The 57671-nt window shown below is 40.4% G+C and carries 57 protein-coding genes, 2 tRNA genes, 3 rRNA genes, 1 other RNA gene and 1 pseudogene (2 of these 64 only partly in view); 24 read left to right on the top strand and 40 right to left on the bottom strand.

The window, feature by feature from the left end; all coding sequences use genetic code 11:
- The 20 genes from MMG00_RS09820 to MMG00_RS09725 all read right to left on the bottom strand — a co-directional run.
- Positions 1-929, bottom strand: partial view of a phage tail sheath subtilisin-like domain-containing protein gene (locus MMG00_RS09820; protein WP_242147839.1) — the 5' portion only. 244 nt of this gene lie to the left of the window's left edge; only the first 929 of its 1173 coding nucleotides appear in the window; its start codon is at positions 927-929; its stop codon lies off the left edge, out of view.
- Positions 929-1075, bottom strand: coding sequence for a hypothetical protein (locus MMG00_RS09815; RefSeq protein ID WP_242147837.1), 147 nt, complete (start codon positions 1073-1075; stop codon positions 929-931). The genes MMG00_RS09820 and MMG00_RS09815 overlap by 1 nt, the downstream gene beginning before the upstream one ends.
- On the bottom strand, positions 1072-1464 hold the full coding sequence (locus MMG00_RS09810; protein WP_242147835.1) for a hypothetical protein: 393 nt from the start codon (positions 1462-1464) through the stop codon (positions 1072-1074). Before MMG00_RS09810 ends, MMG00_RS09815 begins: the two co-directional genes overlap by 4 nt.
- Positions 1465-1468: 4 nt before the next feature.
- The gene (locus tag MMG00_RS09805; protein ID WP_242147833.1) at positions 1469-3574 is read right to left on the bottom strand and encodes a hypothetical protein; all 2106 of its coding nucleotides are present in this window, start codon (positions 3572-3574) and stop codon (positions 1469-1471) included.
- Positions 3575-4096, bottom strand: a complete 522-nt coding sequence (locus tag MMG00_RS09800) for a phage tail protein I (protein WP_242147831.1) — start codon at positions 4094-4096, stop codon at positions 3575-3577.
- Positions 4096-4998 (bottom strand): baseplate assembly protein, encoded by a 903-nt coding sequence (locus tag MMG00_RS09795; protein ID WP_242147829.1) that lies wholly within the window; start codon positions 4996-4998, stop codon positions 4096-4098. The genes MMG00_RS09800 and MMG00_RS09795 overlap by 1 nt, the downstream gene beginning before the upstream one ends.
- Positions 4998-5327 (bottom strand): GPW/gp25 family protein, encoded by a 330-nt coding sequence (locus MMG00_RS09790; RefSeq protein ID WP_242147827.1) that lies wholly within the window; start codon positions 5325-5327, stop codon positions 4998-5000. Before MMG00_RS09790 ends, MMG00_RS09795 begins: the two co-directional genes overlap by 1 nt.
- 2 nt (positions 5328-5329) lie before the next feature.
- Complete coding sequence (locus MMG00_RS09785; RefSeq protein ID WP_242147825.1) at positions 5330-6025, bottom strand: hypothetical protein; 696 nt, start codon at positions 6023-6025, stop codon at positions 5330-5332.
- A 2-nt stretch (positions 6026-6027) separates the two neighbouring features.
- Positions 6028-6501: a phage virion morphogenesis protein gene (locus MMG00_RS09780; protein WP_242147823.1), complete on the bottom strand. Its 474-nt coding sequence runs from the start codon at positions 6499-6501 to the stop codon at positions 6028-6030.
- On the bottom strand, positions 6482-6838 hold the full coding sequence (locus tag MMG00_RS09775; protein WP_242147821.1) for a phage tail protein: 357 nt from the start codon (positions 6836-6838) through the stop codon (positions 6482-6484). The genes MMG00_RS09780 and MMG00_RS09775 overlap by 20 nt, the downstream gene beginning before the upstream one ends.
- Positions 6835-7152, bottom strand: a complete 318-nt coding sequence (locus MMG00_RS09770; RefSeq protein WP_242147819.1) for a hypothetical protein — start codon at positions 7150-7152, stop codon at positions 6835-6837. The genes MMG00_RS09775 and MMG00_RS09770 overlap by 4 nt, the downstream gene beginning before the upstream one ends.
- 101 nt (positions 7153-7253) lie before the next feature.
- Positions 7254-7511, bottom strand: a complete 258-nt coding sequence (locus MMG00_RS09765; protein WP_242147816.1) for a DUF2681 domain-containing protein — start codon at positions 7509-7511, stop codon at positions 7254-7256.
- Positions 7498-7851, bottom strand: coding sequence for a DUF2644 domain-containing protein (locus MMG00_RS09760; protein WP_242147814.1), 354 nt, complete (start codon positions 7849-7851; stop codon positions 7498-7500). Before MMG00_RS09760 ends, MMG00_RS09765 begins: the two co-directional genes overlap by 14 nt.
- Complete coding sequence (locus MMG00_RS09755; RefSeq protein ID WP_242147812.1) at positions 7848-8078, bottom strand: hypothetical protein; 231 nt, start codon at positions 8076-8078, stop codon at positions 7848-7850. Before MMG00_RS09755 ends, MMG00_RS09760 begins: the two co-directional genes overlap by 4 nt.
- Positions 8056-8607, bottom strand: coding sequence for a glycoside hydrolase family 108 protein (locus MMG00_RS09750; RefSeq protein WP_242147811.1), 552 nt, complete (start codon positions 8605-8607; stop codon positions 8056-8058). The genes MMG00_RS09755 and MMG00_RS09750 overlap by 23 nt, the downstream gene beginning before the upstream one ends.
- Positions 8598-8816 (bottom strand): hypothetical protein, encoded by a 219-nt coding sequence (locus tag MMG00_RS09745; protein ID WP_242147809.1) that lies wholly within the window; start codon positions 8814-8816, stop codon positions 8598-8600. The genes MMG00_RS09750 and MMG00_RS09745 overlap by 10 nt, the downstream gene beginning before the upstream one ends.
- A complete protein-coding gene (locus tag MMG00_RS09740; RefSeq protein ID WP_242147807.1) occupies positions 8816-9277 on the bottom strand; it encodes a head completion/stabilization protein in 462 nt (153 codons plus the stop codon). Before MMG00_RS09740 ends, MMG00_RS09745 begins: the two co-directional genes overlap by 1 nt.
- 108 nt (positions 9278-9385) lie before the next feature.
- Positions 9386-10075, bottom strand: coding sequence for a phage terminase small subunit (gene gpM, locus MMG00_RS09735; protein ID WP_242147804.1), 690 nt, complete (start codon positions 10073-10075; stop codon positions 9386-9388).
- Positions 10075-11115: a P2 family phage major capsid protein gene (locus MMG00_RS09730; RefSeq protein ID WP_242147802.1), complete on the bottom strand. Its 1041-nt coding sequence runs from the start codon at positions 11113-11115 to the stop codon at positions 10075-10077. The genes gpM and MMG00_RS09730 overlap by 1 nt, the downstream gene beginning before the upstream one ends.
- An 11-nt stretch (positions 11116-11126) precedes the next feature.
- A complete protein-coding gene (locus tag MMG00_RS09725) occupies positions 11127-11945 on the bottom strand; it encodes a GPO family capsid scaffolding protein (RefSeq protein ID WP_242147800.1) in 819 nt (272 codons plus the stop codon).
- 259 nt (positions 11946-12204) lie between these two features.
- On the opposite strand from MMG00_RS09725, the gene MMG00_RS09720 reads away from it, so the two are divergent.
- From MMG00_RS09720 to MMG00_RS09710, 3 genes are all read left to right on the top strand, one after another.
- Entirely contained in the window at positions 12205-13917 is a 1713-nt protein-coding gene (locus tag MMG00_RS09720) for a terminase large subunit domain-containing protein (RefSeq protein WP_242147798.1), read from the top strand.
- Positions 13917-14909, top strand: coding sequence for a phage portal protein (locus MMG00_RS09715; protein ID WP_242147796.1), 993 nt, complete (start codon positions 13917-13919; stop codon positions 14907-14909). Before MMG00_RS09720 ends, MMG00_RS09715 begins: the two co-directional genes overlap by 1 nt.
- A 597-nt stretch (positions 14910-15506) precedes the next feature.
- Positions 15507-16157 carry a hypothetical protein gene (locus MMG00_RS09710; protein WP_242147794.1) on the top strand — a complete coding sequence of 217 codons (651 nt, stop codon included), beginning with the start codon at positions 15507-15509 and terminating at the stop codon, positions 16155-16157.
- A 107-nt stretch (positions 16158-16264) separates the two neighbouring features.
- Here MMG00_RS09710 and ssrA read toward each other — a convergent pair.
- The 3 genes from ssrA to MMG00_RS09695 all read right to left on the bottom strand — a co-directional run bounded on the left by ssrA (position 16265) and on the right by MMG00_RS09695 (position 18081).
- Positions 16265-16618: a transfer-messenger RNA gene (gene ssrA / locus MMG00_RS09705) on the bottom strand.
- Positions 16619-16693: 75 nt separating this feature from the next.
- Positions 16694-17311 (bottom strand): tetratricopeptide repeat protein, encoded by a 618-nt coding sequence (locus MMG00_RS09700; RefSeq protein WP_242147792.1) that lies wholly within the window; start codon positions 17309-17311, stop codon positions 16694-16696.
- 116 nt (positions 17312-17427) lie between these two features.
- Entirely contained in the window at positions 17428-18081 is a 654-nt protein-coding gene (locus tag MMG00_RS09695) for a hypothetical protein (protein WP_242147790.1), read from the bottom strand.
- A 121-nt stretch (positions 18082-18202) separates the two neighbouring features.
- Here MMG00_RS09695 and argF point away from each other — a divergent pair, with 121 nt between their 5' ends.
- Positions 18203-19204, top strand: a complete 1002-nt coding sequence (argF, locus tag MMG00_RS09690; RefSeq protein ID WP_242147788.1) for an ornithine carbamoyltransferase — start codon at positions 18203-18205, stop codon at positions 19202-19204.
- 125 nt (positions 19205-19329) lie between these two features.
- On the opposite strand, the gene MMG00_RS09685 is transcribed toward argF, so the two are convergent.
- Positions 19330-20025 carry a tetratricopeptide repeat protein gene (locus MMG00_RS09685; RefSeq protein ID WP_242147784.1) on the bottom strand — a complete coding sequence of 232 codons (696 nt, stop codon included), beginning with the start codon at positions 20023-20025 and terminating at the stop codon, positions 19330-19332.
- 743 nt (positions 20026-20768) lie between these two features.
- Between MMG00_RS09685 and MMG00_RS09680 the strand changes: the two genes are divergently transcribed.
- From MMG00_RS09680 to MMG00_RS09655, 6 genes are all read left to right on the top strand, one after another.
- Positions 20769-22308: ribosomal RNA gene (locus MMG00_RS09680) — 16S ribosomal RNA — on the top strand.
- Between the two features lie 63 nt (positions 22309-22371).
- A tRNA-Ile gene (locus tag MMG00_RS09675) sits at positions 22372-22448 on the top strand.
- A 14-nt stretch (positions 22449-22462) separates the two neighbouring features.
- A tRNA-Ala gene (locus tag MMG00_RS09670) sits at positions 22463-22538 on the top strand.
- Positions 22539-23083: 545 nt separating this feature from the next.
- Positions 23084-25995: ribosomal RNA gene (locus tag MMG00_RS09665) — 23S ribosomal RNA — on the top strand.
- Between the two features lie 177 nt (positions 25996-26172).
- Positions 26173-26287 (top strand): 5S ribosomal RNA (rrf, locus tag MMG00_RS09660).
- Together the 16S, 23S and 5S rRNA genes with 2 tRNA genes alongside form the textbook arrangement of a ribosomal RNA operon.
- Before the next feature lie 1045 nt (positions 26288-27332).
- Positions 27333-27872 (top strand): hypothetical protein, encoded by a 540-nt coding sequence (locus MMG00_RS09655; protein WP_242147782.1) that lies wholly within the window; start codon positions 27333-27335, stop codon positions 27870-27872.
- 65 nt (positions 27873-27937) lie between these two features.
- Here MMG00_RS09655 and MMG00_RS09650 read toward each other — a convergent pair whose 3' ends face one another.
- Entirely contained in the window at positions 27938-28255 is a 318-nt protein-coding gene (locus MMG00_RS09650; protein ID WP_242147780.1) for an FtsB family cell division protein, read from the bottom strand.
- Positions 28256-28345: 90 nt separating this feature from the next.
- Between MMG00_RS09650 and prfA the strand changes: the two genes are divergently transcribed.
- Together prfA and MMG00_RS09640 are read left to right on the top strand one after the other, a co-directional pair.
- Entirely contained in the window at positions 28346-29431 is a 1086-nt protein-coding gene (gene prfA / locus MMG00_RS09645) for a peptide chain release factor 1 (protein WP_242147778.1), read from the top strand.
- A 17-nt stretch (positions 29432-29448) separates the two neighbouring features.
- Positions 29449-31356 (top strand): bifunctional 2',3'-cyclic-nucleotide 2'-phosphodiesterase/3'-nucleotidase, encoded by a 1908-nt coding sequence (locus MMG00_RS09640; protein WP_242147776.1) that lies wholly within the window; start codon positions 29449-29451, stop codon positions 31354-31356.
- Positions 31357-31470: 114 nt separating this feature from the next.
- On the opposite strand, the gene MMG00_RS09635 is transcribed toward MMG00_RS09640, so the two are convergent.
- The 5 genes from MMG00_RS09635 to erpA form a co-directional block, all read right to left on the bottom strand.
- Complete coding sequence (locus MMG00_RS09635; RefSeq protein WP_242147774.1) at positions 31471-32874, bottom strand: GTPase/DUF3482 domain-containing protein; 1404 nt, start codon at positions 32872-32874, stop codon at positions 31471-31473.
- A 48-nt stretch (positions 32875-32922) separates the two neighbouring features.
- Positions 32923-34068, bottom strand: coding sequence for a DUF2868 domain-containing protein (locus MMG00_RS09630; RefSeq protein WP_242147772.1), 1146 nt, complete (start codon positions 34066-34068; stop codon positions 32923-32925).
- On the bottom strand, positions 34052-34501 hold the full coding sequence (locus tag MMG00_RS09625) for an NfeD family protein (protein ID WP_242147771.1): 450 nt from the start codon (positions 34499-34501) through the stop codon (positions 34052-34054). Before MMG00_RS09625 ends, MMG00_RS09630 begins: the two co-directional genes overlap by 17 nt.
- Position 34502: 1 nt before the next feature.
- Positions 34503-35420, bottom strand: coding sequence for an SPFH domain-containing protein (locus MMG00_RS09620; RefSeq protein WP_242147769.1), 918 nt, complete (start codon positions 35418-35420; stop codon positions 34503-34505).
- Positions 35421-35567: 147 nt separating this feature from the next.
- Positions 35568-35912 (bottom strand): iron-sulfur cluster insertion protein ErpA, encoded by a 345-nt coding sequence (erpA, locus tag MMG00_RS09615; RefSeq protein WP_242147768.1) that lies wholly within the window; start codon positions 35910-35912, stop codon positions 35568-35570.
- A 185-nt stretch (positions 35913-36097) separates the two neighbouring features.
- On the opposite strand from erpA, the gene MMG00_RS09610 reads away from it, so the two are divergent.
- On the top strand, positions 36098-36568 hold the full coding sequence (locus tag MMG00_RS09610; RefSeq protein WP_242147766.1) for a DUF2846 domain-containing protein: 471 nt from the start codon (positions 36098-36100) through the stop codon (positions 36566-36568).
- Positions 36569-36657: 89 nt separating this feature from the next.
- Here MMG00_RS09610 and aspS read toward each other — a convergent pair whose 3' ends face one another.
- The 3 genes from aspS to MMG00_RS09595 all read right to left on the bottom strand — a co-directional run bounded on the left by aspS (position 36658) and on the right by MMG00_RS09595 (position 40427).
- Positions 36658-38439, bottom strand: coding sequence for an aspartate--tRNA ligase (gene aspS, locus MMG00_RS09605; protein WP_242147764.1), 1782 nt, complete (start codon positions 38437-38439; stop codon positions 36658-36660).
- Positions 38440-39057: 618 nt separating this feature from the next.
- Positions 39058-39705 carry a TenA family protein gene (locus MMG00_RS09600; RefSeq protein WP_242147762.1) on the bottom strand — a complete coding sequence of 216 codons (648 nt, stop codon included), beginning with the start codon at positions 39703-39705 and terminating at the stop codon, positions 39058-39060.
- Positions 39706-39716: 11 nt separating this feature from the next.
- Positions 39717-40427: a class I SAM-dependent DNA methyltransferase gene (locus tag MMG00_RS09595; RefSeq protein WP_242147761.1), complete on the bottom strand. Its 711-nt coding sequence runs from the start codon at positions 40425-40427 to the stop codon at positions 39717-39719.
- 270 nt (positions 40428-40697) lie between these two features.
- On the opposite strand from MMG00_RS09595, the gene MMG00_RS09590 reads away from it, so the two are divergent.
- Entirely contained in the window at positions 40698-41504 is an 807-nt protein-coding gene (locus tag MMG00_RS09590; protein ID WP_242147759.1) for a sulfite exporter TauE/SafE family protein, read from the top strand.
- Positions 41505-41762: 258 nt separating this feature from the next.
- On the opposite strand, the gene MMG00_RS09585 is transcribed toward MMG00_RS09590, so the two are convergent.
- Positions 41763-42605 carry an ABC transporter substrate-binding protein gene (locus MMG00_RS09585; protein WP_242147757.1) on the bottom strand — a complete coding sequence of 281 codons (843 nt, stop codon included), beginning with the start codon at positions 42603-42605 and terminating at the stop codon, positions 41763-41765.
- Positions 42606-42834: 229 nt separating this feature from the next.
- Between MMG00_RS09585 and polA the strand changes: the two genes are divergently transcribed.
- The gene (gene polA, locus MMG00_RS09580; protein ID WP_242147755.1) at positions 42835-45591 is read left to right on the top strand and encodes a DNA polymerase I; all 2757 of its coding nucleotides are present in this window, start codon (positions 42835-42837) and stop codon (positions 45589-45591) included.
- A 109-nt stretch (positions 45592-45700) separates the two neighbouring features.
- On the opposite strand, the gene MMG00_RS09575 is transcribed toward polA, so the two are convergent.
- The 3 genes from MMG00_RS09575 to yiiM form a co-directional block, all read right to left on the bottom strand.
- Positions 45701-46234 carry a hypothetical protein gene (locus MMG00_RS09575; RefSeq protein WP_242147752.1) on the bottom strand — a complete coding sequence of 178 codons (534 nt, stop codon included), beginning with the start codon at positions 46232-46234 and terminating at the stop codon, positions 45701-45703.
- Between the two features lie 39 nt (positions 46235-46273).
- Positions 46274-46462 (bottom strand): hypothetical protein, encoded by a 189-nt coding sequence (locus tag MMG00_RS09570; protein ID WP_242147750.1) that lies wholly within the window; start codon positions 46460-46462, stop codon positions 46274-46276.
- Positions 46463-46580: 118 nt separating this feature from the next.
- On the bottom strand, positions 46581-47267 hold the full coding sequence (gene yiiM / locus MMG00_RS09565) for a 6-hydroxyaminopurine reductase (protein ID WP_242147748.1): 687 nt from the start codon (positions 47265-47267) through the stop codon (positions 46581-46583).
- Positions 47268-47362: 95 nt separating this feature from the next.
- Here yiiM and MMG00_RS09560 point away from each other — a divergent pair, with 95 nt between their 5' ends.
- A complete protein-coding gene (locus MMG00_RS09560) occupies positions 47363-48166 on the top strand; it encodes an integrase core domain-containing protein (protein ID WP_242153261.1) in 804 nt (267 codons plus the stop codon).
- Between the two features lie 125 nt (positions 48167-48291).
- On the opposite strand, the gene MMG00_RS09555 is transcribed toward MMG00_RS09560, so the two are convergent.
- Genes MMG00_RS09555 through MMG00_RS09545 form a run of 3 tightly spaced genes read right to left on the bottom strand, consistent with a single transcriptional unit; the run spans position 48292 to position 51127 of the window.
- On the bottom strand, positions 48292-49689 hold the full coding sequence (locus MMG00_RS09555) for an NAD(P)(+) transhydrogenase (Re/Si-specific) subunit beta (protein ID WP_242147747.1): 1398 nt from the start codon (positions 49687-49689) through the stop codon (positions 48292-48294).
- Positions 49690-49692: 3 nt separating this feature from the next.
- Positions 49693-49986, bottom strand: a complete 294-nt coding sequence (locus MMG00_RS09550) for an NAD(P) transhydrogenase subunit alpha part 2 (RefSeq protein WP_242147745.1) — start codon at positions 49984-49986, stop codon at positions 49693-49695.
- Between the two features lie 19 nt (positions 49987-50005).
- On the bottom strand, positions 50006-51127 hold the full coding sequence (locus tag MMG00_RS09545; protein ID WP_242147744.1) for an NAD(P) transhydrogenase subunit alpha: 1122 nt from the start codon (positions 51125-51127) through the stop codon (positions 50006-50008).
- A gap of 228 nt (positions 51128-51355) precedes the next feature.
- On the opposite strand from MMG00_RS09545, the gene ccmC reads away from it, so the two are divergent.
- The 8 genes and pseudogenes from ccmC to ccmA form a co-directional block, all read left to right on the top strand.
- Positions 51356-52132, top strand: a complete 777-nt coding sequence (ccmC, locus tag MMG00_RS09540) for a heme ABC transporter permease CcmC (protein ID WP_242147742.1) — start codon at positions 51356-51358, stop codon at positions 52130-52132.
- A 136-nt stretch (positions 52133-52268) separates the two neighbouring features.
- Complete coding sequence (ccmD, locus tag MMG00_RS09535; protein WP_242147740.1) at positions 52269-52430, top strand: heme exporter protein CcmD; 162 nt, start codon at positions 52269-52271, stop codon at positions 52428-52430.
- On the top strand, positions 52427-52921 hold the full coding sequence (gene ccmE, locus MMG00_RS09530; protein WP_242147738.1) for a cytochrome c maturation protein CcmE: 495 nt from the start codon (positions 52427-52429) through the stop codon (positions 52919-52921). Before ccmD ends, ccmE begins: the two co-directional genes overlap by 4 nt.
- Positions 52922-52958: 37 nt before the next feature.
- Entirely contained in the window at positions 52959-54926 is a 1968-nt protein-coding gene (locus tag MMG00_RS09525) for a heme lyase CcmF/NrfE family subunit (protein ID WP_242147736.1), read from the top strand.
- Between the two features lie 9 nt (positions 54927-54935).
- Positions 54936-55460, top strand: a pseudogene (locus MMG00_RS09520) (DsbE family thiol:disulfide interchange protein); the annotation flags it as partial.
- Positions 55461-55565: 105 nt separating this feature from the next.
- A complete protein-coding gene (locus MMG00_RS09515; protein ID WP_242147732.1) occupies positions 55566-56042 on the top strand; it encodes a cytochrome c-type biogenesis protein in 477 nt (158 codons plus the stop codon).
- 1 nt (position 56043) lies between these two features.
- Positions 56044-57342: a c-type cytochrome biogenesis protein CcmI gene (ccmI, locus tag MMG00_RS09510; RefSeq protein ID WP_242147730.1), complete on the top strand. Its 1299-nt coding sequence runs from the start codon at positions 56044-56046 to the stop codon at positions 57340-57342.
- A gap of 3 nt (positions 57343-57345) precedes the next feature.
- On the top strand, positions 57346-57671 hold the 5' portion of the coding sequence (ccmA, locus tag MMG00_RS09505; protein ID WP_242147728.1) for a heme ABC exporter ATP-binding protein CcmA. Its footprint extends 325 nt past the window's final position; 326 of the gene's 651 nt are visible here — the first part of the coding sequence; the start codon lies at positions 57346-57348; its stop codon lies beyond the right edge, outside the window.

The raw sequence follows: 57671 nt of genomic DNA, 5'->3' as shown, positions 1-57671 counted from the left end.
GGTTTGTCTTGCATTGAACGTCGTAGATACTCTGCGGCTTCTTCAGCTAAAAAGTTATTGGTACGTGTGTAGACTTCAAAGAAGAGAGAAGAATCAGGCTTAGATGCTGTTCTATTGCCCCAAATTTTGATACCGCCATCATCACGCACAAAAACAGAGACTCCTTTTTCGTTCAGTGTGTTTGCGCCGGTACCATAACCGTTGACTGCTTTAAAAGTGACCTCTTTAGTCGTGCCCACAACTTCTTTAAGGATGTTGTTAGAGATTGACCAGTGCCATCCTTTTTCTTGATCTAACCGAGCACGAAGCCCAGCAAGCTGTGCAACTGAATAGCGCTCAGTATCTGCTTTTAGCTCAGTGTTATACGCTAATCCATTATTGAAAACAGGCATTGCATAAGCACTGGAGAATCCTTCACGGGCTTTTAAAGCGTCAGAGATCGTTGCGCTTTCATCAAAAGAGACATAAGCAAAACCGAGTGCTTTCTCAGCGATATTCGCAAGCTTCAGGCGAACGCTTGGCGTTGTGTCATACTTCGGGCAAATGAAGATTTTAGGCTGAACACCGCATTGTTGCTGTGCAAGCTCAAAAACATCTAAGCCTGTACGTTTATCATCTTTGATGTCGCCCATTACATTTGCAATCGTGCCTTTCTCGTCAACACCTTCTTCAACACGAATCACGATGATTGCGGTTGATGCTTCTTTATAGATGTCTTGAAGCGCTTCTTTGAGTGTTCCCGTTGCACCGGCTTTGCCAATCGCTTCTGGGATATTCGTCACTAAAACGGCTTGGTTAAGTGGGAAAGCTTCAATATCAGCATCATCTGCCGTTGCAAGAAGCCCAATTGTTGATGTGGCCACAAATGGCATTGGGGTATAGCCGTGCTCATTAATCTGCAGACTGACACCATGATTGTATTCTGTCATTACTTAGACTCCTTCTTAGCTGTTTTTGCCTTAGCGGTATCTTCAACAAAGCCCGCTTCAACCCATTTTTGAGCATCTTTCTCTGTGTAATGCTCCCCTTTTGTGAATCGGCGATTGCCTTTTCTAAATTCTCTAATGACGATCATTTAGCTTCTCCTTCTGTTTCCGCTGCTTTAATCTCTCTAAAAAGAACGGTTGATTGCTCAATCAAAGCATCAAGTTCTTGCTCTTCTGTTTCTGTACGATCTTTAATACGCTCATAACGCTTAATTTGGGTTTCGATTGCGTGAAGATCATCACGTTTTTGCTGAAGAGTCTGTGCTCTCTTCTGTGCTTCATACTCATTCATCAACAACTCATCATGAACCCACCCATTGAGTGACCATTTATGCCCTGGTCTTTGCTCTCGATATTCTTGAAAAAGTTCTTCAGTCATCACGACAAGATTTTCGTAATCGTTGTCATACTCTTTTGCGACTTCATCATTTTCGTATGCGTAAACTTCTAATGTTTTTTTGTTTGTGTAATGTTTCATCTTCTTATCTCATCTCTGCCCAAAATGATGTTTTGCCTAGCGTATAGCCCGTAAATACGACCTTATATTTACTGCCGGCAGGAATAATAACTGTTAAGGAGTTGTCAGAAGCATCAGTTGTGTCTGCATAAGCGATTAAAACATCATCACAAAATACGCTTATAGTTCGAGTGCCCAGATTCCCCTGATTAGTCCAAATTGATATTTCAATTGGCTTGCCTGTTGAATTTGTATAGGGCGTATCTGCGACTCTTTGATCCGTAACATCAACCCATTGTTGACCAAATCCAAGCATTGAATTTTGCAATAAACTCAACGGAACAAGCGTATTGCCATTTGAATTCATATCTTTTGCAACGTTGTACGTAGAAGCATCACCGTGGCCCATGTTTCTGCGGCCTTGCGCTGCAGTCGTAGCGCCATGACCACCTTCGGTAATTGGCTTGACTCGTGTGAATGCGGCATCGGCTCTTGCTTGTGCAGTTTTCGCATTTGCTACTCCAGTGTCGGCAGTTTTCTGTGCATCCTCCGCTTTACTGACTCCGAGTAATGCGTTGATGTTTGCGTCATATGCTGATTTAGCACTAGCAACGAGATCTGATCTGTTAACTTTAAGATCCGAGTTAAGCTGATCGGTTGTGAGTGGGATTAAATTTCCACTAACTCTAAGAAAACCTTTTATATTAGTAGTGTTATAAGTAGTCCATTCTTCAGCCCACTCACCATATACACCGTTAGCACTCATAACTCTAAGCGCTCTGCGAGGTTCTGTATAAGCGATAGCTGTCTGTTTTCTTCTATCGCCCCCTCTATAAATCAAAGATGTTTCAACCCAGTTATAGCCAGAAAAAGGTAAGTTTGTTGTTAGATTTGTTGAAATATGGGCGCCGTATAGACCAATAGACCCTACTTCAAGATCATCCGCTGATCCTGTAAATAGATAGCTTCCTTTAGTTTTCAAATATTCTGAAGCAACATCTTCGGGAAGCACTTTTTTCTGTGCTACATTCATAGCCTCAACTGCATTGGCATTAGCTGTATTTGCAGTTTTCTGAGCGATGACAACATCACGATTAAGTTGATTAACGACATAAATAGATGCGGCTCTATCTCTATAATCGCCTAACGAACTTGTTAACTGATCTTCAGTTAAAGGAATGAGTTTCCCATTAGCTCTTAAAAAACCCTTAATAGATTTCGTATTAGATGTTGAGTAAAACTCAGCCCACTCAGAAATTACTCCATTCTTAGAACTGATCATTGCTAAACGATTATCGGTACTTAAATGAAGTGATGACCAATAAGTTCCGCCCCACCCCGCGGTCACTAAAGAATCACCAGATGACTTCCAGCTAGGGAATCCTGTCGCCCCTCCTGCAACTCTATAAAACCCGTTAGCAATTCTCTGACTTGCATCATATTCAACAGATAATGGTGGGGCATTAGTAATAGAGCCAAGCCCAAAAGAATAAAGATCCATTTTCTTCAATGCTTCATTCATCGCATCAACTGCATTAGCATTCGCAGTATTCGCTGTCTTCTGTGCATTTACAGCCGCACGATTCACATTATTGACTGCAAAGATCGATGCAATCTTCGTCTTATCATCGCTGAGCGTTGATGTAATTGGCACATTCAAAATTTTGTTGTAATCAAGGGAGCTATTACTTGTAAGGATATCAATCCAGCCGCTCCATGTTTTTGCATCAAGCGCATTACGATAACTGATCTCTTTGTCTGTATAATAGAACTGCTTAATGGCATATTTACCGGAAGCATCACGCCATTGACCAAATACTGCGAGAATCCCATTGCCCTTAAGGCTTGAAATTCCTGACATGAAACCTTTCCCAAAGTAATACTCGGGTAGTTCATTTTGTATTTTTCTTAAATCAGCATGAACCCCGATTCCCATCTCATGGATATTTGCAATCGTACAAGCAAGATCCAAGATCGGATTATTGGTATTAGGCTGATCCTTTTCATGAGTTGGCTGATCACCCACAACAGGATGTAATCGAGCCATAATGCGGATAGCATCAAGCTTATTTTCTGGAATGATCAGCTTTTTATCTAAGAAGAGATCTTCTTTTCTTGCTGTTTCAATCATCTATAAACTCCCGTATAAGTACTCGCCGTTATACAGCGCTTTGTTGTTATAAAGTAAAGTCTGCTCATACTTCACTATTCTGAGCTTGTTACGTGCTGAACTTGTGTAATAGAGAAGATTGACGGCATTGTTGTATTGATCAATCGTGAAATGGTTCTCAAAAGTCACATCATATTCCGCCCAATGCCCTGAGTTTTCGACAAATGTCATCTCTCCAAGTCCTGCTGCTCTTATGACTCTTCGCATCGATTCAATCGTGCCTTTCTTTCGATTGATTAACGGTGCTGCAGCAATCACTTCTCGTTTTCTTTGTATTGGCCAGTCGTGATTAAATTCATCAACGTCGAGTGACCAAGCTAGCCAAGGAAGCAGATCAACCGGACAAAACCATGGGTTCCAGATCCACTGAAACTTGAAATCTTCCGGCGGACGATTCGCAAAAAAGCCGGTCTGTTCAAGATCGATCTCAAACTGTGTTGATGTCCGCGGCAATAACGATTGTTGCTGAATGTTATTCGGCATTACGATTCCTCCGCTTTTCTTGTAACAACGACATCTTTAATGACGATGTAGGCAAAAGGTTCTGGCATCACATCACTTTTTGGCATTGTAATTTCAATATTCTGAATACCAGGGACTCGTGCAGTTGCATGAATTAAGTTGTAAGTAAGCGGATCGCCAAAGCTCAATCGATCATTCAGTTTTAGCAGCGCTTCTTTCACTGCTTTATTCACTGACTCTTCAAAATAGCCGTTGTAATAAGTCGCAATGAGTTCAATGGTTACTTCGTGAATCTTGCCACTTCTCACAATAAGCTTGTCATTAAGCGGCCTTTTATCATCTGGTGTGATGAAGTCATTAACCTGTTTAATCAGTGTCTTATTCGCTTGGCCATTTCCTTTTCTAGAACGAATATAAAGATGCACTTCTCCCGGCACGGGTGTTGGTAACATCACAAACGACTCTTTGACTTCTTCACTTGCTTCAATCGCTAAACGCTCATATCCCGATTTGGGACCTGCTACTTGTGCTAGTCGGTCTGCAGTTTGTGCCCGAAAACGTAAGCTCTCATCATCTTCAAGCACCGCAGGCCTTGGCGGGTTCGTTGTGTCATCTGCCGGCACTAACACTCGGCGATAGATCAGCAGGTTTGCGGCTAATACATCAAGATTATTGTGCGTTGCATATTTGAGCATCGATTGCTTTAAATCTTCGTTATATGCATTCTTCATATTGATGCGATCATAAGCCCAGGACTCGAATGCTTTTTTAAGCGGATCACTCTCAAGCACGATCTCTTGATAGCTCGGATGTCTACTCACAAAATTAGCAGTGATCTCTTCGAGCTCTTTCTCAAAATCAATGACTTTAAAAACAGTAGGTTCAGGAAGATCAACAAGATATTGACTGGCTTTAAATTGCATTATTTAATCTCCCTCTCAAAAGTAAATGTGTCATTCGTCTCTTTTTTGACTGCTTCGATCTCAATTTTCGGATGCCCAGGCATATCAATTTTCAAGTTGATTCTGCGTATCTCAATGCGTGGTTCATATTGTGTAAATGCCATCATCAATGAGCTCATTAAAAGCATTCGATATTCGGCATTCATTGGGGCATCGATCTTGGGTACTAAGATCGTGCCGTAATCTCTTCTCATCACTCTTGTACCTATCGCTGTTGTCGCAATATCTAAGAGTGATTGAATGATGTGTTCATTCTCAGAAATGGGTAAACCTGTATTTCTATCGATCATGTTTACTCCATTACATCTGACATGCCTTCTGGCGTGTCATGTTTGTGGGTTGTGAGTGGGATGCCGTTTACAATCATTTCAACGCTGTAAGCGGGTGCGTTAAACCTTGCCGTATTGTTGAAAACGACTGGGTAATTAAATACTGCTTGTAATGATGATCTGCCCATTCCACCGCCGGCAGATAATCCACCACTGATAAAGACATTGCCATTCAAGTTAATAATCGGTGACTTAATGATTGCTTGTGAGCTTGCATTAAGCGTGATTCTGTCGCTGTTTGTAATGATCTCTTGTGAGTTCACTACTGTTTTAGCTTGTGAATTAATAACTGTTTCATTGCTCACATTTATTTGTAAGTTATTGCCGGCATGATGAATTGAGTCACCATTATGAAAAAGGATTTTAAAATCTGTTTCACCAAGCCCCCCGAAGATATTCGCGATGTCATAGAGGCATAGAAAGCGATTAACTTCATTCTCACCAGACTCGCTAACAACAAGACCACCCATGCCAATCTTTGGATAAGCAAAGATCGCTGTATTCCCCATAAATGGAAGAGAATAGGGCATCCATGGTGATTTGTGATCACCGCCCATCGAAGCTTGCACAAGAATCTGGCCGTTCTCACGTTTAATTCCAATGATTTCTTGAACTTGTATCAGCTCCGATAATCTTCTTTCCACATCTGTTGGTAACATGCTTATGACTCCAAACTAGTTTTATCTGCAAGAGCTTTGGTAATTTCGTCTCTTACGATGATTCTTTCAGTTTTACCGATTCCTAATAACCTGCGCTCGGGGTATCTCACTTTTAAACCGAGTTTGTTAACTGTTGCTTCTCCCCCTTCCTGGTGGGTTTCTAATATGTGAATATTTTTACCCCGAAAACCGACCATTGCTTCTTCTGCACTATTTTCAATAAACATTAAGCGCTTGGCTTTTCTACTAAGCTTTTTAAACATCAGCCCTTTTGGTGCATTTTTGTTCTTCTGCGGCCTTCTTGGGGCAAACTTGTTGAAGTCTGGATCAACATTCTTTTTAATCTGGCCAGCTCGGTTTCCACGAATTCTCATCGCAATAACCTTTGCCATTTTTCTTCTGGCACTAGGTTTTACATTTCGCATAAGAGCAGAGAGTTCATCATTTAACTCTTGATCATGGACAGTGAATTGCATCTATCATTCCTTCATCATCTTTCATGATGTAGCGGTTTCTGACTTTGAGGCGTACTTGCATAAAAGCATCATTTTCTTTGATGACTTCAACATCAAAATTCATACCTTTTTTAAGTTCATCCTCTGTTAAGCCACCATTGTTCTCTTCGTACCAAACACGAATCGCACCTAATACAGAAGGGTAGGGCTTGATCATGTTTGTTAGATTAATGACAACTAATTCTTTGAGATAAAGAGAAAAATATTCCTGTTCAACGCTACCTTCATCTATCCAGATCTCGACAGATGCTGGGTCTTTTACATATTTCTCAACTAGCTTTTTAAGTCCATTAATCATTTTGTACTCACTTTTTCATCAATGCGCTCAACCTTGATTTCTAAGCTATTCATGCGCCGTTCCAGTGCTTGCGTTGATTGATCTGATCGCATCAAATGTCGATCCACGTTTTCAATCTTTACGAAAATTTCACGTTGTTGAATCACTGACTCATTGACTGCTGCCGTTAATGAGCCGATTTGTCCTGATTGACTAGTAAGATGTGCCGAGCCGATCGTAACAAGAACCCCAATCACGAATGTTAAAATGCCAATTACCACTTTTAGCATTCGTTTATCAATTACTGCGTTTGTTGTTTGTGCTACTTGTGTCATTGCATACTCTTTTATATAAATCGTTATAGTTTTCTTCCTGCAGTTTCGTTTCTTCAGTATCCTTTTCAGATACGTAATGGATATCGAAAAGCAGGCATAGATCAGGGTTTGTCTCGTAGATAACCTTTGTCGTGCAAGCGCTCATCAGTATCGCGAGGGTCACGCTTATTGCGATTTTCCACATCTTTTTTCACCTCAATTGCTTTTAGTGTTTCCTTAGCTGCACTGTTTTGCATTTTGCTTGCTTCCAGCTCTTTTTCGACAGATTCACGTTTGGATTGCTCTCGTTGCAAAAGAAGATAGAAGACGAATGACAGGGCACTTAAAACAAAACCTAGAAGCTGCTTAATATTCTTCACGGGGTTTACTCATATTGGTGGGTTTATTGGGATATGAATCATGGACATGCTTACGAATCTCTTCTTTTTGTTGATCCGTAATATTGCCTTCTAACCTAAAGGTTTGAGGGTTTGATCTTTCAACCTTCAATCTGCCTAATTCGTTCAATCCCTTACTAGGTAATTGCCCCAATGTAGCTAAAAGGAATGTTCCAAAGAGCCATTCAATGCCAGGATGTCCTTTGATTGCTAAGATAATGAGAACGATAGCCCCGATAATCGCACCAAAAAAGGCCAGAGTTTTATTGCTATCAATGCGCTCATTACTATTCTTTAAGCACTCCAATACATTTACTTTCATGAACAAACTCCTTGAAAATAAGTGTTTTCACGAAGCTTTTTAAGTCGCTCATCATTGCTGTCACTCGGTAAGATCTCTTTCATCTCGTAGCTTTCGCAATAGCCTGATTCTGCTTTTTCGCCGTAATTGATATCTGGACGAGGATTGCTACAAGCTGAGACGACGATCGCAACGGTTGCCAATGCGAATGTCATTAAAATGGCTCTAAAGTAATCTTTCATATTCATTGATACGCTCCTTCCAGTTGATACGGCGACTTGCTAATAAGCGATTGCGCCACCCTTGGATATACTTGTATTGAGTTTTAGGGGAGATAATGACGTAAAAATCTAATGTTCTGTAACAGAGCGCTTCAATGAGTAATGCTTCAGAAGCGTTTGAGATCGCATTTAACGTATTAGCACCAATCACCCCATCATCTGTTACACCAACCGCACGTTGTAGAATTAGCGTTGTTTGCTTATGGCCAGAATGAATTGAGAGCAGATAGATATTAAAAGCAGCATCATTCATGATGTTTGAAGCAAGTGAATCATTCCAAAACGCCTTGCGGTAAATCTCTTTCGCCTCAGCTTTGGTAAGATCGATCATTCTTCCTTTATAGCCATGAGCTTCTGCTAAGCGTTTGGCAATGCCGTAGTTTGTTTCGCCCCCTGGATCATCAGGGTCATTAACATGGCCGCCTTCAATACGAATAACTTCATCTGTGAAAGCTTGGAATCGTGCTTCCTGGTATTTATCCAAATTTAATCCCATAGCTGCTTTATCTCCTTTTTTTGTACTCTGTTATGAGGTACATAAATCTTAGTTCTCACTGGCAATGTTGTTGGCAGTGTTGCTAGATGCCGGTTTTTTTCATGCGTAAGTACTGCTTCTAATAACGCTGTGCTAATCTCATTGCGATATAAGCATCCATCAAGTGTTTCAAAGCCATTTGCTTCAATAGTGCGATTAACAATTGTCATTACACTAACGCCACAAGAGAGGCTGACTGGCCTAAGAATCTGCGGATTGCCATGTTGTAATTGGCATTTAGTGTGAGCGTTGAATCATTAGTTGCTGCTTTAACGTCTTGCCCTGGCTTTCTTGCAAGATCAACATCAATGTACTCTTCGTTAATCTTCTGCTTTGCAAGTGAATAGACCGCTTCTTTAAATAGTCTGACTTGACGTGAACGCTCACGTTCACTCGGTAACTCTTCGAGTTTTGCAATACCTTCACGCTCTTTGGCTTCTGCATATTCATCTAAAGCATCAGTAACCGTGATGTACGCTATTTCTAAAGCTTTTAAGCTTTGCTCATCCGTAATTGCTGAGTAAAGGCGATAATCTTTGTGTAATTCAGCAACAGTAATAGACGGCCAGAAGCTGATGTAATTCACTTCTCCAACTTTTTTACTCTCTGTTATTGCTGTTAAACCACTCATATCTCACTCACTTATAAAATTAGGTAAGGGGGTAGATGCGTATCTAAAGTGTATGAACCATCAACGCTTTATCACGCAAGCCCCCTTGGAGGCGCGGTGCCATAAAAATTATTTAGGTACTTTTTCAGAATCATTTAATTGCTTGTTAACACGCTCTAAGTCATTCTTAGCACCAACCTTTTGATCAAGTTCGAGCGCTTTTTCGTAGTATTCCTTCGCTCGCTGGAAGCTTGCCTTTGACTTCAGTGCTTCTACTTTTTTACCTAGTTCTCTTAAGAACTTTGCATAAGACTGATCATTCGGTTGTTGTTCTGGCGCTTCAATGCTTGCAATGATTTGGTAAATCTCTTCAGCTTGGGTTGCTGTAATTGCTTTAAATTGGTCATTACCATCATGTGCTGTCATTGTTTTTGCTGAATCAGTGATAAATGTCTGAACCGACACCTTAAATCCTTCAGGCATTGGAATATCAAACTTCACCATGTATCTTGCAATCTGTATAAACTCATCAATGAGCATTGCATCAGCAGACCAGACGAGCATCATGCGAGTGATGGGATCATTAACTGCAACATCTTGAGCAACAATCCCTGAAACATAATGCATGTATTTTGGTACTTTATATTTCTTCGCAAAGTGTCTGTGTTGCATTGATTCCATGCTTTTCATTTCTAGAATGTCACCACGGAGATTCCCTTCAAGTTCTGCGAGAATCGGATTTGTGCTCTGCGTTTCAGCTACTGCAGCACTGATTTGTGCTGCAATCGCTTCTCGCATTTTTTTAATGCGATGGGGCATTATTCACCTCCGTTTGCTTCATCCAAAGGAACCGCAACAGTGACGTTTTCAGCGATAATGATTTGCTCATAATCACCGATGGCGTATGTTTCAAGCGCTTGGTTGAAAAGTTCTAACTGTGAGCGAGCGCTATTTACGTTTGGGTGAATATTAGTACTGCCTTTTTTTGTTAAGTGATGCAAGTTTGCGAGGTTTGTGACAATCACTGTTTTTTCAGGGAAGTAATCAGGGGTTAAGACTTCATCTCCATTGGATAGATAAGTTGCTGCTAAGCCTACTTTTTTTCCTGCTGTTTCACTGACATCAGCTGTTTCAGCTAAGCCCATGCTTCTCGCATCAACTAAATCACTAGAAGCCAAAACAACGAGATCTTTACGTTTATACATCGGGATTTGAGCTTTAAGACCAATGACTAATGCATCAAGGTTTGCGTAGTCACCGTTTTTTCCGATCGTAATTGCATCTTTCAATACATTCGTAGGTTTATTTGTACGTACATGCTGAAGCCAGCCGATAGCTACATCCTCACCTAGAGGATTCTTTGTTGGATCAGTCTCATCAGCGGCTTTAATACCATGCCAACCGATCATGACGATATCGTTCATTTTTGACGTGCGTCGGCGATCATTGATACGATCTAAAAATTTATTGCGATCTGTAGTAGACCAACGATTGAGATCGCTGAATTTAATATGCGTATCGTGATCGATCACGACACATTCATATTTCACCCCTTTGACTGTGCCCATTTCTTTTGTTTTTCGATCATTTTTAGTTGTATCAGTACGACCTGAAACAATACCGCCAGCTTCATAATTGAGGTCATTCACGATCATTTCATCACAAGTTGACATTGTGATACGCTTAAGAAACGGAGATGCATCTTGTAATCCGGTAATCCAGCGATGTTCAACGCTTGGAATAACTGAAAAGGCATTTCCTTCAGCAACAAACTCAAAAGAGACATTGTTATGCTCTGCTTGACTCTTAAAGAATGCTGAGATGCCAGATTCGGCGGTTGAATTTAATAAAACTCTCATGTGTTGTGCTCCTAATATTCTGTTTTGCCGAAGCCGTCACTGTTAGGATTCTCTAACTGCACGACAGGGGTAAATGTTTGGGTTTTTGCCGGCTCTTTTGAGAGCTTTTCCTTGAGTGTGTTGAACTCAGTGCGAAGTTCTTCAAATGCTGTTTGCTGAGTTTTAAACTTAGAATTTAAAGATTCTTCTCGCTCATCAAATACTTTTGCAATCTCTGAAAATGCTCCTTCGAGATCCTCTTGATTGAAAGTTTCGGATGCCTTCTCTTTAAAGAGATCCGCCACAAATCTTTTAATAGAGAATTTTTTCTCTTCTGTGGTTTCTTCATCTTCACTAAATGAGAAATCAGCTTCGTGTGGATCGGTTTTAAATGTTTCAACACCGAATAGGGCAGAAAATTGTAGAACGTCAGTTCCTAAGCTTGCAGGATTATCAGTACAAGCAAGACCTACAAGGTAGGCTTTCCCTTTGCCAGCAAAATTTCGATTCATTTCAATTGATGAGTAGATTTTTTGCCCTTTCTTATTGATGGCTACTAAATCCTGAGAAACACCAAGTTGGACATATAAAGCTTGGCGTTTTTCTCCGAAAAGAGTAATTTCTTCGGATTTAACACTAAAGACATCACCATACATTTTAAATTCTGAATCAATATACCAACCGCGAATATGATCTAAGTTGATGCGTGCGCCATATACTTCAGGGTCATATGTTTCTGCCATTTCAATGATTTCTTGTGCTGTGATGACTCTTCCATCAACAGTTTCACCTGACACGGCGACTCGAAACCATCCGGTTTTTTTAAGTCCATGTCGAATTGCTTCACTCATGAGTTCTTTCTCCAAATAAATATTAATTTTGCGCACTAAGATCTGGTTGTTCGTTAAAGGACTTCATCATCGCTAAGACCACTTTTTTATGCGAGCTGTTACGCCTTACATTATTTGCTATGAAAATCTCTTGAATCTCTCATGGATAGCTTGATTTCAAAGAAAATTAGACGAAATAATACAAGGGGCGATAACTCGCGCTATTTAATTAGAAGAACGACACTAAGAGCCTGATAAATAGCTGATTAACACAGGTGTCATGGCTCAAATAACTCTCCCCCCTTTAACTATTCCAGAAGAAGATCAGGCAAGGATTCTTTACTTTGCCGGCTGGACTTTAACCGATATTGCAACAAGGTTGGAAAGACCTGTGAGCACGGTTTCAGCGTGGAAAACTAATCGAAAATGGGATAGTGCAACGACATTTCAACGCTTACAAAATGGTGTTGAAACACGTTATTTGATGCTCATTTATAAAGAGAATAAGAGCAATGCTGACTATAAAGAGTTAGATCAGCTTAAAAGGCATTTACAGGATCTCTTCTTTCCTAAAGATGAAGATGCCGGCGGCGGTAAGAAGAAAAAGAAAAGAACTGCTAAAAATATTTCGCCAGAAGAGTTTGCGGAAATTATTAATGAGGCTTGGGAAGGGGCAGGATTCAAGTATCAGAAAGATTTTTTAAAAGAATCTGCAAAGCACAAAATCTCAATGCTGTTGAAAGGCCGTCAAACTGGTCTTACTTGGTCATTGGCGATAGGGCGCTGTTTAGTACGTGCAGTGAACTTAAAGCATGATCAGATTTATATCTCAGCGTCACAGAAGCAAGCTTTCCAAGCTCGTGATTATATTAAGCGATTCGTGAAAGAACACACTGGTATTGAATTATCGGGTGTTGAAGATATTGAATTGCCTAATGGTGCAAAGATTTATTTCTTAGCGACAAACTTTGCGACGGCACAGGGATATTCTGGGGATGTAACAGTTGATGAGTACGCATGGATGCTCAACTTTGATCTGCTCACTGAAGTAGTGAAAGCATGTGCAACGCTAAAGCAATACACAATTGTGATGAGCTCAACACCAAGTATGGCATCCCATCCATCTCATAATGCCTGGAAAGGGATTACAGAAAGTAATAAAGCAGGTGTTAAATTCACGAAGAAACAGACGCAAAAAGGGATTCTCTGTGAAGATCATACTTATCGTAAAACTATCACAGTTGAGGATGCTGTTGCCGGCGGTAATGAGCTTATTGATATTGATCAGCTTAAACAGTTATTCCCTGATAACTATCATTTCTTGTATATGGCTGAGTGGCTTAAAAAGAGCAATTCACTCTTTGATGCTGCAACAATCATGCGAAACATGGTGCCGGCATTTAGTGAGTGGTTCGATTATAACGAGCACTTAAAGAGGCCGTATGAAGATCGTCCTGTCATTCTTGGATATGATCCTGCACTTAAAAAAGATGCGAGTGCTGTTGTGGTGATTGCGTTACCAACACCTGAATATCCATTTTATCGAGTACTTGAAAAGTACAACTTCTTTGGTAACAAATTTGAAGAGCAAGCAAAAGAGATTAAGAAGCTCACAGAGCGTTTTAATGTTGTGCATATCGGTATCGATACAACTGCAATTGGTGCTGCAGTCTACCCATTAGTGAAAGCATTTTTCCATAACACGACAGGGAAGCAGGGAACATCTCAGCTTAAATATTTATTGGTCACCCAAATGCAAGGGCTATTTAGACAAAACAGAGTGAAATTTCCGATCGATTGGACTGATCTTTTTGAGTGCTTCATGGCGATATCGCTCGCAACAACAAGAGCTGATTCAGTCGTTATTGAAACATCAAGGTCACAGGCAAATGCGCATGGTGACTATGCTTGGTCAACGATGTATGGAATTGGATTTTATGAAGATATTACAGGTGAAACTCACCAACAAGAAGGACGCGGAGGCGTTTTATAATGACAAATAAACGTAAAGAAGATGAAGGCCAAATCATTACATTTGGTATTAATGAAGAAATAACAGAGAAAAATATCTATGAGATGCTGGGTTTTCAGTGGGATGGCGGTCATGAGCTTTATTACAGACAGCCATACAATTATTGGAAGCTTCATCTTGCAAGTATGGGCGCTGCGCTTCATGAAACGAGCTTAAACTTTAAGACACGCTTTGCCACATCTTATTTTGAATCTAATTCATATTTAAGAAAGTCTGAGTTTAAGAAGTTCTTCTATGATTATATGATCTTTGGCCATGCTTATTTAGCAATTAACAAAGCTCGATTAGGAAATGTGTTATCGCTTTCTCATCTGCCTTCATTTTATATGCGAGTAGGTAAGCAAGGTGGGGCATATTTGGTGAATCCAGCAGAACTTAATGAGCCGATGTATTTTCCTGATGTACTGATTCAAAAGAACTATGATCCATCCCAAACTATTTACGGTAAGCCTGATTATCTCTCAGCTTTACCATCTGTAAGCTTGAATCAAAATGCTACGGCCTTCCGCATTCGTTATTATAAAAATGGGTCACATGCCGGTTTTATTTTGTCAGTAAGCGGCAAGATTAGTGATGGTCTTTTTGATGATATTAAAAAGGCATTAAGGCAATCAAAAGGGGATGGAAACTTCCAAAACTTACTTATCAATATGCCAGAAGGTAATAAGGATAGCGTTCAATTAATACCAATTGCAGATATTGGTGCAAAAGATGAATTTAATCTCATTAAAAGAGCAACGGATCGGGATATTAACGCGATTCACCGTGTACCACCTATATTCATGGGAATAGCACCAGAGAATGCTGGCGGGTTTGGGAAGCCAGAAGAGTATTTGGAGACATTCTACAACAATGAAATGCTACCGATCTTTAGTGAATTAGAAGATTTGAACGCTGATTTAGGCGTGAAAGCTTTCGTATTTAGAGAATATTCTAAAAAAGAAGATATATAGGGTGGTCGTCGCAAGAGCGTGATTTATTAGTGAGTCTTTCAAAAGCATTGATACTATCGGCTTAAATCGGTAACACTATATGCGTGATTCAATGTGATTAAAGTTACACTTTAATGATAAGTTGTTGATGTGTAAGTATTTATTAGTATTCAATAATCATCATTTAGACACGTTACCTAATCACATCAAATCACAAATAAATCACAAATATAGAATCTCTTAAACACGTTGCAATCCGTATCATTACACATGGTTTATTTTTTAGGTAACAGAAATCACGCCTTTCCGACACTACCCCACCACTTTTAAAATATAGAGATATATACCTATATCTGTTCATTAATTTATCAATTAATCTTACTTTTAATAAAATGAACCAACTTCTAAAAGTGCCTAAAAAGAACTAAAAAAGCAGAATGTAATACTTGTAATAGCTCGTAAGGAATAAAAGCAAGGAACAGCCAGTATCGGCGCTTCTAACGATATGATTGGAGCTTGGAAAAACAGGGTACACATTGCCCGCCGGGGCGGCGAGGTGACGGCGCAAATTATAATAAGGTATTATATGTATCCATTTAATAAAAATAGGTTTTTTTTATGACGAATACATATGTGTGTTTAAGACGAAAAAAGGAGTTACCTAAAGACTATTTCTTTTTGGAGAAATTTAGGGAGATAGGATTAACAGAATATTTCGATATCTCTTTACCAATAGATGAGGCAATTCTTTTGGATCCAAGAATTCAGGAGTTATTAATTGAAAGAGGTGTGGGTTCTAATGCATTGCTCCTTAAAGCTACGCTTACATGTGAAGATGTTTTTTCTCCAGATATTCCTATTGATAATACGATAGAGATTATAAAAAAATATATTAATAGATTTAAGATATCTAAAAAGTTGATCATTATAGATCCATATTTTTATGCTCGAGAAGATAAAAAGATATTTGAGCAATTGATTGATGAGGTTGCATCTGAACTAACACAGATTACAATTCTGACAAACGGAAAGATTGAAGATAAAAAAGCGGAATATCATGCCTATTTAAAGAAGGTATCACCTTCTATTTCAATTGTTGATAAAGTAAGTACGACTATTCACGATCGGTTTTGGATTGATCCTGAAAATAAAATCGGAATTATCATGGGAACTTCTTTGAATGGTATCGGTAACAGCATTTCCCTTGTTGATAATATAAAAAAAGAAGATGTTAAAAAAATTCTTGAATTTATTAAAGCAGCTTTATAGGGATGAATTAAGGTAATAAAAAAGGATCTGTTCCCGCCAAATATCCCGCCAAGTAGATACTCATATACAACAAAGCCCGCTAAATAGCGGGCTTCTTCAATCATGATTGGTGGAGGCGGCGGGATTTGAACCCGCGTCCGAAAACTATCCATTCTTGGTACTACATGTTTAGCCGTATCTTTAATTTAACTTCACATCGTCCGACCGGCAGGAGATGTAAAGCTGTTCTAAGTTAAGTTTCGCAGAATACCCCCTAGAAATGATATTCCACTATTTCGTTTAAGTTGACTGATGATAATACCGAACGAACACAATATTATGATCAGTTAGCAGACTAAGCTGCTAAAGCGTAGTTATTATCGTTTGCAATTATAACTGTTTGCCGCGTTTTTACGAGACTCTCGACCTTCTCGACATGCACCTCAAACTTCAACATCCCCGTCGAATCCAAGAACGCCCCCGTTTAAGTTGATAGGACATTATATGTCTTTTACGAAAATTGTGCAAGATGCCGATAATAACGATCTTTACGCAGACTATTGTTCAGGGCTATTTTTAAGTTCCGGATGCGCTGTTAAAAGATCTTGTAAGGCAATAATCGCTGGAGAGAAGCCTTCTTGTGCCGGCATTTCTAATAAAGCCTTTGCCCTTGGGAGATCTTTGGTGATGCCTGGGCGTGATTTTGTGAGGAGTTTGGCAAGCTCGGTTCTTGCATAATGATGATCTCGGTTTGCGGCAAGCTCATAAAAAGAGACTGCTTTAGGAACGCTCAATCCGATGATGACATCATTGGCATACATGTAGCCAATCTTAAAAAGAAGCGCGGTATTGTCAGGTGTATTAGGTAACTGTGAGATTTTCTCTTCTAACTTGTTAATCTCCGTAATGGCCCGAGGCTCTTCATTTTTAGAGAGAAGAAAGTAGCGAAGTGCAAGCGCTAAGTCGATCGCTGATTCGCTTTTTTCTAATTCGATTAAGCCCAAATAATAGAGTGCTTTAGTGTATTTTTTATTAACCGCTTTTTGCAAATATTGCGTTGCTTTACGATAATCCTTCTGAACATATTTCCCTTCATAATAGAAAGTACCCATACGATAGAGATCGACCTTATTTTTGAAAGCTGCTGAGATTCTAGTGAGGAGATATTCAAACATACATTCGGCCTTTTATGGAAACCTGTCGTCAATGAAAATGGATTAAAGAAAACGAATTAAAATTTAGTATATCGCTTTCTCTATTGATTGTAGAGAAAGGGCATCAAGAAAAGTCGTTATTGCGCTTGATAGCTCTTAAGGCGCAGCTCATACCGTTTTCCTTTTTCGTAATAGGCAATTAATGCCGGGAGGTAGTAGTTCTGTGGTGAAAGCCCAAGTTCCACACGATCATCACCTTCACCGCTAACATAGAGGGTAATTGGCGTTTGCTTACCATTAATGTAGGCTTCTTCTGTGCCAGTTTTAATAAAAGGTGGGCGCTCATACACTTTTTTGCCATTAGTCGTTTGTACTTTTTCTGTAATGGGGGCTTTATTGAGCGTTGCTTGCCATGCGGTTGTGAAGAAGTCTTGGGCAAGTGCTGTCATTTTTGCATTGTTCACTTGTCCACTTCTGCCATAGATAATCTCTTTTTTAGCAGTATCAAAATTGGCATAAGCATAAGGTTTGCCGCTTCTCACATCTTCAAAGGATTGTGTAATAAGACGGTTGTTATTGACCGCTCCTTTACTGGTAAAGTGCATATTTTTAAAAGGGATATGTACCGTAGTATCTAAGTTGTAGGTGGCATCATCATAAGTAAATGTCATAGATGCCGGCACTTGAAAAGGGCCCGTAAAATTAAGCTTAATTTTGTGAGGTAATGTTTCTGCTTGCGTGAATAGCGTCAAAAAAGTGAGTGTAGAAATAAGCAGTAAGCGTTGAATCATGATTGGAAACCTCTAAAAATATAGGAAGGGTTCTATATCCCTGATATGATGAAATCTCGCTCATCAAAAGGTGAGTGAATTTATTTGAATACTGACATTATACTGCGAAGAGGAGCTGCGCATGCAACCGAATTTACGTCAAAGACATTTTCTGAAGCTACTTGATTTTACAAAAGAAGAAATTTTATATCTCGTAGGACTTGCTGAAGACTTGAAAAGAGCAAAGCGAGCAGGAATTGAAGAGCGACGATTAACCGGCAAAAATATTGCGCTAATTTTTGAGAAATCTTCCACAAGAACTCGCTGCGCATCTGAAGTTGCAGCAGTAGATCAAGGTGCTGTTACAAGTTATTTAGGAAGTGATGGTACACAGATCGGTCATAAAGAATCGATGAAAGATACCGCGCGCGTACTAGGTGATATGTATGATGCGATTCTCTATCGTGGTTTTAGTCAAGATGTGCTTGAGAATGAGCTTGCAGCTTATGCCGGAGTTCCTGTCTATAATGGTTTAACCGATGAATTTCACCCAACACAAATGCTCGCTGATCTTTTAACGATGAAAGAGAATAGTGATAAACCTGTCTCAGCCTTAAGTTACGCTTATCTTGGGGATGCTCGTAATAATATGGGGAATTCTCATCTAGTAATGGCGGCAAAGCTTGGAGTAGATTTCCGTGTCGGAGCGCCAAAACATCTCTGGCCGGAAGAAGCATTGATTAAGCAGTGTCAAGAACTTGCAAAAGTAAGTGGCGCGACATTAACCTTTACAGATAATGCTGAAGAAGCAGTAAAAGGCGTTGATTTTATCCATACAGATGTGTGGGTTTCAATGGGGGAGCCAGAAGATGCATGGCGTGATCGTATTGCACAATTAAAAGCATTCCAAGTCAATGCTGCATTAATGCGTGCAACAGGTAATAAGAATACGAAGTTCATGCACTGCTTGCCGGCATTTCATAACCGTGAAACAACAGTCGGTGAATGGATCTATCAAACCTTTGGTTTAGATGGCGTGGAAGTCACAGAAGAGGTTTTTGAAAGTGCACAAGGCGTTCAATTCCAACAAGCAGGTAACCGCATGCATACAATCAAAGCAGTAATGGTTGCGACATTAGGTTAATTTGTGAAGTAGTCGTTATTTAAAGATGAAAAAAGCAGAGTAGGAATATCCTCTCTGCTTTTTGTTTGTAAGGTGTTATTTATATAGCACCGAAGTTAAATAGCGCTAAAGGCTGGGATCTAAATTTAGATTCTAGTATTTAATCTTCTTAAAAGATCTTTCGCTTCTTCCGGCGGATAGTTTTGAATAATACTTAATGCCCGTGGTGCAAAGCGATCGCCACTAGTTGCCGCTTGCTGGAAAAGTTGGAAGGCTTGTTGGTAATCAGCTGGGAAGTCTGGGGTATCTTGTGTATAGAGTAGCCCTAAGCGGTATGCAGCGTGCGGCTGTGTTGGTGCTGCAATTTGATACATTTGTGCAGCTGCCGGAATATTGACCATTGTACCTTGTCCTGCTTCAAGCATGGACGCTGCATTTAGTGCGGCACGGGTATTGCCTGCTTGTGCTGAACGTTGGAAGTAATTTAAAGCTGTTTCAAAACTCTTAGGTTCGCCTTGCCCTGTAAAGTAGATCATTCCAATATTATATAGTGCGTTAGCATTGCCTTGATCGGCTGATTGCTGCCAGAAGCGTTTAGCGGTAGAGATGTCTTGCGGTACGTCAGCGCCTTGAGCGTATTTATTACCAAGGTAGTATTGCGCATATTGATCGCCTTTATTAGCAAGCTTCGCAAGCTCTTCGGCATTTAGAGTTTTAACCATCTCAATATGCTGTGGAGAGATAGGTTGTGGTTCTTGGCTTTTTTTAGAGCTGGTAGGGAAAGAGAGACATCCTGTTAACATCAGGATGAAAGATGTATAAATAAGGGCACGTTTAATCATGGCTTATATTCCTATTCAAATTAATGTGTCTGTGCAAACTAAGTCTTTGTTACGCTCGTTATCTTTATATTTTTAGAATGTACTGCATTGGATCCTATTTTAGGGTAGCGTGCCAAGATATGGAAGTAACTTGTAAAAATTCTTGAAGAATAAATTTAAGAAGCAAGAGGCATCTAGGGATAAATGCGCCTCTTTATCAAAAAAATTGTAAGAAAATAGTTATGAAAATAGAGGGTTATCGTCTATTTAAGAAATTTTATAAAAATATACTTGCCAAAATCAAAATAAAGCGTAAGATACACCTCTCATTCAGACGGCAACGTTGAAGATGATTCAGAAGAAGTGGTTTGTTAGTTAATCTTTTTAACTCTTAAATAACTTCTCTCTTTTAAGTTTAAGTTCAGTTTTTGGTTTGTTTTTGAAAATTGAATCGGTGCTTAAAAAGAGGTCAAAAATAAAATTGACTTGGATAAATCTTCTGGTAATATAGTTCGTCTGCTCAGGGCGGTGACGATCTCACCGGGCAGTAATCGAGACGATTACAACGCTGTAGTTTGACTCCCTGAAGTTCTTTAACAATTTAATCTTAAGTAAGTTTGTATGGGGGCTTGTATGTTTTTGCGATAGCAAAAAATATAAGTCTAACCACGAACAATTCCAGCAACTATTTTTTTATAATGGGAATAGTAGCAGTAATTGAGTATGAATGGTTAGATCGAAAGATTTAAACATTATAAGGATTTAAACTGAAGAGTTTGATCCTGGCTCAGATTGAACGCTGGCGGTATGCTTAACACATGCAAGTCGAACGGCAGCACGAGGAAAGTTTACTTTCTTCGGTGGCGAGTGGCGGACGGGTGAGTAATGCATAGGAATCTACCTTTTAGTCTAGGATAACTACCCGAAAGGGTGGCTAATACTGGATGTGGACTACGGTTTAAAGCAGGGGACCTTCGGGCCTTGCGCTAAGAGATGAGCCTATGTGGGATTAGCTAGTTGGTGAGGTAATGGCTCACCAAGGCGACGATCTCTAGCTGGTTTGAGAGGATGATCAGCCACACTGGGACTGAGACACGGCCCAGACTCCTACGGGAGGCAGCAGTGGGGAATATTGGACAATGGGGGAAACCCTGATCCAGCAATACCGCGTGTGTGAAGAAGGCCCTAGGGTTGTAAAGCACTTTTGTTAGGGAGAACGGGTCTTACTATTAATACTAGTAGGATTTGATGTTACCTAAAGAATAAGCACCGGCTAACTCCGTGCCAGCAGCCGCGGTAATACGGAGGGTGCAAGCGTTAATCGGAATTACTGGGCGTAAAGGGCGCGTAGGTGGTAACTTAAGTTGGGTGTGAAATCCCCGGGCTCAACCTGGGAATTGCATCCAAAACTGGGTTGCTAGAGTATGGTAGAGGGTAGCGGAATTTCTGGTGTAGCGGTGAAATGCGTAGATATCAGAAGGAACATCAATGGCGAAGGCAGCTACCTGGGCCAATACTGACGCTGAGGCGCGAAAGCATGGGGAGCAAACAGGATTAGATACCCTGGTAGTCCATGCTATAAACGATGACAACTTGTTGATGGGGGCACTGGCCTTCGTTGACGGAGCTAACGCGTTAAGTTGTCCGCCTGGGGAGTACGGTCGCAAGGCTGAAACTCAAAGGAATTGACGGGGACCCGCACAAGCGGTGGAGCATGTGGTTTAATTCGATGCAACGCGAAGAACCTTACCTGGTCTTGACATCTGCAGAACTTTCCAGAGATGGATTGGTGCCTTCGGGAACTGCAAGACAGGTGCTGCATGGCTGTCGTCAGCTCGTGTCGTGAGATGTTCGGTTAAGTCCGGCAACGAGCGCAACCCTTGTCCTTATTTGCCAGCACGTAATGGTGGGAACTCTAAGGAGACTGCCGGTGATAAACCGGAGGAAGGTAGGGACGACGTCAAGTCATCATGGCCCTTATGACCAGGGCTACACACGTGCTACAATGGTCGGTACAATGGGTTGCCAAGCCGCGAGGTGGAGCTAATCTCATAAAACCGATCCCAGTCCGGATCGTAGTCTGCAACTCGACTACGTGAAGTCGGAATCGCTAGTAATCGTGGATCAGAATGCCACGGTGAATACGTTCCCGGGTCTTGTACACACCGCCCGTCACACCATGGAAGTTGATTGCTCCAGAAGTAGGTAGCTTAAAAATGGGCGCTTACCACGGAGTGGTCGATGACTGGGGTGAAGTCGTAACAAGGTAGCCGTAGGGGAACCTGCGGCTGGATCACCTCCTTTAAAGAGCATTCGCAAAGCATACGAGTCTCCATAGAAACTTATTTAAGATCGATACCTAAATCTGGGCCTATAGCTCAGTTGGTTAGAGCACACGCTTGATAAGCGTGGGGTCGGTAGTTCGAGTCTACCTAGGCCCACCAAACAACCCATATATGGGGGATTAGCTCAGTTGGTAGAGCGCCTGCCTTGCACGCAGGAGGCCATCGGTTCGACTCCGTTATCCTCCACCAATTACTTTTGCTGTTAGTAAATGTAGTAATGATGGATGTTTCGGTGAGAACAGATTTAGATAAGTATCGGGTAGAATAGAAGATAAATAACCTGATTGGTTTTCTCTAGAAGTAGAGAGTGAGGAAGTCAGCTTATTTATACTCTAATCTAGTTAGAGTGTTCTTTAAAAATTTGGATTAGTTGGTGCAACGTAATAGCGATGCATTCAATAACAGTTGATTGATGTGATATCAAGTAACTGTTGTCGAGACTATTTCTAGTTCTTTTAATCTAGTGATTAGATGGAATGAACGAAATGAGAGAGTCGGGAGAGAAGTGCATCACTTAAGTAACGATGTATTCAATTTCATTGAAAAGTCAGATGTCTAGTTTATCTAGAGATCATGACAATTTGATAAAATGAGTTAACTTAAAGTGAAACGTTATCATGTTACATTCGTAGGAGAATTGAAGAGCTATTTGTCATATAACTGACGATTGTGATTTATCTTCCTGTTATTAACGCAAGTTAATAGTGGTGAAATAAGTCTAATCCCTATTATATGGTCAAGTGAATAAGCGTACATGGCGGATGCCTTGGCGATTACAGGCGATGAAGGACGTGGAAGTCTGCGAAAAGTTTCGGGGAGCTGGCAATCAAGCTTTGATCCGGAAATGTCCGAATGGGGAAACCCGCACAGGCTTAAAACCCTGTCATCCTTTAACTGAATATATAGGTTTAAGGAAGCGAACCTGGTGAACTGAAACATCTAAGTAACCAGAGGAAAAGAAATCAATTGAGATTCCCGCAGTAGTGGCGAGCGACCCGGGAAGAGCCGATACGTAATAACTATCAATATATAAGAACCACATGGAAAGGTGGGCCGAAGAGGGTGATAGCCCCGTATTTTAAATATCGATAGTGGTACTAAGCGTATCAACAAGTAGGGCGGGACACGTGAAATCCTGTCTGAACATGGGGGGACCATCCTCCAAGGCTAAATACTCGTAATCGACCGATAGTGAACAAGTACCGTGAGGGAAAGGTGAAAAGAACCCCTGTGAGGGGAGTGAAATAGAATCTGAAACCGTGTACGTACAAGCAGTGGGAGCCCTTTTTAGGGTGACTGCGTACCTTTTGCATAATGGGTCAGCGACTTATATTCTGTGGCAAGCTTAACCGAATAGGGGAGGCGTAGGGAAACCGAGTCTTAATAGGGCGTCAAGTCGCAGGGTATAGACCCGAAACCAGGCGATCTACCCATGGCCAGGCTGAAAGTTAGGTAACACTGACTGGAGGGCCGAACCCACATCTGTTGCAATAGATGGGGATGAGCTGTGGGTCGGAGTGAAAGGCTAATCAAGCTTGGAGATAGCTGGTTCTCCCCGAAAGCTATTTAGGTAGCGCCTCATGTAATTTACTTCCGGGGGTAGAGCACTGTTTCGGCTAGGGGGTCATCCCGACTTACCAACCCGATGCAAACTCCGAATACCGGAAAGTATTATCATGGGAGACACACAGTGGGTGCTAACATCCATTGTGGAGAGGGAAACAACCCAGACCGCCAGCTAAGGTCCCTAAATTATCGCTCAGTGGTAAACGATGTGGGAAGGCATAGACAGCTAGGATGTTGGCTTAGAAGCAGCCATCATTTAAAGAAAGCGTAATAGCTCACTAGTCGAGTCGGCCTGCGCGGAAGATTTAGCGGGGCTAAAGCGATATACCGAAGCTGCGGATGTATATTTTAAAATATATGTGGTAGGGGAGCGTTCTGTAAGCCTGTGAAGGTGGACTCGTAAGAGCTGCTGGAGGTATCAGAAGTGCGAATGCTGACATAAGTAACGTTAATGCGTGTGAAAGACACGCACGCCGAAAGACCAAGGTTTCCTGTTCAACGTTAATCGGAGCAGGGTGAGTCGGCCCCTAAGACGAGGCAGAGATGCGTAGTCGATGGGAATCAGGTTAATATTCCTGAACTCTCGTATCATGCGATGGAGGGACGGAGAAAGCTAGACCAGCTGGTTATTGGTATACCAGTGTAAGCAGGTAGGCAGAGATCTTAGGCAAATCCGGGATCTTAATGCTGAGATGTGAATGCGAGGAGGTTACGACCTCCGGAGTGGTTGATGCTATGCTTCCAAGAAAAGCTTCTAAGCTATAGTGATATGAGAACCGTACCCCAAACCGACACTGGTGGTTGGGATGAGAATTCTAAGGCGCTTGAGAGAACTCGGGTGAAGGAACTCGGCAAAATCGTACCGTAACTTCGGGAGAAGGTACACCTTCCATGGTGAACGCTTTACGCGGTAAGCTAAGGAAGGTCGCAGTGAAAAGCTGGCTGCAACTGTTTATCAAAAACACAGGACTCTGCAAACACGAAAGTGGACGTATAGGGTCTGACGCCTGCCCGGTGCTGGAAGGTTAATTGATGGGGTTAGCGTAAGCGAAGCTCTTGATCGAAGCCCCAGTAAACGGCGGCCGTAACTATAACGGTCCTAAGGTAGCGAAATTCCTTGTCGGGTAAGTTCCGACCTGCACGAATGGCGCAATGACGGCCAGGCTGTCTCCACCCGAGACTCAGTGAAATTGAAATCGCCGTGAAGATGCGGTGTACCCGCGGCAAGACGGAAAGACCCCGTGAACCTTTACTATAGCTTTACAGTGGATTTTGAATCTTTTTGTGCAGGATAGGTGGGAGGCTTTGAAGCTAAGACGCTAGTTTTAGTGGAGCCATCCTTGAAATACCACCCTGAAAGTTTTGGAATTCTAACTTAGACCCGTTATCCGGGTTAAGGACATTGTATGGTAGGTAGTTTGACTGGGGCGGTCTCCTCCGAAAGAGTAACGGAGGAGTACGAAGGTACCCTCAGCCCGGTCGGAAATCGGGCTATTGAGTGCAAAAGCAAAAGGGTGCTTGACTGCGAGACAGACACGTCGAGCAGGTACGAAAGTAGGTTTTAGTGATCCGGTGGTTCTGTATGGAAAGGCCATCGCTCAACGGATAAAAGGTACTCCGGGGATAACAGGCTGATTCCGCCCAAGAGTTCATATCGACGGCGGAGTTTGGCACCTCGATGTCGACTCATCACATCCTGGGGCTGTAGTCGGTCCCAAGGGTATGGCTGTTCGCCATTTAAAGTGGTACGCGAGTTGGGTTCAGAACGTCGTGAGACAGTTCGGTCCCTATCTGCCGTGGGCGTTGGAAATTTGAGAGGAGCTGCTTCTAGTACGAGAGGACCGAAGTGGACATATCTCTGGTGTTTGGGTTGTCATACCAATGGCATTGCCCAGTAGCTACATATGGACGGGATAACCGCTGAAAGCATCTAAGCGGGAAGCCTTCCTCAAGATTAGATTTCCCTAGGGGTTTAACCCCTCTAAAGGTCCGTCGAAGACTACGACGTTGATAGGTTGGGTGTGTAAGTGCAGTAATGCATTGAGCTTACCAATACTAATTGACCGTGAGGCTTGACCATATAATAGGTCTTAGACAATTTTGATACGAAACATGATAAAAGACTGTTTCACTAAAGTTCAAAATGAATACAAAATAACTTAAATAAAACGAAAGTTTGCTGTTATAATACCAACTAATCAAATTTATTCAGTGAGTGGAGTCACAATAAAAAAGACTTCAAGCGCGAACCAGTTTTCCTGGGGAGAATAGCACTATGGTACCACCTGATCCCATCCCGAACTCAGAAGTGAAACGTAGTAGCGCCGATGGTAGTGTGGGAGATCCCATGTGAGAGTAGGTCACCCCCAGGGCTTAATATAGGAAACCTCTAGTTCAGATGAGCTAGAGGTTTTTCTTTTGCCCAAAGAAAAGTAAAAGAGACGTGGAAGCTAGAAAAGTGAGGGTGAAGAGGAGAAGGTTCTTTACCCCTAAGACATGGAAGATGCTTCTCCTGCCGGCATGTAGATCAGAAAGAGACGAGATATTGACTCTGGCGATGGCTGAGCCTTAATAAGTACCATTAATCTCCTGCGAAAGCGCTGTGAAGTTAGAGGGATCTCATGGTTACCGGTGTAACGTGCAAACTTCTTTGTTAGCTGAGCCACGGCAACTTGGGGAACTTAGTTTTTAGAGTTTTAGAAACTAAATGAGATTGTTAACATCTAATAGGTCGCAGTTTTTTAGTTTAGAAGAAGCATCTCTTTCTTAAGATAATTTAGAACAAAGAGTAGAAATAGAGGCTGATCTACTTGCCGGCATGCAAGCCAGAAAGAGACGGGATATTGATTCCGGCGCTGGTTGAGCTTTAATAAGAACGATTTATTAAATCAGAAGAGATGAGGAGTTAGAAAGTCTATAAAGTTGCCGGTGTAATGTTCGAACTTCTTTGTTAGCTGAGCCGCGGCAACTTGGAGAACATAGTTTTCAGATGCTATAAAATAGGTTACGCAAAGCCAAGGATACTCTTAATCTTAATAAGTAATTATTTTGGTATTGAGATGAACCTGTTCTTACTCAGAGTGATTTAGAAAAAATAAGAAGAAATAGAAGTTAATAATCTGCCGGCATGCAAGCTAGAAAGAGACGGGATATTGACTCCGGCGATGGTTGAGCCTTGATAAGCACAGCTCATTTAATCTGATAGAGATGTGAAGTTAGTAGAAAGTCTATACAGTTGCCGATGGAATGCTTGGCTTCTTTGTTAGCTGAGCCATAGCAATTGGAGTAACTAGCGTTTTCTATTGTATGTGGCAAGAGATTAGAAGTATCTTTAATTCGTATTAGGTATCATTATAAGAAGGAATAATTTTTCAGGAAGAGTTGGCAGATTATAGATCTGATCTATGAAGGGATAAGATGGAAAAGCGAACATTGGCTTCTTTTTTAGGGGATAAAAATCCAGAAACTGAAATGGATTTAGTTGAACTCTCGGATAGAATCTGGGAGTTAGGAGATATTAATATCATTCATGATCAGTTAGAAGATGATGCTTTCTACACCTTTGTGATGATGAATATAATGGGTATCTGGAAAGGAGATGGTTGGGGAGGAATTCTTGAAAATGAGTCGCTTCTGCCCTATGTTGAATCTGCTTTAAAGGTATTTGAATTAGAAGAGACCGCACAGTATCACCAAGAACTTATGTTGTTATTTCCGGTTGATCCCTATGATGATTCTGTATTAAAAGTATTTTTTGATCATCATAATTTTTTAATTAGCCCTCGCTTTAAAGTGCAAGACCCTCGTTTGCAGGTGATTGATCGTGAGGAGAGGAGAAGACTTTCAATATCATATCAGCGCATTTTACCTATTTTAGATGATCTATCGGAAGCGATTTGGGCTTACGATGCGCCTAAACTTGAAGGATGGCAAATGATTTTAGATCGATTTAGATAAAAATGGATATAGAAGAACGCTTGTTGAAGCCATTAATGGTTGTGTGCTTTCAGCTTTGATGGAAACTAATCTTCTGATTCTTGATAGTTGCTATTATTTTCAGAAGGAATTACATGAAAGAATGTTTCATCTTCCTTGATGAGTCCTAAATGCTTTCTAGCGAGCTCTTCACGAGCACTATAGTTATGTTTGATGCCATTAATAATCTGACGAATATGATTATTTTGCTCGATAAGCTCTTGGTTTTGGAGTTTTAATTCCTCTAAAGAGAGTTGAAGATCATCTAATTTTTTACGACCAGTCTCTTCATCAAACCATGTTTGTTTGATGAGCAGTCCTAAGACTAATAGGAGAATGAGGAGTAAAAGATGCATTAACTTCATATTTGATCATTTCGCAATGTACGAAAGCCTTTAGATTTGAGATAATGAGCTACGAAAGTTTTAATAATCTATTATAGCGCAAAGTTACCAATGAAAGACAGTATAATCGCAAAGTTAGAAGAGCTGAAAGAGCGCTTAGAAGAAGTGTCTCACCTTCTATCTGATCCTGATGTTATTAATAATAATGACAAATTTAGAGAGCTATCACAGGAATATGCTCATTTAGACCCTGTAGTTGCAGAGTTTAATACGTGGAAATCGAATGAAGAAGGGCTTGCTGAAATTAAAGAGATCTTTAATGGTTCAGACAGTGAGCTTAAAGAGCTTGCGAAAGAAGAGCTCCCTATTTTAGAAGAAGAGAAGGAGCGATTAGAAAAATCGCTCAGTATTTTACTTCTTCCAACAGATCCTTTTGATAATAGTAATATCTTCCTTGAGGTTCGTGCCGGAACCGGTGGTGATGAAGCAGCAATTTTTGCCGGAGACTTACTTCGTATGTATATGCGTTATGCTGAAGAGCGTCGCTGGGGCATTGAGGTTATTAGTGAGCATCATGGTGAACATGGTGGTTATAAGGAAGCTGTTATCTTGATTAAAGGTCAAGGAGCATATTCTCGCCTTAAATTTGAATCAGGGGCGCATCGTGTTCAACGTGTTCCTGAGACGGAATCACAAGGCCGTGTTCATACCTCAGCGGCGACAGTTGCGGTATTACCGGAAATTCCGGAAACAGAGATGATCGAGATTAATCCGGCAGATCTTAAAATTGATACATTCCGTTCATCAGGAGCGGGTGGTCAGCACGTTAACGTAACGGATTCAGCAATTCGTATTACGCATTTACCAACAGGTGTTGTTGTTGAGTGTCAAGATGAGCGTTCACAGCATAAAAACAAAGCGAAAGCGATGAGTTTACTGGGCTCAAGATTACTAGAAGCTGAGCGGGAACGTGAGCAGAAAGAGATGAGCGAAACTCGCCGTAACTTAGTAGGTTCAGGTGACCGCTCAGAGAGAATTCGTACCTATAACTATCCGCAAGGTCGTATTACAGATCACCGTATTAACTTAACACTCTATAAGCTAGATGAGATCGTTAACGGGGATTTAGACCAAGTTATTGAACCGTTAATTCAAGAGAACCAAGCTGATCTATTAGCGGCTATTGGAGATGAATAAACGGCATTATGAGGGAGATGAGCGATAAGCTACAGGTAAGATTATTAGCGACAACCGATATTCATGGTTTTTACATGAATTTTGATTACTATAAGGATCAACAAATTGATCGCCTAGGGTTAATTAGTCTTGCTAATGTGATTGAAGATGCAAGATCTGAAAATCCTAATACACTCCTTTTTGACAATGGGGACCTGCTTCAAGGCTCCCCAATGTCTGATTATCTTCGAGATTATGCAATAGCTAATGAGCATCCTGCTTATTCATTAATGAATGAGATGAATTATGATGCGGCAACTCTTGGTAATCATGAATTTAACTTTGGCGTGCCTTATCTATTAGATGTTCTTAATCAAGCCAATTTCCCTTATGTGAATGCTAATATTACAAATAGTGAGGGAGATTATCTCTTACCACCTTCTGTAATGCTTGAGCGTGAATTTGTGACAGATCTTGGTGAAAAGGTGGCTTTAAAAATTGGGGTGACTGGTATTTTACCGCCACAAATTATGACATGGGATAAGAATCATCTTGATGAATATGCCGTGACTAATGAACAGTTAGTAACACATGATGCGGTTAATGCTACGCAAACACAAGTTGAGCTCTTAAAGTCACAAGGCGCTGATATAGTGGTGGTTTTAGCGCATACAGGCATTTCTCGCCGTCCTTTTGAGTTAGAGATGGAAAATAGTGGTTACTATATTGCCCAAATTAAAGATGTAGATGCGTTAATTACAGGGCACCAACATCGCCGTTTCCCTTCTGATAACTTTCGAGATATGAGTGCATTAGGTATTGATGTTGATCAGGGAACAATTTGTGGAACGCCAACCGTTATGGCGGGTTCCTGGGCAAGATGGTTAGGGGTAATTGATTTAGAGCTCACACAAGATGAGGCGCTGAAATGGCAAGTCTCCTCGGGGAGTTCAGCGTTGCGTTATATTGAAGATTTCCTGACAGAAAATCGAGGCGTGAATCCTGAGTATCTTGAAGTGATGGAATCTGCCCACGAAGCCGTGCGAGAGACGATGAGCGTTCCGGTAGGAGTAAGTGATGCGGGATTTTATAGCTATCTCTCATTAATTCAAGATGATAACTGTATTCAAATTGTCGCAGATGCGCAGACGCACTATGCGAAGAAACTTTTAAAGGAGCGGGGCTTATTAGATGAGCTGCCGATCTTATCAGCTGTGCCACTTTTTAAAGTGGGAAGCCGTAAAGATGATCCTACCTATTTTACAGAAATCGCGCCGGGAGAACTCTTTTTTAAAGATGTAGCTGATCTTTATGTTTATCCTAATTACTTAGTGGTATTAGAGATTAATGGGGAGAATCTTAAGGAGTGGCTCGAATGCTGCGCAAGTATTTATCATACGATTGATCCAGAAGATAATGCCCCTCAGCATCTGATTAATTGGGCAAAATATCGTCCTTATAATTTTGATATTATTAAGGGAATTGAGTATGAAATTAACCCAGCAGTAAGACCTCGTTATAGCCCAGATTTAGAGCTCTTTGATGCTAGAAATGAGCGCATTATGAATTTACGCTTTAAGGGAAAAAAAGTAGCCGCAACCGATCGTTTTTATTTAGCGACCAATAGTTATCGCGCATTAGTGGATCGTTTTCCAGGTGCGGGTAGTGGGAATGTTGTTTGTGCGACACGAAAAGAGATTCCAGAGGTGATTTTAGCCTATATTATGGCGAAATCAGAAGAAGGCATCTTAGAGATTACTCCAGATAATAATTGGGGATTAGATCTATCGAGTTTACAAGATACTCGTTTAATTATTGAAACAGCAAATACACCGACAGCAAAAGCGATTATTGCAAGAGATAGCCGTTATATGATGCATTATATAGGGCAAGATGCTGAGAAATTTGCACTGTATGAGATTGATGTAAACGCAACGCTTTTATAGTGAAATCGGTTTAAAAGTCACTGAACTAGAATGCCGGCGCATCGGATATGAGAAGCTCAAGAGTAGTTCTATCCGGCATTGTGCAAGCTGGTTTGGTTTACACGCGGTATTGTTTTATTGTTTGCGACCTATTGCGTGAGTCTTGTGTTGTATGAGTGAATCACGATATTGGGTGGTAAAAATGGTGGTTAGTTCTTTTAGCTTTTTTTCCCGCTTAGGATTGAGAATAAGCCCCTCTTTTTCGCAAAATTCAGGATGGGCTCGTAATGCTTTACTCTCTTTTATAAGCTCAGAGAGATTACCGGCATTAGATTGTGAGTCTTGAAGATAAATAGGCGTAAGCTCTGCATGGCTTCTACCATTTAATGCGCCAATGATATAGAGCATGCGAGAGGTTAGATGAATAATCGCCTCATCATTGACACAAAATATCTCTAGATCCTGCCATTTGTCGAGCATATTGTGACTAAAATGCTTTAAAGATGCCGCTAAGCCGCCAATAACAGCACCTGTTGCTGTTGCGATGCCAAGTGTTGTAAATCCGGCTAGCGCATCTACGCCGACCATGACTCCAGCGCCAACGCTAGCACCTTTACTAAATTGCAACGTTAGATCTATCAGTCCCTCATTTGTGAAGAGGTCTTGTTCGTAATGTGAGCCTTGAACCATAAGCGCAAAGTAAGCGATATCTTCTTCATTAAATTGATAAATATGAAGCAGCGATTGAATACTCTTTTTCTCAAATTTTTCAATAAAGGGATGCAATGCTTGAACAATTTTTTCAGGCGGCGTTACTCGTTTTTCTTTAATTTGAAGCGTGATTAAGTTGAGATAAAAATTAGCCGCAACTTTCATCGCTTCAGATAAGCGAGATTGATCAGCTAACTCTTCAAGCTGAATATAGGCCATAATTTCTGCATAATATTCAGGAAACATAATGGCAATCTGTTCATAAAAACGTCTTTTTTGTGGCGGTATTACCGTATCAAACTCTAGATAATGATGAATGCCGTGCGCTTTAAGATGTTTTTTCCAAGTCTCTAAGTGTTCACCTTGAATAAAATTGAGGATAGGTAGAATTGGTTTATGCGTTTTCTCAATAAGTGTTAGTTCATCATCAAACTTAGGTAAAAAAGGGAGCCGGCAATCGATGACATAACAGGTAAGATCTGCTGAAAAGAGCTGTTTAATGACTTTTACTTCCTGTTCAAAGTCTTTTTCAGCGATCGGATCTTGGCTAAAGCGTCTTAGGTTTTCTGCTTCATCAAGGCGTGAATGGGATGGATAGTGTGTTTCAAGCGTATCAAGAATCCCCATTGCATCTTCAATGCCGGGGGTATCGATGTAGGTAAATGTTAATTGATTGGAAGAACGCTTGATCTCTGCGACATCAATGGTTGTGGACGCTTCATCCTTAACTTCTCCAAAATTTCTTTCGCGGGTAATTGTTCTGATAAGGGAGGTTTTCCCGGTATTTGTATGCCCTACGATCGCAATTTTTAATGTTTTAACATCCATGAATACTCTCTAACATTGTGTTTTAAGCGGTCTTGCTATCTATTTATATTAACGCACTTTGAGCGAGGATAATGGTTTAATCATGATTATTTCATTTTCAAAGAGATTGGGGGTTAATTTTCGTTCCCATTCTTGTATGCGCTGATGCTGATCTGTCTCTACAAGAATAATTACATTGTTCATGGCGCAATTTAAGAGTGTATAGATTCGGCGAAGTAGGCCGCGATCAGGAGTAAGGCTTGCATCAATATAGAGAGTGAGTTTTTCCAGCGGTGAATTTTTAAGTTGTTTTTGTAGAGTATTAAAGGATGTGCGATCGTTAATTACTTCAATGTTCTTTGGTAATGCTAATGAGAAATCGAGCGCAATAGCTAACTCCTCATCACCTTGTTGAATCGTTTTAGGAGCTCTTTCGCTGATGGGGCGTGTTTTTGCTGGATCAATGATATTCGTATTATTTTGAGGATGATGATTGTGTTGGCAGCGCTTTTGATAACGATGATACTTTAGATAGGAAAAAGTTAGAAAGCAGAGTCTAGGTAACAATCCATAAATAGTGATCATCAGGAGAATCCATCTTGCCCAAATAGCATTATCACTTACTGAAGGTGCTCCTTTGAGGGTTGATTGGATTAAATTAGCACTTATAAGCTCGCCAAATAGTAGGTTCGGGAGAAAGTTAAAGAGGTTAATAATCGTCAAGTAGAGACTACTGCTATAGGGGAAAAGCGTACTATAGAGATTAAAGTGATATTGCTTGAGCGTAAATTGTATAAATAATCCAGCAATTAATCCGATGAAGATAATACTCCAAGCACCGTGCATAATAACTTTTGCCAAAAGCCCTAATGCTTTTGGATCGGCTTCAAAGCTACTATATGAGATGTGATTTTTTTCTGTCTGTTTTTGCAGTTTACTAAGCTGCTTTTGGAGAAAAATTAAGAGCGTTGAAAAGAGTGAGTGCTGGCGAATGAGTGCAAATAGCAGAAAAAGATAAGCAGGGAGAAGAATTCCAAAGACAAGCCCAATAGGGTGAGTCGGTGTAGAGAGTAGAGCACCACTACCACTAACCGTTATTAAAAAAAGTATCAAAGAAAAGAGGCTAATTAAACCTTTAGAGAGTTGAAAGGGCAGTGCCTTTCCGCTCCCTAAAGCGATAGCATTATTTTGTGAAGGATTATTCAGCCTTGTCATAGTGAAGGGTATTTCCAACAACTTTTGTGATTCTAATTTGCGTGCCCATGGGGAGGTTTTCTCCCTGAATATTCCAAACAGAGTCTCCAAGTGGTAAGCGACCATTATTATTGGTGATATCCATTGTTAAAGTATAGGTTTTACCAATATATTCAGCTCCTCGAATTTGATTGAGGTGATGGCTTTCAATATCTCGATCTTTCCCTTTATAAACTTTAACGCCGATCACAAGCGCAATTACGGCAAATATTGCAAAGAGGATCATCTGCACTGTAAAGGCTAATGAAAAGATACTCAGTAATCCCCCAACGGCTAAAGCCGCAGCCCCAAGCCAAAAGAGATAAACCCCAGGAATAATGAGTTCTAATAACATCAAGATAGCCCCGATGATGAGCCAAGCCATCATCGGATCCATGGTTGTGAAGAAAGTCATATTACGACTCCTTCCCCGCTGATTTTACAAGTTCAGCAATACCGGCAATAGAACCGACAATACCAGAAGCTTCCATTGGCATCATCACAATTTTGCTATTATCGCTATCGGCAATTTTACCAAAAGCTTCTACATATTTTTGGGCAACGAAGTAGTTAATCGCTTGGATATCGCCTTCACTAATTGCTTTAGAAACCATTAAGGTAGCATTAGCTTCAGCTTCGGCCATTCTCTCACGAGCTTCTGCTTCTAAGAATGCCGCTTGGCGCTTTCCTTCAGCGGTTAAAATAGCAGATTGTTTATCCCCTTCAGAGCGAAGAATCTCGGCTTCTCTAACGCCTTGTGCTTCAAGAATGGCTGCACGTTTTTCACGTTCTGCTTTCATCTGTTTTGCCATTGAATCAATAAGATCTCTTGGTGGTTCAATATCTTTAATTTCGATACGGGTGACTTTAACGCCCCAAGGTTCTGTGGCATGGTCAACAACTGAGAGAAGGCTTGCATTGATTTCATCACGTTTTGAGAGAAGCTCGTCTAAGTCCATTGAGCCCATTACCGTACGAATATTGGTCATGGTGAGATTAAGAATCGCTGACCCTAAGTTATTGACGGCATAAGCTGCGCGCGCTGCATCGTTAATTTGGAAGAAAACAACCCCATCCACACGAACCATTGCGTTATCTTTAGTGATAACGGCTTGTGAAGGGACATCGGTGACATTTTCCATCATATTAATTTTATGACCTACACGATCAAAAAATGGCACGATGAAAGAGATCCCTGGAGTAATCGTTTTACGATAGCGACCAAAGCGTTCAACGGTATATTCATTTCCTTGGGGTACCATTTTAATACCAAGGAAAACCAGTAGAACGGCAATTGCCGCAATGATTAATACTAAAATTGAGCCTGTTGCCATAGTTTTAGATTCCTAAAAAGAATATAGACTTAAAAAAAGCACCTAACTCTTATGAGATAGGTGCTTTATCTCGTTAATAATGTCGCCATAGTATAAACGAAATAGGCTATTAATAATAACTTTGATAATCAGTTATCTTGATAATGATTATGCGCTAAATGAATTTCCACAACCGCAAGTTGTTGTTGCATTAGGATTACGGATCACAAATTGCTCGCCTTGTAAGTCATTGACATAATCAATTTCAGCACCCACTAAGTATTGATAGCTTAATGGATCTACTAAAAGGGTGACTTCTTGGTTAATTACTTCAACATCGCCATCTTCTACTTCATTAGCAAAAGCAAAACCATATTGGAAACCAGAGCAACCGCCACCTTGGATATAAACGCGGAGTTTAAGGCTAGGATCACCTTCTTCATCAATTAAGCTTTTCACTTTTAGTGCGGCAGAATCTGTGAAGTTAATTCCTGTTTCATCGATCATTGACATCTTCTTTTCTCCTTAAGTGAAAACAGTTTTCTATGCCTATCATTATACCACTCTGGTCAAGTTTCTCTCACTATTCTCACGGAAATATTGTTGTTGGGGGATTATGGTTAAATTTTAGGTTAAGGTATGTTTGTTCCCATGAGTAGGGGAGTTCTAAAAATAGATTAATTAAAGGATCGATAACTATGAAAAAAATGATTATGGCTGTAGCTGTTATACTGCCAGTTTTTATTGCAGGGTGCTCATCTGTTCCACTTGCTAGTGATATAGATAATAAGAATGCAAAGTTATTTCCAGTGCCAAAAGAGGGGGAAGCAGGTCTTTATATTTATAGAGATAGTTTTGTGGGTCAAGCGCTGCGAAAGGATGTTTATCTTAATGGTGGTTGTGTTGGAGAAACATCAAATGAAGTTTTTTTCTATTTAACAATACCAACTGAAGAAAATGAAATTATTCTCGGTACTGAATCTGAATTTTCCCCTAATAATATAACGATGAGTTTAGAGTCAGGAAAAAACCATTTTGTACGACAATATATAAAAATGGGAGTTTTTGTTGGTGGTGCTGGATTAGAGCAGGTTTCTGAGGAGGAAGGAAAAAGGGTGATCTCTAAGCCTAAGTTAAAACTTGCAGCTCAAGGAATATGTGATATTTGATTTCAGATAGTTCTTTAGATAAAAAGGCTTAACCATGATAGTTAAGCCTTTTTAATCTTTTTAACTTAGATGATATTAAAGGAAGCTAATTATTTCGCTTCTTCTTCCTCTTTTACAAGTTCAATCGCAAGTTCATCAAGTTGCGCTTGGCTGATTGATGCCGGCGCGTCTGTGAGTAAACATGCTGCAGATTGTGTTTTCGGGAATGCAATCACATCACGGATTGAGCTTTGTTCTGCCATGAGCATCACTAAGCGGTCAAGACCAAATGCGATACCACCATGAGGAGGCGCACCATATTTAAGCGCATCTAATAGGAAGCCAAATTTCTCTTCGGCTTCTGCTTTATCAATACCAAGAAGTTCAAAGACTTTCATCTGTACATCATGTTTGAAGATACGAATTGATCCACCGCCCAGCTCAGTACCGTTTAATACTAAGTCATAAGCATTTGCGATTGAGTTTGCAGGATCATTGAGTGACTCAATCCCTGTTTTTGGTGTTGTGAACGGATGGTGAACAGCTACATAGCGTTTTGCATCTTCATCGTATTCAAACATGGGGAAGTCAACAACCCACATAGGGGCCCATTTATGGGTAAGAAGGTTGAGGTCTTTACCAATTTTCACACGAAGTGCACCGATAGCATCATTAACCGTGGTTGCTTTATCCGCACCAAAGAAGATGATGTCATTATTTTGTGCCTTCGTTGCTTCAAGTAATGCTGTTAACGTTGCATCATCTAAGAATTTAACGATTGGTGATTGTAAGCCTTCACGACCTGCCGCAACATCGTTAACACGGATGTATGCAAGGCCTTTCGCGCCGTAACGACCCACATATTCAGTATACTCATCGATATGACGGCGAGTAAATTGATCTGATACTCCAGGAACATTAAGTGCTACAACACGTCCATTTTCACGGTTTGCGGCATCATTAAATACTTTAAATTCGCAAGATTTCATAAGCTCTGTGATCTCTGTGAACTCAAGCGGAATACGAAGATCTGGTTTGTCTGAACCAAAGCGAGCCATTGCTTCATGCCATGTCATGCGTGGGAAGTTATCACCAAGGTCAACATTGATGGATGCTTTGAAGGTATCGCGAATCATTTTTTCGGCGATATCCATGATTTGATCCGATGAGAGGAAAGATGTCTCGATATCCACTTGGGTAAATTCAGGCTGACGATCTGCACGTAAGTCTTCATCACGGAAGCAGCGAACGACTTGGTAGTAACGGTCAAAACCACTCACCATTAAGAGCTGTTTGAAGAGCTGTGGGCTTTGTGGAAGGGCAAAGAATTCCCCATGATGCACACGTGATGGCACAACATAGTCACGAGCGCCTTCTGGTGTTGCTTTTGTTAAGAATGGTGTTTCGATATCAAGGAAGCCTTGTTCATCGAGTGCTTGACGAATGTAACGAGTAACTTTCGAGCGAAGCATGATGTTTTGATGCATGCGCGTATCACGAAGATCAAGGTAACGATATTTTAAACGTACTTCTTCTGAAGTTTTGTCATCCCCTAATTGGAATGGCAGTGGCGCTGCTGTATTGAGGATTGTAAGCGCTGTTGCAATCACTTCAATTTTACCAGAAACAATATTTTCGTTAACCATGCCATCAGGGCGTGCGATGACTTTACCTTCGATTTGAATAACAAATTCATTACGAATTTTTTCAGCTTCAGCAAAAGGTGTTGTTAACTGTGCAGGATCGATAACAACCTGAACAATCCCTTCTCTATCACGAAGGTCAACAAAGATGATGCCACCATGGTCACGACGACGATGTACCCAACCAGAAAGTGTAACAGTTTTGTCGAGAAGTTCCTCGCTCACTAATCCGCAATAATGTGATCGCATAATATTGAATCCTTAAATTTGTAATACAGCGCGTATTATGAATTGTCGTTTGAAAATCAAATTATACAATTATAGGGTATTTTACGAAACTTTTCAGAGGAAGATTTCAAGATCTTTCCGCGATTTGCGGTTTATATTGTGCCTGTCATTAACAAAGATCCTTTATTTGCCCCGCTTTGGGAAGCATGCGTGGTTAAGCAATTGCTGCCTACCGCTTTCAAGATCAGCCCTCGAGTAAATTATATGTGAATTTACCGCAGAGCGATCTTGAAGAATAACCTAGGAACCTACGCCTTACAAAACGTAGGTCCCTAGAATTTTAAGCCTATCGTGTCTCCATTTTTTTTATTATTTGAGACTGATACTTTTACTCACCATATTTACTAAACCGTGAAAGTATATTCTTTCTTTAGCCTAGTCCTCCTTTGAATGCTCTTAGATTGTGGTGATACTTTTTTAATATTTTTAATCAACCTAAGCGCAAAATTTTGTGAAGCCGACACCTCTATGATTATCCGATTCAGAATAAAAATGCAAACTTTCAAGGTGAAAAAGAGGGGAGAAAAATGTAACAAATTGATATTCATCAAATTATATTACATGCAACATGGCAATTTTTTATGGGATCATTTGATAACAACTATTCCAAAATTGCTGATCTAAAGTGGCCCCTTTTTTGTACCACTCATGCATCTGTTCTTGAGTTTTGTTATCTGCTTTTTGTGCGTAATAATCGCACATTTTTCTCAGTCTTGATACGGATTCAAGGTGCTCAATGCCGGCATAAGTATCAATCCAATTTAGATAAGGGTTATGCGCTCTTTGATGTTGATCGAAGATATAAAGCCCAAGTTGCTGATAGACTAAAAAACAAGGAAGCATGCCGGCAAGCGCAAGAGGAATAGGAAGCGTTTCTAAAGTGGCATTGAAAGTTATAAATTCTTGGCAGGTTTTGCTAGGAATTATTTGGCTGATCTCTTTATTGAGATAGCGATCATGAAGCGCTTTTTCTTGTTCCATATTTTCTTGCACAAAGTTGTGAAAATATGACTGAAAATCCGCTTCTTCGATTCGATGCGCCATAGATTGTAATAATTTGGTAAATGCTTGAAGGTAGAGCGCATCTTGTTCGATATAAAATCGAAAACGTCTTGCATCGAGTTTTCCTGTAATCAGCTCTTGAATAAAGGGAACTTGCTGAGTGGCATGATAAATGGGTAAATGGCGTTGCCAAGTACTTTCAGTCCAAAGTGTGTGATTAGTCATAGAGATCCCTTTTATGAGTGCTTATAAGCGCAGATTGCGACATAGTCACCTTTATCGAAGCCTTCAATCGGCTCTTCAACAGTATTATCCGAGTAGATAGGATGAGTGGTGAGTGTTTGGAAGAACTCAAAATCAGTAAAGCCAATCTTTTTCATCGTCTCGATCTTTTCTTGGGTTGTCCGCCAGTTTGCTTGTTCGACAAGTTCAATCGGGTAAGGATGGCGAGGATAGACCTCTTTTAACAGCGGATGATCCCAAGATTGTACTGCTTTTGCAAGATTATAGAGTAAGCCGTAACCACTCTCTTTAGGGATATCAATGACGATGATCTTGCCACCTGGATTTAAAGCGTGAAAGCTTTGGGTTAAGGCTGTTTCAAGATTTGTAATATACCCAGGGCAACCATTATAGATAATCGTGTCATATTTTTTACCAGCATAAGCGAAGTTTTCAGCCGTTGAAATTGTGACATTTAGCCCTCGTTTTCTAGCAATATTTGCCATGTCTTCTGAGGGTTCGAGTCCGTTTTCAATGTCAATACCATACTCTTGACGCAAAATAGACTCAAAAAGGCCGCTGCCGCAACCGACTGAGAAGATATTCTGGCAACCTTCAAGGGTTTTTGCGACAAGTTTTACCTCAGAGCGTAGTACATTTGGATTTTCTAAAAACCAGAGGTCATATTTTTCAGCATATTGATCGAAACTTTTAGGAATTGTCATAGATTTCAGCACTCAATGTTTTGTCATAGTAAAGAAGCTGAAAGTGTAGCATATCGGGTTAATTAGACGATTGCTGGTACTGTTTTCGTGATATGAGAATAGGGGGGGTTATAAAAATCAGCCAGTTAAGCTAAATATTATTTGGACTTTTACGAAGATTATTAAAAAAATCTTCAAGAAAGGATTGATATAAGCGCCTTAGCCCGATATTGTCAATAACGGCAGATCATTATTATAGATGGGTAATAGCAAGGAAAGGGCAGGGAATATATGGGGATTGAATTAGTAATATTTCTATTATTGGGCTGTATTATTGGCTTAATTTCGGGATTACTAGGTGTAGGTGGTGGAACGGTTGTGGTGCCGGCATTGGTATTTTTCCTTGTATCTCAAGGTGTAGATCCTGAATTAATTATGAAGGTTGCGTTAGGTACTTCATTTGCTGTTGTGGGAATTACGAGCCTTTCATCTGTGATTGCCCATCAAAAAAGGGGCTCTGTTGTATGGACTGTGGTCTTTTTGATGGGGGTTGGTGCGATTATTGGGGTTGCGATAGGAAGCCGAGTTGTCAGCATGATGAATAACTTTGTGCTACAACTCTTCTTTTGTCTATTTTTGGCTTATACCATTATTAATATGCTTCGCACAGCTTCGAAAAAAGAGGCAGATAAAGTATCGGGTGTGCCAAAACCTATCTATTTAGGTGCTGGAGGAATTATTGGTTTTATCTCAAGCTTTGTTGGCATTGGCGGGGGTGTGATGATTGTCCCTGTTTTAAGTAAAATTGGGTATCAGATGAAAAATGCGATCGCTTCCTCTTCTGCTATAGGGATGTTTATGGCGGCAGCGGGTGCAACAAGCGCGGTAATTAATGGTTGGGGCGTTGCTAATGTACCAGAGAATTCTATTGGCTTTGTCTACTATCCCGCGGTGATAGGGCTTTCTTTAACGAGCGTTATCTTTGCGCCTATTGGTGCGAAGCTTGTCTATATCTTACCGGTAAAGCGTATCCGTCAAATTTTGGCAGGCTTTTTAACTATCATCTTAATCGTGTTTATCTATAACAATTTTGTATAAAAGATTGTTTAACGTTATCAAATAGCTCAGCAAATCTTGTATCGAAAAATTGGTTTAAAAGTCACTGAATTAGATTGCCGGCGCATCGATTATGAGAGGTGCAAGAATCGTTCTATCCGGCATTGCGTAAGCTCATTGGATACTCTGTACCCTTAATACTATTTAAAATAGTGTTTCTTAAATTGAATCGACTATAAAAAAGCCTAGTCATTGACTAGGCTTTTAGCTAAGTATCTTTTTGATGCGACTTGATAAGTATTAATCAATCGCTTTCATGATCTCATCGGTTTGAAGGTCAAGGCTTTGTAAACCTTTCCCTGAGAGATACCAAAGTTTAGGGGTTAAGTAGATGACTTTATCATTTTTGATGGCATTGATTTGTGCCATATCTGCTGCTTTAAAATATTCTTGATCCATTGCCGGTTGCCCGATGGCAGCGCTTCTATCAATAATATAGATAATGTCTGGATTTTTAGAGGTTAAATAAGCCGCATCCGCTTGTGCGCCTTTTTCTACTTCCTCAGTTTCTGCGCGTTTAACGCCTAATACATCATGGACAAATGTTGCATAACCACTGTTATTTGAGATCCAGAAGTTACCATCATTATGCATTAGAACAAGGGCTTTTTGCGCTGATGCTTTTGCTTTTTCAGCAGATTTTTCAAATTTTGTACTAAGAGTATTCCAAGCCGCTTCTGCTTCTGGGCGTTTTTCAATGGCATTTCCCACAGCAAAGATATTAAATTTAGCAGATTCTAAAAAATCATCATTAGCTGCCGAGAAGTTAATGACAGGTGCAATCGCTTGTAATTCAGCCGCTGATTTTCCTTGACGGCCTGAAATAATGATAAAGTCAGGATTTTCCTGAGCAATGAGATCCATGTCGAGTTTGAACATATCGCCAGAAGATTTCATGGTTTCTGTTTGATATTTTTCAAGATATTCCGGTGCAAATTGTTTAGGGATTGCAACAACGGCTTCACCGCCGCCTAAGGCATCGATAGTATCTAAAGCCCCAAAATCCATCACAACACCTTTAGGTGCTGCGATTGCAAGACCTAAACAACTTGTTAAACCAATGGCTAATAGTAATTGACGCATCTTTGTCCTCTTTGTAAGATTTTTATTATCAAATGTGAATGATTATATTTATCATCTTTGTAAATAATGTCCACTTTTAAATGCCTCATTTTGATAGATAGATCTTTTAAGCAAAGAATCTTCAATGGAGAAACAGCGCTAGGGCCGCTTTTTTTGTATAATCATTCTATTCACTATTTTTTAAATTCCTCTACGTGAAGGTAGAGTTGAAGCATAAAGGTTCCTAAGTATGTCGAAAACATTTTTAGTCGTTGATGGCTCTAACTTTCTATTTCGAGCATTTCACGCACTGCCGCCTTTAAAGAGCCCTGATGGAAGACCTACGGGTGCGATTCGCGGTGTTATTAATATGTTTGAGAAATTGATGCGGGAATTTAACCCAGATTATCTTGGGGTTATTTTTGATGCCAGTGGCAAAAGCTTTAGAAGCGATCTTTACCCGGATTATAAAGCACATAGACCGCCAATGCCGGATGATCTGCGTTTACAGATTGAACCTCTTTTTGAAATTATTGACCTTTTAGGTTATCCGCGCATTATTATCCCCGGCATTGAGGCAGATGATGTTATCGCAACGCTTGCTTTAGAAGCAAAAGCGAAAGGGATTCGCACAATTATCGCTTCAAGTGATAAAGATTTAGCGCAATTAGTGGAAGATAATGTCATTAATATGTATGACGGCATGAAAAATGAGATGTTAGGGCGCACGGAAGTTTTCGAAAAATATGGTGTTTATCCTGAGCAAGTGCGTGATTATCTCTCTCTTATGGGGGATAGTGCCGATAATATCCCCGGTGTTCAAGGCGTTGGTCCTAAAACAGCAGCAAAATGGATTCATGAATGGGGAGATCTTGATGGGATCGTAGCAAATGCCGAAAAGATAAAAGGAAAAGTGGGTGAAAGGCTGAGAGATAGTTTAGATATCCTTGCGCTTTCTAAAGAACTTACAACACTGTATATGGATGCAAAGCTCCCAATTAAAGTGGAAGAGTTAAAGCGTAAGGATCAGTTTACAGATCGCTTGCGTGATGTTTATCAGGATTTAGGTTTCCGTCAATTACTCATTGGGCTCGATGGGAATGATGCACCAACAGAGAGATTTGTACCGCCTGTTGCAAAAGCTGCGAAAACATCAAGTGATGATGGTAATAGTTGGGTAAATCCGACAATGCCGGCAACCACAAATTACGAGACGATTACCACAATAGAAAGCTTGCAAGAATTTTTAAAGCTGATTCCCAAAGCAGCACTTTTAGCGCTCGATACGGAAACTGATGGTTTAGAATTTATGCGCTCTAATCTTGTGGGGATTTCGCTTTCAGTGGCGCCTGGGGAAGCTGTTTATATTCCTTTTAAACAAGCAGGACTTGAAAATCCACTGACAATTGATGAGGTAATGCCGCTTTTAAAACCAATTTTAGAAGATGAGTCGATTCCTAAAGTTGGGCAAAATATGAAATTTGATTGGCATATTTTAAAACGCTATGGCGCTGAGATTAAAGGGATTGCTGATGATACGATGCTCGCAAGCTATATCTTTGATCCAACAGGAAATCGTCATAATATGGATGCGTTAGCGGAACTTTATCTTGGTTTTAAAACAACGCCATTTGAATCTATTGCCGGCAAAGGAAAATCACAAAAAACTTTTGACGAAATTGATATCGAAACAGCTAGCTTTTATGCCGCAGAAGATGCCGATATTACCTTGCAATTGCAGCATAGTATTGTGCCTCGTTTAAAATCGGTAGAGAGTCAATACAGAGTCTATGCTGAGATTGAAGTACCGTTAGTATCGGTGCTTGCCAAGATGGAGCATGAAGGGATTTTGGTTGATGCTGATCATTTAAATGCGCTAAGTGTGGAGTTTGGCGATAATTTAGCAGATCTAGAAAAAGCGGCCTATGAGCTTGCGGGGGAAGAATTTAATATGAGCTCCCCATCACAAGTGGGGACGATTTTATTTGAAAAACTTCAATTGCCGGTGATTAAGAAAACGCCAAAAGGCGCGCCTTCTACCGCAGAAGATGTTTTGGTAAAACTTGCTGAAGATTATCCGTTACCCAAAATTATTATGGAGTATCGGGAGTTTTCAAAATTACGTTCTACCTATACAGAATCTTTAGTTGCAGAGATTAACCCAGATACTAAACGGGTACATACCTCCTTTAATCAAGCACAAACAAGCACAGGGCGCTTATCTTCTTCTAATCCTAACTTACAAAATATTCCGATTCGTACCAAAGAAGGTCGCCGTATTCGTGAGGCATTTATTGCAAAAGAGGGCTCGATTTTATTAGCAGCGGACTATTCACAAGTAGAACTGCGTTTGATGGCGCATTTCTCACAAGATGAGACGATGATTCAAGCTTTCCAAGAGGGTAAAGATATTCATGCGGCGACAGCTTCTGAAGTTTTCGGGATTCCTTTAGAGAAAATCACAAGTGAAGAGCGAAGAGCAGCAAAAGCGATTAACTTTGGTTTGATCTATGGAATGGGTGCGTTTGGTTTGGCGAAACAGCTCGGAATTTCTCGCACACAAGCGCAAGAGTATATTAGCCTCTATTTCAGCCGCTATACGGGCGTTTTAAACTATATGGATCAATCAAAAGAGAAAGCAAAAGATCTTGGTTATGTAGAAACATTGTTAGGTAGAAGACTCTATTTGCCGGGAATCCATAGCTCTAATGCGATAGCTAGATCGGGAGCTGAGCGTGTGGCAATTAATGCACCGTTACAAGGTACGGCAGCTGATATTATTAAATTAGCGATGCTTAAAGTGGATGCTTCATTAACGGCGAAATCAGAAGTTGATGCAAAAATGTTACTACAAGTTCATGATGAACTTATTTTGGAATCAAATCTAGCATCAGAAGAAGCCGCGACAGCGCTTTTAGTGGATGCAATGACGGATGTGATTAAACTTGATGTACCATTAATCGTTGAAGTGGGTCGTGGTAATAACTGGGATGAAACAGCGGGTTAACCATTTATTGTATTTAATATTTTAAAGAAAACCGCTTAAATAATTTAAGTGGTTTTTTATTAGAACGCTCTTCATGAGGTTTGTGATGTTTGTTTATTCTTCATATCAATTACGGCAATGTTAAGAGAGTTTCATCCTCTAGTTTATAAGGGGTTTTATCAAAGGATATTCCTCCCCTCTCTTCAAGTCCCCAATGTTGCATGGTCGATAGCTTAGGTGGTTTTCGGACAATTTGTTTAAATCCTTGCGCATTAAAACTCATTCTTCCTCTTCTTAAAGAGATCTCGCCCTGATAGCGCGTTTCTTTGGAGGATTTAGGGGATTCTCTCTTAAGATAAATCTCATCAATTTCAAGTAGTGTAGGCGGTTTCCAAAGGGGATCGATCTCAATTCTTAATGATTGCACATTATAGAATATCAAGGTTGTAGGGGCGGTCCAAAATTGGAAATAGCCTAATTCATTAGGCTTGAGCCATTGGAGAATATAATCTAAATCTAAGAGGAAATTGGGCGCACTCGGTTGATCTGTTCTTTCTAATGTGAAATCATGAATGACGCAATTATGCCAACCAAGATAAGGAAGATCGGCTTCTGTCCAAATTTTTCGATCCGGCTTTAGATAGATATCAGGCGAATGAGGCATGTTGTTTTTCCTTTAATAGTTCCGATGATTCTAATGAGTTTAAATCTTAAGACTTTTAGTTTCTTGGAATGCATTAGCAGCATAAATGTTAAAGATATAGAGCCAGATTAAAGCTTGTAGCCAGCCTTGTCCAACAAGCGCTAATAAACCAAAAGGCTCATCATCATACTCCCTTAAAGGAATCGTAAAATACCAAAGATAAGCAAGGAAGATACTAAGGAAGGACAAAGAAAATAAAGCTCTTGGTAACTTTGATAGATGTTTGCAAGAGCTGATTTATATAGAGGTCTTTTTTATTACTGGGTTTAATAGTATTTTGCATTGTGTATTCAATACTATAGTTTACCTATTTCTTAAATAGCCTAAAATTAAAAGGTTCGATTGTCTTTGTTAGTAATCGGTTTTGCATTGTGCGCGTCCAACTTGTGGATAACCCTGGGGATGAGAGGAGGATAAGCGTATTTTCTTCATTAAAAGGCTCATTAAAAGCAATCTCAAGTGTCCGTTTTACAGAGAGTGTTCCTGGTCTTGAAAGGAGCTCCAACTTAGAATCTGGAGCGATATTTCCTTCCTTAATTACTCGATATAACCAGCCACAGTAGCCAGTTTCTTGCATCAGTAGTGATAAGTTAGGAATCTGTAGATGATAATTAAGTTTATAGCAAGGCGATCTTGGTTGGGTAATCTGGATAATCGCTTCTCCTAACTGATAGATATCTCCCATAAAAGCATTCTCTTCTGTTAAGCCTTGAGTGGAGAGGTTTTCACCAAATGCCGGTGTTACAAAGAGCGGTTTTAAGTCTGGATAGGCTTGGTGCCAGTAATCATAATGCTCAATAGGGTAGTGACAAAGTGCTCGATCGACACCGCCATGAAAGCGTTTTTCGTATTGTTCATCACCCTCTATTCCCAGTGTTGTCAGATAGTGCATTTCTGAAAGGCGTGATTTTGCAATGGCGCTAGGCTCATGCTCTGGGTATTCTTTAGTTTTACCGGCAAAAAGGTTCAGTAGTTTGATATTTAGCGGATTCATCAGGGCTCCTTTCATCAGATATAGTCAAGATGAGTTAAAGTAATAAGATGTAGGATTTTATCGCGTTGTTTACAGTATTAGGAGAAAATACTGTTATGAATATCCATCGAAAAACAAAATTAACGCCGTTTCATCGAGAAGAGATTTGGCGATTACATCATCAAGAAAAATTTACCGTAACCTATCTAGCTGAGCGTTTTATGGTAAGCAGACCTACGATCTATAAAGTACTAAAACAAGGTAGATTGAACTTGTTTGTGCCATTAGCTAGTAAAAATGAACGTTATAGAACAATTAAGTATGGCATTAAACGTCTTGCAAAGATTGAAAAATCTATTGAAGAGAAACTTAAAAAGAGGGCTAAACGTTATAACAAAAACTATCCTGGCGAGATGGTCCATGTGGATACTAAACGGCTCCCTCTTTTAAAAGGGGATCTTAAAAATCGCACTAGAGAGTATTTATTTGTAGGAATTGATGATTTTTCAAGAGAACTTTATGCCGGTATTTATCCTGATAAATCACAGTTTAGTGCTGCTGAATTTCTTCGATGGGATCTGTTAGAACAGTGTCCCTATACTGTAGAATGCACCTATTCGGATAATGGTCGTGAGTATAAAGGTACATCAGAACATGCCTTTGTCGAAATGTGTCTAACACATAAGATTAATCAAAAGTTTACAAAGCCAGCTTGCCCTCAAACGAATGGAAAAGCAGAAAGAGTCATTCGAACACTCATGGAAATGTGGCATAATCAGGAAGAGTTTATCAGTTCAGATGATCGGAAAAAGAAGCTAAAACGATTTTTAAACTATTACAACACAGTAAAACCTCATAAGGGTATTAATGGTTTAACGCCTTATGAAGTTTTAGAAAATTATTTTAACACTGAAGTGTAAACAACCCGCCGATTTCTAACAAATAAGAGATGAAATTATCGCTTTTGGAGACGATAAAAAAAGCGCTAATAGATTTTGATATTAGCGCTTTTTCTACGGTTTAGATATGAATTTTAAAAATTATTTTAAAGAGATTTTAAAGTTGTGATCATCTCATTAACCACTTTTTGGGCATCTCCATAAACCATATCCGTATTATCTAAGTAGAAGAGATGGTTTTCAATGCCTGAGAAACCTGCTCCTTGTCCACGTTTGATCACAAATACCTGTTTTGCTTGGTCGGCATTCAGGATTGGCATACCATAAATCGGGCTTGATTTATCGATACGTGCAACTGGGTTTACGACATCATTTGCCCCGATAACAAGAACGGCATCAGTATCTTTAAATTCTCCATTGATCTCATCAAGATCAAAGATGCTTTCATAAGGGATTCCTGATTCTGCAAGTAGAACATTCATATGCCCTGGCATTCTTCCTGCAACAGGGTGAATGGCAAAGCGAACATCAACGCCACGAGCTTCAAGGATTTTTACAAGCTCCGCAACTTTATGTTGTGCTTGCGCTGCCGCTAAACCATATCCCGGCACGATAATAACTCGGTCTGCATAGGCCATTGTCATTGCCGCATTCGCCGCATCTGTTTCTGTCATTGAGCCTTCAACTTCGGTGCTTTCACTTGTTGCATCGCCAAAGTTAGAGAAGAGAACATTGTTGATAGAGCGGTTCATCGCTTTTGCCATAAGGAGTGTTAGGAGGGTACCTGCAGCACCAACAACAGTACCGGCAATAATTAAGCCGCCGTTATCTAAGGCAATTCCTTCAAAAGCTACAGCAATCCCTGTTAATGCGTTAAAGAGCGAGATAATCACTGGCATATCTGCGCCACCAATTGGCACAGCAATCAGCGCCCCAAGAGCAAGCGTTAAGGCAAAGAACATAAAGAGCATAAAGTAATGAGGCTCAGATTCTGCGGCTAATAAAACTGCTAAAAGAAGTGCAAAGAGGAAGATGAAAAGGTTGATCAGGTTTCTATTTTTGAAACGAATCGTTGATTTCATTCTGCCATCAAGTTTTGCCCAAGCGACAATGGATCCTGTAAAGGAGACGGCACCAATAAATCCACCGAGCGCGGCAAGAAGTAGGACGCGAGAATTATAAGCTGTATCAGGAGAACCTACTTGTAGTAGTGCAATCGCACCAATAATCGCAGCAGCGCCCCCACCAACTCCGTTATAGATTGCAATCATTTGCGGCATATCAGTCATCTCAACTTGAAGCGCTGAGCGTTTTGCAATGAAATAACCGATCGCAATTGCAATCACAATTAAGATGACGTTGGTTAAATAAGATTTATGAGTAATATCAGGATGGAAAAGGGTAATAACAACCGCAAGTACCATCGCAATGCCGGCATAATGAATTCCTTTACGAGCTGTAGAGGGATGACTCATACTCTTAAGAGCATAGATAAAGACGATAGCGGCAATAAAGTAGCCAATATTAACAATCAATGCACCCATGAATTATTTCTCCTCTTTTTTGTTAGATTTGAACATTTCGAGCATTCTATCTGTGACGTAATAGCCCCCGACAGCATTGACCGCACCAAAAACAACGGCAATAAATGCAAGGCTTGTTTGGAAAAAGCCATCAGCATGACCGAGTGCAATCATTGCACCGACTAAGATAATACCGTGGATAAAATTTGAACCAGACATTAAAGGGGTATGAAGAATCGCCGGAACACGTGAGATCACTTCAAATCCTAAAATGGCGGAAAGCACAACGATATAGAGCGCTGCAAATCCTGTAATCATAAAAATATCTCCTTAAGCTTTAGGCTGTCATTAAAGGTTTAATGCGTTCAGATACCACTTCACCTTCATAGGTGATGAGGGAATCTCTCACAACTTCATCTTCAAGATCGAGCACTAAGCCCTCTTCTGTAATGAAAGGATTTAAGTAGTTATAGATGTTTTGAGAGAACATCTCAGAAGCGTGGATAGCAACTGTTGATGGCAAATTAAGAGGTCCTGCAATAGTTACTTCATTGAGGATTACCGTTTCCCCTGGTTTGGTGACTTCACAGTTTCCACCAGTTTCAGCAGCCATATCCACGATAACAGCGCCCGGCATCATTGCTTCCACCATCTCTTTTGTGACGATCAGTGGCGCTCTTTTACCTGGGATTGCAGCGGTTGTGATAATGATATGCGCTTCTTTAACATGCTTTGCTAGAGCTTTGGCCTGTTGCGCTTTCTCATCTTCTGTTAATTCACGAGCATAGCCGCCTTCACCTGCTGCATTCACGCCAGTATCTACCAGTTTTGCACCTAGTGATTCCACTTGCTCTTTGGCATCTGGGCGAATATCGTAAGCTTCCACCTGTGCACCTAAGCGTTTGGCTGTTGCAATAGCTTGTAATCCTGCAACACCAACGCCAATAACCAGCACTTTTGCCGGGCGAATAGTTCCTGCTGCTGTTGTGAGCATCGGGAAGAATCTAGGGGAAAGATCTGCGCTAATTAGCACCGATTGGTAGCCTGAGATTGTCGCTTGTGAGGAGAGAACATCCATACTTTGTGCGCGCGTAATTCTTGGGATAAATTCCAAAGAGATTGCGTTCACTTTTTGGGTGGCAAGCGTTTTAATTAAATCGACATTATTATAAGGATCGAGCATCGAGAGTGAGATAGATCCTGCTTTAAATTGTTGAGCAAGCGCTGCTGTTGGGGCGTTGATAGAAACAATAATAGATGCTTCATCAAATGCAGGAGTGGTAACCACTGCGCCTGCTTTTTCATACGCCTCATTATTAAAGTAAGCTTTCACACCAGCATCTGGCGTAACGATTACTTTAAATCCCGCTTTTATAAAACGTTCTACATTTTTCGGGTCGAGCGCCACACGTTTCTCAAGAGGATGTGTCTCTTTAAGGACGATGATGGTTTTTATCATAGTTTTCAGTGCTCCAAGTGGCAAAAAAGTCATGAACTTTCATAGTAACATGGGAGCATTGAAATATAAATTGAAGGATTGTAGGAAATAAATTCATGGCAAACTTGACCTATTGCGCTTTTTTATGAGAACAATGCAATTTCTTTTAATGCCGATAATTGAAGATTTGCTATACTAATACCCCTGAAAGATAGAGATCTTAGAATACTTTTTGAATAAAGGGTTGCTGTGACCAACGTAGATCAAATAAAAAAGCCTTCTGCTAAACCGATTAAAAAATCGAGATTTAGCGCCCTTAAAAGATTAATTAGTTATAAATACTTTGTGCCGTTTGCAAAGAAATTAATTCCTTGGGCATTCGTTCTCAGCGCAGTTTCTGCAATCGCTGGCCTTTACTATGGACTCTTTGATTCCCCCATAGATTATCAACAAGGCGATACGGTTCGGATCATGTATATCCACGTCCCAGCGGCAATACTCTCTTCGGCGCTCTATATGTTTATGGCGGCTTTGAGTGTTCTCTTTTTAATTTTCCGCATTAAGTTATTTCCCGTGATTGCAAGATCAGCTGCGGTATTAGGTGCAGTTTATACCTTAATTACCTTGGTGACAGGTGCGATTTGGGGAGCTCCTACTTGGGGAACTTGGTGGGTTTGGGATGTAAGGTTAACTTCAGTACTCATTCTCTTTTTCCTCTACTTAGGGTACATCGGCTTAGATAATGCCTTTGAAGATCGGGAAAAAGCGAATATGGGGATTTCAATATTAGCTATTATTGGGGTGGTGATTGTGCCGATTATTAAAGCATCGGTCTATCTATTTGCAACCCTTCATCAAAAAAGTACGATTTTTGCATCCGGCGGACCTAGTCTTGATGCGGCAATGTTAAAGCCTTTAGTATTAATGATGGTGGCGTATATCCTCTTTACAGTTGGGTATATTTTATTAAAGAGTGTTCACCTTATCTATCGTGAGCAGCTCTTACAGGTTTATACAAAAAATTAATGAATAATTCCCGCACAATAATGGATTGATCATGGCTAATTATTAGCCCATAATGACCTTACCATAAGACGACATAAGTAGACGGGATCATTGAGTAGTAAAGCAGATTTAGGATATTTAATTTAGAGGTTGTTGAATGGCAGAATTTTTAAATCTTTTAGATATGGGAAAACATACCACTTATGTTTGGGCATGTTATGGCTTTGTCGCTATTTGCCTTATCGGTTTGATAGTCGCTTTGATTAGCGAAGGTAGAGGTTTAAAACGAGCAATGACTAGGGAGGGTTTAATCAAATGAGTCAACAAAATATGAAGACTGCAGGGAAGCGTGGCATGATGTCACCGAGACAAAAGCAGAGAATGTATGTGGTGATCGCTGTTATTGTAGCGGCCTTTTTGGTGATCGGTTTTGCGATGTTTGCTTCTCGAGATAACTTAAATCTCTATTATTCACCAGAACAAGTGCAAAATGGTGAAGCGCCACTTGATAAAACAATTCGTGTTGGAGGTTTAGTCGTTCCAGGAACGCTCCATAAAGGATCTGATAGCTTAGTGGTGGAGTTTGCATTAGTAGATGGTTCATCAGAGCAGATCATTGTGAGCTATGAAGGAATCTTGCCGGATCTTTTTAGAGAAGGGCAAGGAATTATTGCGCGCGGAAAATTGGTTCAAGGTAATCATTTTGTGGCTGAAGAGATTCTTGCAAAGCATGATGAAGAGTATATGCCACCAGAAGTTGCTGCAACATTAGAAGCGCAAGGTCATCCATTTAAAGAGAAAGATATTTAAGTCGATCCACCAATTATAGTATTTATTAAGGGTTATTATGCTTCCGTTAGGTCAACTCGCGCTCTATCTAGCGCTCGGTGTTTCGATAGCACTCTTTATTTTGCCACTTATCGGCATCAAGTTACGCAGTCCCCAATTAATGTATAGTGCAAGGCCATTAACTATATGGCTTTTTGTGCTTGTGGGATTCTCATTTGTCTATTTGGGGCATCTATTTTGGATTAGTGATTTCTCCTACTCTTATGTCTTCCAAAACTCCAATACAAAGCTCCCTGATATCTATAAGATTACGGCAATTTGGGGGGGGCATGAAGGGTCAATGTTGCTCTGGGTCTTTACCTTAACGGCGTGGATGCTTGGGGTTGTATTTGTAACTCGGAAAATGCCACTTGAGCTCTCAGCGGCAACGCTTGCGGTACTTGGGGGAATTACAGTTGGCTTTATCGCTTTCTTGATTTTTACCTCAGATCCATTTGGCAGAAATTTAAGTTTAGATCTTTATGATGGGCGTGACTTAAACCCATTATTACAAGATGTGGGGTTAATCATTCACCCGCCGCTTCTTTATATGGGTTATGTGGGTTTTGCGGTGCCTTATGCTTTTATGTGTGCGATTTTATTAACAGGGCATATCGATCGATTATCGATTCGTTGGGTGCGACCTTGGGCATTAGCCGCATGGGGCTTTTTAACATTAGGAATTACGGTAGGTAGCTGGTGGGCTTATTATGAGCTTGGCTGGGGCGGTTGGTGGTTCTGGGACCCTGTTGAAAATGCTTCTCTTATTCCTTGGATTTTAGGCGCTGCACTTATTCACTCTTTAGCTGCGACAGAAAAACGTAAAGCCTTTACGCTCTGGACGGTAATCATTGCAATTTTAACGTTCTGCTTAAGTGTATTAGGAACATTCTTAGTGCGTTCAGGGGTTTTAACTTCTGTTCACTCATTTGCCGCGGACCCATCACGAGGGCAGTTTATCTTAATGCTTCTTGCGATCGTGACGCTTTTTGGGTTTCTCCTTTTACTCTTTAGATCCCATAAGATTCGTCAAGAGTCGCATTTAAGCTTAGTGTCAAAAGAATCAGGAATCTTATTTAATAATATTTTCTTATCTGTAGCCTGTTTTGTGGTGTTACTAGGAACGCTCTACCCGCTAATTGTGGATATTTTACAGATTGGGAAAATATCTGTAGGTGAAGGTTACTTTAATGAGTATACCGTGCCAATTACGATGTTGATTTTAGTGGTATTAGGATTTACGCCGCTGCTTCGCTTTAAAGAAGATAAGTTTAGCCGTATTAAAACCCCATTAATCATTATGGGCGTTAGTGCTGTAGTGCTTGGCTTTGCAACGAACTACCTTTATGTGGGGCGTTTAGATCTTTGGGTCGTTCTTGGTTTAACATTGAGTTATTGGGTTGTCTTTGGGATTCTTTTTGAAATTAAACTCAATGGCCGCAAAACAGATAATTACTTCCAAGCAATGAAGCGTCAAACGCTTTCTCGTTGGGGGATGAATCTTGGACATTTAGGTTTAGTCATTACCATTATCGGGATTACCTTAACCTCACATTATAGTGATGAACAAGATCGTCTTGTTCGAGTAGGTGAAACGGTAGAGGTACGGGAATATGGTTTTGAGCTTTTAGCATTAGAAGATGTGAAAGGATCAAACTATGTGGGAACAAAAGGCACGATCCAAGTTTACCAAAATGGGAAGCCACTTCGTATGATGTATCCGGAAAAACGTACCTATACAGTTAGCGGAATGCCTATTAGTGAAGTGGCACTTAGACCCTCTTTAATTGATGACCTTTATGTTGCAATGGCAGAAGAGCGTGCAGAAAATGCATGGGCAATTCGCCTATATGTGAAGCCGTTTGTCCGCTGGATTTGGCTTGGGGGCTTAATCATCTCTATTGCGGCACTGTTATCGATTTTAGATCGACGTTATCGAATTGGGCGCAAGCAACTACAAACAGATGCTAAGATTCAAGAAGGTTAGGAGGTTAAAATGACTCGAGGAAAAGGAATTATCGCAGGCGTTGTCATTCTTGTTGTCGGTTTCTTAATTTTTCTGTCACAAAGTTTAGAAAATGATGCCAGTTACTTGCCTTCAGCATTGAAAGGAAAGCAGCTCCCCTCATTTAGTGCTTATGAAGTAGCAAAGCCTGGGGTGACGGCGAAAATTTTGACCGATGAAGATATTAAAGGCCCCGCACTCCTTAATATTTGGGCAACGTGGTGCCCAACTTGTGAAGCTGAGCATGATGCACTAAAAGAGATTGGGGCAACAGGTGTGCCTATTTATGGTGTGGATTATAAAGACAACACGTTAAAAGCTTATGAGTGGTTACGTGATCTAGGGAACCCCTATATCTTTACAGTCGCTGATGAGAGCGGCAAGATTGGTTTAAATTTAGGGGTGTATGGTGCGCCGGAAACCTACTTTTTAGATGCAAATAATATTATTGTTTATCGTCATGTCGGTGAGATGACTGTTGAGCTTTGGGAGATGGGATTTAAAGGCATCTATGAAGCGAGTTTTGATGCTGATAACACCAAAGCATTACAAGCTGCGATCAGTAAGGCAGATAAAGCAATAGAAGCTGCAAAAGCAGCTGCAAGAGAAGGAGCGAAGTAAATGAAACGATTTTTAATCGCCTGTACGATTTTCTTGTCACTCTTTTTGCAGCAAGGTATGGCCTCTGTCAACTTATATGAGTTTAGTAACTCTATTGATGAAAGGCGCTTTCAGAGTTTAACAAGAGAGCTGCGTTGTCCTAAGTGTCAAAACCAAAATATTGCAGATTCAGATGCCCCTTTAGCACAAGATATGCGGGACTTAACTTATGACATGATTATTGATGGGCAAGCAGATGCGCAGATCATTGCATTTATGGTGGATCGTTATGGCGATTTTGTGATGTATAATCCGCCGGTTAAACCTGTAACGTGGTTATTGTGGTTTAGCCCATTTGTATTATTGGTCTTTATTTTAGGCGTTGTGTTTTTAGCAAAAGGGCGTAAAAGAAAGCCGCAAGTTGTAACAGAAACAACGACACTTTCCGCTGAAGATCAGGCGCGTTTAAACGAGATATTACAGAGAAAAGACAACTAAGATGATGGGATTAATATATACAGGGCTGTTTGTTGCCGTAACGCTGTTGATACTGGTTGTGGCATTTTGGGGGAAGGGTGCAGAGAAGTTCCCACGTCTAAAGACGGTTTATCGTGATAAATATCTCGATGAAACAGCAACGCTTGATGATGATTTAAAGCGCGGCAAGATTACTTCTGAAGAATATGAAGCGACTAAGGTTGAGCTTGCGCAAGATCTATTAGCCGTTGCGCATGAAGATCGTCAGTTAAGTGGGATGACAAAATTGATAGTCCTTCTTTTTGCCGGCATTATCGTGATGTTTTCTGCGGTCTATTTCTGGGGAACAGGTTATCAAGAAGAAGCTAAAAAGCTTGATAAACATAGAGCGCTAGCAATGCCGTATGTCCAAAAATGGTTAGCAGGTACTTCAATTGAAGCATTGCAACAAGGGGCTAATATTATGGATCTCAATCCGCCTTTAGAGCTGCAAGATAATCTTTTAGGAACGTTAGCAGCATTGAATTTAATGAGCTCAAGAGATCATCATACCGATCCTAAAGAACTTAATTTATTGGGAAAAATTTATCTTAGTATGGATCAGCTTCCCTTAGCTGAGAAGACTTATTTAGATCTTTATCGCTTAGATCCTAATAATGATAATACCTACTATACGCTGCTGAATATTCAGTTAGCGAGAAATGATTATAAGCTCAATGATCGTTTAGAGGCTCTATTTGATCAGTTTGTGATGAATAATCCTAAAAATGAGAGTTTGATGCTCTATTATGCAACGGTACTCTTTGAGAATCAGAAACTAGATAAAGCGCTTCACTACTTTTCGACTTTAGCAGATCTTTATCCAGAAGGCTCTGAGAACCGAAAGCTCATTACAAATATGATTAACGGCTTAACAGGGCAGGCGCCAGTGGCAGATGCAGATAAAGAGACTGTTACAGATGCGCTTAAGACAGAGGCAATCGCCGTTCAAATCGATCTTTCTGGTGTTGATTTAGCATCATTGCCGAAAGAGGCGATACTGTTCCTTTTTGTTAGAAATCAAGAAGTGGGTCCACCCCTTGCCGCTAAAAGAATTCCAATTAGCGCCATTAAGGCTTTTCCTATTGCGTTAACCGTGACGGAAAAAGATCTTTTAATGCCAGGAACGTCCTTAACGGGGCAAGATTCATTATCTATTTCTGCCAAAATCAGCCTAAATGGCGATCCGATAACCTCTAAAGGGGATATTGAAGCGGATAACATTGTGGTAGAGGATATTTCTGTGCCGATAGTGATTGATCTGCATAATATTGTGGAGTAAGTAATGTCTTTGCACGCAGCTTTTACGTTAAATATTGATTCGCTTCAGATAACACGTAACTATCGCCCGATTTTTGAGCCTTTTTCTTTTACTTTGCAAAATGGGGAATCACTCTATTTAAAGGGGAGAAATGGAGCAGGAAAGACAACTTCATTACGAGCGATATCAGGAGCGAGCCAAAGATATCAAGGTTCAATAGCGCTCAATGGTATTGAGCGTAAAGAGTTGCTGCATTACTACACAAAAGAGATCATTTATATTGGGCACCAGTTGAGTTTGAATCTTGATTTGACGGCTTGGGAGAATCTCTCATTCTTACTCTCTTTACG

Origin of the sequence: Ignatzschineria rhizosphaerae, from assembly GCF_022655595.1 — a bacterium.
Lineage (GTDB): Bacteria > Pseudomonadota > Gammaproteobacteria > Cardiobacteriales > Wohlfahrtiimonadaceae > Ignatzschineria > Ignatzschineria rhizosphaerae.
This window is presented reverse-complemented; position numbering and strand designations above follow the sequence as displayed.

Bases quoted from the DNA above. Each gene is read 5' to 3' on its own strand.
- ccmE (WP_242147738.1), top strand. From the start codon at position 52,427: ATGAGTCAACAAAATATGAAGACTGCAGGGAAGCGTGGCATGATGTCA.
- MMG00_RS09740 (WP_242147807.1), bottom strand. From the start codon at position 9,277: ATGAGTGGTTTAACAGCAATAACAGAGAGTAAAAAAGTTGGAGAAGTG.
- MMG00_RS09715 (WP_242147796.1), top strand. From the start codon at position 13,917: ATGACAAATAAACGTAAAGAAGATGAAGGCCAAATCATTACATTTGGT.
- MMG00_RS09760 (WP_242147814.1), bottom strand. From the start codon at position 7,851: ATGAAAGTAAATGTATTGGAGTGCTTAAAGAATAGTAATGAGCGCATT.
- MMG00_RS09790 (WP_242147827.1), bottom strand. From the start codon at position 5,327: ATGATCGATAGAAATACAGGTTTACCCATTTCTGAGAATGAACACATC.
- ccmI (WP_242147730.1), top strand. From the start codon at position 56,044: ATGATGGGATTAATATATACAGGGCTGTTTGTTGCCGTAACGCTGTTG.
- MMG00_RS09800 (WP_242147831.1), bottom strand. From the start codon at position 4,096: ATGCCGAATAACATTCAGCAACAATCGTTATTGCCGCGGACATCAACA.
- MMG00_RS09810 (WP_242147835.1), bottom strand. From the start codon at position 1,464: ATGAAACATTACACAAACAAAAAAACATTAGAAGTTTACGCATACGAA.
- MMG00_RS09640 (WP_242147776.1), top strand. From the start codon at position 29,449: ATGAGCGATAAGCTACAGGTAAGATTATTAGCGACAACCGATATTCAT.
- MMG00_RS09545 (WP_242147744.1), bottom strand. From the start codon at position 51,127: ATGATAAAAACCATCATCGTCCTTAAAGAGACACATCCTCTTGAGAAA.
- MMG00_RS09600 (WP_242147762.1), bottom strand. From the start codon at position 39,705: ATGACTAATCACACACTTTGGACTGAAAGTACTTGGCAACGCCATTTA.
- aspS (WP_242147764.1), bottom strand. From the start codon at position 38,439: ATGCGATCACATTATTGCGGATTAGTGAGCGAGGAACTTCTCGACAAA.
- gpM (WP_242147804.1), bottom strand. From the start codon at position 10,075: ATGCCCCATCGCATTAAAAAAATGCGAGAAGCGATTGCAGCACAAATC.
- MMG00_RS09750 (WP_242147811.1), bottom strand. From the start codon at position 8,607: ATGGGATTAAATTTGGATAAATACCAGGAAGCACGATTCCAAGCTTTC.
- MMG00_RS09725 (WP_242147800.1), bottom strand. From the start codon at position 11,945: ATGAGTGAAGCAATTCGACATGGACTTAAAAAAACCGGATGGTTTCGA.
- MMG00_RS09585 (WP_242147757.1), bottom strand. From the start codon at position 42,605: ATGCGTCAATTACTATTAGCCATTGGTTTAACAAGTTGTTTAGGTCTT.
- MMG00_RS09685 (WP_242147784.1), bottom strand. From the start codon at position 20,025: ATGATTAAACGTGCCCTTATTTATACATCTTTCATCCTGATGTTAACA.
- MMG00_RS09720 (WP_242147798.1), top strand. From the start codon at position 12,205: ATGGCTCAAATAACTCTCCCCCCTTTAACTATTCCAGAAGAAGATCAG.
- MMG00_RS09770 (WP_242147819.1), bottom strand. From the start codon at position 7,152: ATGACACAAGTAGCACAAACAACAAACGCAGTAATTGATAAACGAATG.
- MMG00_RS09700 (WP_242147792.1), bottom strand. From the start codon at position 17,311: ATGTTTGAATATCTCCTCACTAGAATCTCAGCAGCTTTCAAAAATAAG.
- MMG00_RS09805 (WP_242147833.1), bottom strand. From the start codon at position 3,574: ATGATTGAAACAGCAAGAAAAGAAGATCTCTTCTTAGATAAAAAGCTG.
- MMG00_RS09710 (WP_242147794.1), top strand. From the start codon at position 15,507: ATGACGAATACATATGTGTGTTTAAGACGAAAAAAGGAGTTACCTAAA.
- MMG00_RS09555 (WP_242147747.1), bottom strand. From the start codon at position 49,689: ATGGGTGCATTGATTGTTAATATTGGCTACTTTATTGCCGCTATCGTC.
- MMG00_RS09655 (WP_242147782.1), top strand. From the start codon at position 27,333: ATGGAAAAGCGAACATTGGCTTCTTTTTTAGGGGATAAAAATCCAGAA.
- polA (WP_242147755.1), top strand. From the start codon at position 42,835: ATGTCGAAAACATTTTTAGTCGTTGATGGCTCTAACTTTCTATTTCGA.
- MMG00_RS09575 (WP_242147752.1), bottom strand. From the start codon at position 46,234: ATGCCTCATTCGCCTGATATCTATCTAAAGCCGGATCGAAAAATTTGG.
- MMG00_RS09515 (WP_242147732.1), top strand. From the start codon at position 55,566: ATGAAACGATTTTTAATCGCCTGTACGATTTTCTTGTCACTCTTTTTG.
- argF (WP_242147788.1), top strand. From the start codon at position 18,203: ATGCAACCGAATTTACGTCAAAGACATTTTCTGAAGCTACTTGATTTT.
- erpA (WP_242147768.1), bottom strand. From the start codon at position 35,912: ATGTCAATGATCGATGAAACAGGAATTAACTTCACAGATTCTGCCGCA.
- MMG00_RS09780 (WP_242147823.1), bottom strand. From the start codon at position 6,501: ATGCAATTCACTGTCCATGATCAAGAGTTAAATGATGAACTCTCTGCT.
- MMG00_RS09635 (WP_242147774.1), bottom strand. From the start codon at position 32,874: ATGGATGTTAAAACATTAAAAATTGCGATCGTAGGGCATACAAATACC.
- MMG00_RS09785 (WP_242147825.1), bottom strand. From the start codon at position 6,025: ATGTTACCAACAGATGTGGAAAGAAGATTATCGGAGCTGATACAAGTT.
- MMG00_RS09795 (WP_242147829.1), bottom strand. From the start codon at position 4,998: ATGCAATTTAAAGCCAGTCAATATCTTGTTGATCTTCCTGAACCTACT.
- MMG00_RS09775 (WP_242147821.1), bottom strand. From the start codon at position 6,838: ATGATTAATGGACTTAAAAAGCTAGTTGAGAAATATGTAAAAGACCCA.
- MMG00_RS09560 (WP_242153261.1), top strand. From the start codon at position 47,363: ATGAATATCCATCGAAAAACAAAATTAACGCCGTTTCATCGAGAAGAG.
- MMG00_RS09745 (WP_242147809.1), bottom strand. From the start codon at position 8,816: ATGACAATTGTTAATCGCACTATTGAAGCAAATGGCTTTGAAACACTT.
- MMG00_RS09755 (WP_242147812.1), bottom strand. From the start codon at position 8,078: ATGAATATGAAAGATTACTTTAGAGCCATTTTAATGACATTCGCATTG.
- MMG00_RS09650 (WP_242147780.1), bottom strand. From the start codon at position 28,255: ATGAAGTTAATGCATCTTTTACTCCTCATTCTCCTATTAGTCTTAGGA.
- MMG00_RS09610 (WP_242147766.1), top strand. From the start codon at position 36,098: ATGAAAAAAATGATTATGGCTGTAGCTGTTATACTGCCAGTTTTTATT.
- prfA (WP_242147778.1), top strand. From the start codon at position 28,346: ATGAAAGACAGTATAATCGCAAAGTTAGAAGAGCTGAAAGAGCGCTTA.
- MMG00_RS09695 (WP_242147790.1), bottom strand. From the start codon at position 18,081: ATGATTCAACGCTTACTGCTTATTTCTACACTCACTTTTTTGACGCTA.
- MMG00_RS09730 (WP_242147802.1), bottom strand. From the start codon at position 11,115: ATGAGAGTTTTATTAAATTCAACCGCCGAATCTGGCATCTCAGCATTC.
- MMG00_RS09550 (WP_242147745.1), bottom strand. From the start codon at position 49,986: ATGATTACAGGATTTGCAGCGCTCTATATCGTTGTGCTTTCCGCCATT.
- MMG00_RS09625 (WP_242147771.1), bottom strand. From the start codon at position 34,501: ATGACTTTCTTCACAACCATGGATCCGATGATGGCTTGGCTCATCATC.
- MMG00_RS09595 (WP_242147761.1), bottom strand. From the start codon at position 40,427: ATGACAATTCCTAAAAGTTTCGATCAATATGCTGAAAAATATGACCTC.
- yiiM (WP_242147748.1), bottom strand. From the start codon at position 47,267: ATGAATCCGCTAAATATCAAACTACTGAACCTTTTTGCCGGTAAAACT.
- MMG00_RS09525 (WP_242147736.1), top strand. From the start codon at position 52,959: ATGCTTCCGTTAGGTCAACTCGCGCTCTATCTAGCGCTCGGTGTTTCG.
- MMG00_RS09590 (WP_242147759.1), top strand. From the start codon at position 40,698: ATGGGGATTGAATTAGTAATATTTCTATTATTGGGCTGTATTATTGGC.
- MMG00_RS09620 (WP_242147769.1), bottom strand. From the start codon at position 35,420: ATGGCAACAGGCTCAATTTTAGTATTAATCATTGCGGCAATTGCCGTT.
- ccmD (WP_242147740.1), top strand. From the start codon at position 52,269: ATGGCAGAATTTTTAAATCTTTTAGATATGGGAAAACATACCACTTAT.
- MMG00_RS09630 (WP_242147772.1), bottom strand. From the start codon at position 34,068: ATGACAAGGCTGAATAATCCTTCACAAAATAATGCTATCGCTTTAGGG.
- MMG00_RS09815 (WP_242147837.1), bottom strand. From the start codon at position 1,075: ATGATCGTCATTAGAGAATTTAGAAAAGGCAATCGCCGATTCACAAAA.